Annotated in this window: 59 protein-coding genes and 1 pseudogene (2 of these 60 cut by a window edge); 31 read left to right on the top strand and 29 right to left on the bottom strand. The window is 67.6% G+C overall.

Features of this window, described 5'->3' with window-relative positions; translation table 11 throughout:
• The 7 genes from FHW12_RS02645 to FHW12_RS02670 all read left to right on the top strand — a co-directional run.
• Window positions 1–261, top strand: the end of a protein-coding gene (locus FHW12_RS02645; RefSeq protein ID WP_182529437.1) for a HupE/UreJ family protein. Its footprint begins 336 nt before the window's first position; the window shows 261 of its 597 coding nt (coding positions 337–597); the start codon falls outside the window, past its left edge; its stop codon occupies window positions 259–261.
• A complete protein-coding gene (locus tag FHW12_RS02650; RefSeq protein ID WP_182529438.1) occupies window positions 258–740 on the top strand; it encodes a hypothetical protein in 483 nt (160 codons plus the stop codon). The genes FHW12_RS02645 and FHW12_RS02650 overlap by 4 nt, the downstream gene beginning before the upstream one ends.
• A gap of 8 nt (window positions 741–748) precedes the next feature.
• Window positions 749–1600 carry a DUF4198 domain-containing protein gene (locus tag FHW12_RS02655; RefSeq protein ID WP_182529439.1) on the top strand — a complete coding sequence of 284 codons (852 nt, stop codon included), beginning with the start codon at window positions 749–751 and terminating at the stop codon, window positions 1598–1600.
• A 146-nt stretch (window positions 1601–1746) separates the two neighbouring features.
• Window positions 1747–2184 (top strand): response regulator transcription factor, encoded by a 438-nt coding sequence (locus FHW12_RS02660; protein ID WP_182529440.1) that lies wholly within the window; start codon window positions 1747–1749, stop codon window positions 2182–2184.
• Between the two features lie 106 nt (window positions 2185–2290).
• Window positions 2291–2728, top strand: a complete 438-nt coding sequence (locus FHW12_RS02665; RefSeq protein ID WP_220484286.1) for a DUF4199 domain-containing protein — start codon at window positions 2291–2293, stop codon at window positions 2726–2728.
• On the top strand, window positions 2677–2865 hold the full coding sequence (locus FHW12_RS21040; protein WP_220484287.1) for a hypothetical protein: 189 nt from the start codon (window positions 2677–2679) through the stop codon (window positions 2863–2865). Before FHW12_RS02665 ends, FHW12_RS21040 begins: the two co-directional genes overlap by 52 nt.
• 54 nt (window positions 2866–2919) lie before the next feature.
• Window positions 2920–3483 carry a hypothetical protein gene (locus tag FHW12_RS02670; protein ID WP_182529441.1) on the top strand — a complete coding sequence of 188 codons (564 nt, stop codon included), beginning with the start codon at window positions 2920–2922 and terminating at the stop codon, window positions 3481–3483.
• Here the strand turns inward: FHW12_RS02670 and FHW12_RS02675 are convergent.
• Window positions 3470–4303 (bottom strand): arginase family protein, encoded by an 834-nt coding sequence (locus tag FHW12_RS02675; RefSeq protein ID WP_182529442.1) that lies wholly within the window; start codon window positions 4301–4303, stop codon window positions 3470–3472. The genes FHW12_RS02670 and FHW12_RS02675 overlap by 14 nt on opposite strands.
• Window positions 4300–4923: a DUF1989 domain-containing protein gene (locus FHW12_RS02680; RefSeq protein ID WP_182529443.1), complete on the bottom strand. Its 624-nt coding sequence runs from the start codon at window positions 4921–4923 to the stop codon at window positions 4300–4302. The genes FHW12_RS02675 and FHW12_RS02680 overlap by 4 nt, the downstream gene beginning before the upstream one ends.
• Window positions 4924–5016: 93 nt before the next feature.
• Between FHW12_RS02680 and FHW12_RS02685 the strand changes: the two genes are divergently transcribed.
• The gene (locus FHW12_RS02685) at window positions 5017–5913 is read left to right on the top strand and encodes a LysR substrate-binding domain-containing protein (RefSeq protein ID WP_182529444.1); all 897 of its coding nucleotides are present in this window, start codon (window positions 5017–5019) and stop codon (window positions 5911–5913) included.
• Window positions 5914–5932: 19 nt separating this feature from the next.
• Here FHW12_RS02685 and FHW12_RS02690 read toward each other — a convergent pair whose 3' ends face one another.
• Window positions 5933–6742, bottom strand: coding sequence for a hypothetical protein (locus FHW12_RS02690; RefSeq protein WP_182529445.1), 810 nt, complete (start codon window positions 6740–6742; stop codon window positions 5933–5935).
• Between the two features lie 226 nt (window positions 6743–6968).
• Here FHW12_RS02690 and FHW12_RS02695 point away from each other — a divergent pair, with 226 nt between their 5' ends.
• Complete coding sequence (locus FHW12_RS02695; RefSeq protein WP_182529446.1) at window positions 6969–7991, top strand: hypothetical protein; 1023 nt, start codon at window positions 6969–6971, stop codon at window positions 7989–7991.
• 57 nt (window positions 7992–8048) lie between these two features.
• Here the strand turns inward: FHW12_RS02695 and FHW12_RS02700 are convergent, their stop codons facing one another.
• Window positions 8049–9809: a hypothetical protein gene (locus FHW12_RS02700; protein WP_182529447.1), complete on the bottom strand. Its 1761-nt coding sequence runs from the start codon at window positions 9807–9809 to the stop codon at window positions 8049–8051.
• 108 nt (window positions 9810–9917) lie between these two features.
• Window positions 9918–10430 carry a hypothetical protein gene (locus FHW12_RS02705; protein WP_182529448.1) on the bottom strand — a complete coding sequence of 171 codons (513 nt, stop codon included), beginning with the start codon at window positions 10428–10430 and terminating at the stop codon, window positions 9918–9920.
• Between the two features lie 206 nt (window positions 10431–10636).
• Here FHW12_RS02705 and FHW12_RS02710 point away from each other — a divergent pair, with 206 nt between their 5' ends.
• Entirely contained in the window at window positions 10637–10783 is a 147-nt protein-coding gene (locus FHW12_RS02710; RefSeq protein ID WP_182529449.1) for a DUF3309 family protein, read from the top strand.
• 185 nt (window positions 10784–10968) lie between these two features.
• On the opposite strand, the gene FHW12_RS02715 is transcribed toward FHW12_RS02710, so the two are convergent.
• On the bottom strand, window positions 10969–11433 hold the full coding sequence (locus FHW12_RS02715; protein ID WP_182529450.1) for a hypothetical protein: 465 nt from the start codon (window positions 11431–11433) through the stop codon (window positions 10969–10971).
• Between the two features lie 92 nt (window positions 11434–11525).
• On the opposite strand from FHW12_RS02715, the gene FHW12_RS02720 reads away from it, so the two are divergent.
• Window positions 11526–11756, top strand: a complete 231-nt coding sequence (locus FHW12_RS02720) for a hypothetical protein (protein WP_182529451.1) — start codon at window positions 11526–11528, stop codon at window positions 11754–11756.
• Between the two features lie 13 nt (window positions 11757–11769).
• Here the strand turns inward: FHW12_RS02720 and FHW12_RS02725 are convergent, their stop codons facing one another.
• On the bottom strand, window positions 11770–12675 hold the full coding sequence (locus FHW12_RS02725) for a lipase family protein (RefSeq protein ID WP_182529452.1): 906 nt from the start codon (window positions 12673–12675) through the stop codon (window positions 11770–11772).
• Window positions 12676–12948: 273 nt separating this feature from the next.
• Between FHW12_RS02725 and FHW12_RS02730 the strand changes: the two genes are divergently transcribed.
• Window positions 12949–13344 carry a hypothetical protein gene (locus FHW12_RS02730; RefSeq protein WP_182529453.1) on the top strand — a complete coding sequence of 132 codons (396 nt, stop codon included), beginning with the start codon at window positions 12949–12951 and terminating at the stop codon, window positions 13342–13344.
• 34 nt (window positions 13345–13378) lie between these two features.
• On the opposite strand, the gene FHW12_RS02735 is transcribed toward FHW12_RS02730, so the two are convergent.
• Together FHW12_RS02735 and FHW12_RS02740 are read right to left on the bottom strand one after the other, a co-directional pair.
• A complete protein-coding gene (locus FHW12_RS02735) occupies window positions 13379–13741 on the bottom strand; it encodes a hypothetical protein (RefSeq protein ID WP_182529454.1) in 363 nt (120 codons plus the stop codon).
• A gap of 114 nt (window positions 13742–13855) precedes the next feature.
• Window positions 13856–14914 carry a DUF5694 domain-containing protein gene (locus tag FHW12_RS02740; RefSeq protein ID WP_310735161.1) on the bottom strand — a complete coding sequence of 353 codons (1059 nt, stop codon included), beginning with the start codon at window positions 14912–14914 and terminating at the stop codon, window positions 13856–13858.
• Between the two features lie 293 nt (window positions 14915–15207).
• Between FHW12_RS02740 and FHW12_RS02745 the strand changes: the two genes are divergently transcribed.
• Both FHW12_RS02745 and FHW12_RS02750 read left to right on the top strand, forming a co-directional pair.
• Complete coding sequence (locus FHW12_RS02745) at window positions 15208–16125, top strand: DUF2268 domain-containing putative Zn-dependent protease (protein ID WP_182529455.1); 918 nt, start codon at window positions 15208–15210, stop codon at window positions 16123–16125.
• Window positions 16126–16192: 67 nt separating this feature from the next.
• Entirely contained in the window at window positions 16193–17152 is a 960-nt protein-coding gene (locus FHW12_RS02750) for an NAD(P)-dependent alcohol dehydrogenase (protein ID WP_182529456.1), read from the top strand.
• Between the two features lie 36 nt (window positions 17153–17188).
• Here FHW12_RS02750 and FHW12_RS02755 read toward each other — a convergent pair whose 3' ends face one another.
• The gene (locus tag FHW12_RS02755; protein WP_182529457.1) at window positions 17189–18058 is read right to left on the bottom strand and encodes a class I SAM-dependent methyltransferase; all 870 of its coding nucleotides are present in this window, start codon (window positions 18056–18058) and stop codon (window positions 17189–17191) included.
• Between the two features lie 67 nt (window positions 18059–18125).
• Window positions 18126–18536, bottom strand: coding sequence for a nuclear transport factor 2 family protein (locus FHW12_RS02760; RefSeq protein ID WP_182529458.1), 411 nt, complete (start codon window positions 18534–18536; stop codon window positions 18126–18128).
• A 163-nt stretch (window positions 18537–18699) separates the two neighbouring features.
• On the opposite strand from FHW12_RS02760, the gene FHW12_RS02765 reads away from it, so the two are divergent.
• Both FHW12_RS02765 and FHW12_RS02770 read left to right on the top strand, forming a co-directional pair.
• A complete protein-coding gene (locus FHW12_RS02765; RefSeq protein ID WP_182529459.1) occupies window positions 18700–19311 on the top strand; it encodes a hypothetical protein in 612 nt (203 codons plus the stop codon).
• Window positions 19312–19515: 204 nt separating this feature from the next.
• On the top strand, window positions 19516–20088 hold the full coding sequence (locus FHW12_RS02770; RefSeq protein WP_182529460.1) for a cytochrome P460 family protein: 573 nt from the start codon (window positions 19516–19518) through the stop codon (window positions 20086–20088).
• 56 nt (window positions 20089–20144) lie between these two features.
• Here the strand turns inward: FHW12_RS02770 and FHW12_RS02775 are convergent, their stop codons facing one another.
• Window positions 20145–21743 (bottom strand): GGDEF domain-containing protein, encoded by a 1599-nt coding sequence (locus FHW12_RS02775; protein ID WP_182529461.1) that lies wholly within the window; start codon window positions 21741–21743, stop codon window positions 20145–20147.
• Window positions 21744–22034: 291 nt separating this feature from the next.
• Here FHW12_RS02775 and FHW12_RS02780 point away from each other — a divergent pair, with 291 nt between their 5' ends.
• A complete protein-coding gene (locus FHW12_RS02780) occupies window positions 22035–24008 on the top strand; it encodes an LTA synthase family protein (RefSeq protein ID WP_259392803.1) in 1974 nt (657 codons plus the stop codon).
• A 171-nt stretch (window positions 24009–24179) separates the two neighbouring features.
• Here FHW12_RS02780 and FHW12_RS02785 read toward each other — a convergent pair whose 3' ends face one another.
• Both FHW12_RS02785 and FHW12_RS02790 read right to left on the bottom strand, forming a co-directional pair.
• Window positions 24180–24722, bottom strand: coding sequence for a hypothetical protein (locus FHW12_RS02785; RefSeq protein WP_182529462.1), 543 nt, complete (start codon window positions 24720–24722; stop codon window positions 24180–24182).
• Between the two features lie 116 nt (window positions 24723–24838).
• Window positions 24839–25390 carry an alpha/beta fold hydrolase gene (locus FHW12_RS02790; RefSeq protein WP_182529463.1) on the bottom strand — a complete coding sequence of 184 codons (552 nt, stop codon included), beginning with the start codon at window positions 25388–25390 and terminating at the stop codon, window positions 24839–24841.
• Between the two features lie 198 nt (window positions 25391–25588).
• On the opposite strand from FHW12_RS02790, the gene FHW12_RS02795 reads away from it, so the two are divergent.
• The 7 genes from FHW12_RS02795 (at window position 25589) to FHW12_RS02825 (ending at window position 30053) form a co-directional block, all read left to right on the top strand.
• Window positions 25589–25948, top strand: a complete 360-nt coding sequence (locus tag FHW12_RS02795) for a hypothetical protein (protein ID WP_182529464.1) — start codon at window positions 25589–25591, stop codon at window positions 25946–25948.
• A complete protein-coding gene (locus FHW12_RS02800) occupies window positions 25945–26379 on the top strand; it encodes a hypothetical protein (protein WP_182529465.1) in 435 nt (144 codons plus the stop codon). Before FHW12_RS02795 ends, FHW12_RS02800 begins: the two co-directional genes overlap by 4 nt.
• Before the next feature lie 106 nt (window positions 26380–26485).
• Window positions 26486–27004, top strand: a complete 519-nt coding sequence (locus FHW12_RS02805; protein WP_182529466.1) for a Spy/CpxP family protein refolding chaperone — start codon at window positions 26486–26488, stop codon at window positions 27002–27004.
• A 60-nt stretch (window positions 27005–27064) separates the two neighbouring features.
• Window positions 27065–27748: a response regulator gene (locus FHW12_RS02810; protein WP_182529467.1), complete on the top strand. Its 684-nt coding sequence runs from the start codon at window positions 27065–27067 to the stop codon at window positions 27746–27748.
• Window positions 27749–27751: 3 nt separating this feature from the next.
• Window positions 27752–28711 carry an ATP-binding protein gene (locus FHW12_RS02815; RefSeq protein WP_182529468.1) on the top strand — a complete coding sequence of 320 codons (960 nt, stop codon included), beginning with the start codon at window positions 27752–27754 and terminating at the stop codon, window positions 28709–28711.
• 125 nt (window positions 28712–28836) lie between these two features.
• Window positions 28837–29316 carry a VOC family protein gene (locus tag FHW12_RS02820; RefSeq protein WP_182529469.1) on the top strand — a complete coding sequence of 160 codons (480 nt, stop codon included), beginning with the start codon at window positions 28837–28839 and terminating at the stop codon, window positions 29314–29316.
• 92 nt (window positions 29317–29408) lie between these two features.
• Window positions 29409–30053 (top strand): glutathione S-transferase family protein, encoded by a 645-nt coding sequence (locus FHW12_RS02825; RefSeq protein WP_182529470.1) that lies wholly within the window; start codon window positions 29409–29411, stop codon window positions 30051–30053.
• 95 nt (window positions 30054–30148) lie between these two features.
• On the opposite strand, the gene FHW12_RS02830 is transcribed toward FHW12_RS02825, so the two are convergent.
• Window positions 30149–30562: a GFA family protein gene (locus FHW12_RS02830; RefSeq protein ID WP_182529471.1), complete on the bottom strand. Its 414-nt coding sequence runs from the start codon at window positions 30560–30562 to the stop codon at window positions 30149–30151.
• Window positions 30563–30665: 103 nt separating this feature from the next.
• The gene (locus FHW12_RS02835) at window positions 30666–32591 is read right to left on the bottom strand and encodes a choice-of-anchor J domain-containing protein (RefSeq protein WP_182529472.1); all 1926 of its coding nucleotides are present in this window, start codon (window positions 32589–32591) and stop codon (window positions 30666–30668) included.
• Window positions 32592–32743: 152 nt separating this feature from the next.
• Here FHW12_RS02835 and FHW12_RS02840 point away from each other — a divergent pair, with 152 nt between their 5' ends.
• Window positions 32744–32881, top strand: a complete 138-nt coding sequence (locus FHW12_RS02840; protein WP_182529473.1) for a hypothetical protein — start codon at window positions 32744–32746, stop codon at window positions 32879–32881.
• A gap of 80 nt (window positions 32882–32961) precedes the next feature.
• Window positions 32962–34512 (top strand): right-handed parallel beta-helix repeat-containing protein, encoded by a 1551-nt coding sequence (locus FHW12_RS02845; RefSeq protein WP_182529474.1) that lies wholly within the window; start codon window positions 32962–32964, stop codon window positions 34510–34512.
• A gap of 65 nt (window positions 34513–34577) precedes the next feature.
• Here the strand turns inward: FHW12_RS02845 and FHW12_RS02850 are convergent, their stop codons facing one another.
• Window positions 34578–35744 carry a GGDEF domain-containing protein gene (locus FHW12_RS02850; protein WP_182529475.1) on the bottom strand — a complete coding sequence of 389 codons (1167 nt, stop codon included), beginning with the start codon at window positions 35742–35744 and terminating at the stop codon, window positions 34578–34580.
• A gap of 444 nt (window positions 35745–36188) precedes the next feature.
• On the opposite strand from FHW12_RS02850, the gene FHW12_RS02855 reads away from it, so the two are divergent.
• A complete protein-coding gene (locus tag FHW12_RS02855) occupies window positions 36189–36485 on the top strand; it encodes a hypothetical protein (RefSeq protein WP_182529476.1) in 297 nt (98 codons plus the stop codon).
• Between the two features lie 89 nt (window positions 36486–36574).
• Here the strand turns inward: FHW12_RS02855 and FHW12_RS02860 are convergent, their stop codons facing one another.
• Window positions 36575–37390, bottom strand: a complete 816-nt coding sequence (locus tag FHW12_RS02860) for an exodeoxyribonuclease III (protein ID WP_182529477.1) — start codon at window positions 37388–37390, stop codon at window positions 36575–36577.
• Between the two features lie 210 nt (window positions 37391–37600).
• Entirely contained in the window at window positions 37601–38083 is a 483-nt protein-coding gene (locus FHW12_RS02865) for an Hsp20 family protein (protein ID WP_182529478.1), read from the bottom strand.
• Between the two features lie 290 nt (window positions 38084–38373).
• Here FHW12_RS02865 and FHW12_RS02870 point away from each other — a divergent pair, with 290 nt between their 5' ends.
• Window positions 38374–38697, top strand: coding sequence for a hypothetical protein (locus FHW12_RS02870; RefSeq protein ID WP_182529479.1), 324 nt, complete (start codon window positions 38374–38376; stop codon window positions 38695–38697).
• Window positions 38698–38840: 143 nt separating this feature from the next.
• Here the strand turns inward: FHW12_RS02870 and FHW12_RS02875 are convergent, their stop codons facing one another.
• Window positions 38841–40358, bottom strand: coding sequence for a TolB family protein (locus FHW12_RS02875; RefSeq protein WP_182529480.1), 1518 nt, complete (start codon window positions 40356–40358; stop codon window positions 38841–38843).
• 46 nt (window positions 40359–40404) lie between these two features.
• A complete protein-coding gene (locus tag FHW12_RS02880; protein WP_182529481.1) occupies window positions 40405–41097 on the bottom strand; it encodes a hypothetical protein in 693 nt (230 codons plus the stop codon).
• A 215-nt stretch (window positions 41098–41312) separates the two neighbouring features.
• Between FHW12_RS02880 and FHW12_RS02885 the strand changes: the two genes are divergently transcribed.
• The gene (locus tag FHW12_RS02885; RefSeq protein WP_182529482.1) at window positions 41313–42146 is read left to right on the top strand and encodes a hypothetical protein; all 834 of its coding nucleotides are present in this window, start codon (window positions 41313–41315) and stop codon (window positions 42144–42146) included.
• Between the two features lie 178 nt (window positions 42147–42324).
• Here the strand turns inward: FHW12_RS02885 and FHW12_RS02890 are convergent, their stop codons facing one another.
• Entirely contained in the window at window positions 42325–42771 is a 447-nt protein-coding gene (locus FHW12_RS02890) for a response regulator (protein WP_182530117.1), read from the bottom strand.
• Between the two features lie 243 nt (window positions 42772–43014).
• On the opposite strand from FHW12_RS02890, the gene FHW12_RS02895 reads away from it, so the two are divergent.
• Complete coding sequence (locus FHW12_RS02895; RefSeq protein ID WP_182529483.1) at window positions 43015–44364, top strand: hypothetical protein; 1350 nt, start codon at window positions 43015–43017, stop codon at window positions 44362–44364.
• A gap of 70 nt (window positions 44365–44434) precedes the next feature.
• Here FHW12_RS02895 and FHW12_RS02900 read toward each other — a convergent pair whose 3' ends face one another.
• Both FHW12_RS02900 and FHW12_RS02905 read right to left on the bottom strand, forming a co-directional pair.
• Complete coding sequence (locus tag FHW12_RS02900; protein ID WP_182529484.1) at window positions 44435–45862, bottom strand: MATE family efflux transporter; 1428 nt, start codon at window positions 45860–45862, stop codon at window positions 44435–44437.
• Between the two features lie 627 nt (window positions 45863–46489).
• The gene (locus tag FHW12_RS02905; RefSeq protein ID WP_182529485.1) at window positions 46490–46915 is read right to left on the bottom strand and encodes an LIC_13387 family protein; all 426 of its coding nucleotides are present in this window, start codon (window positions 46913–46915) and stop codon (window positions 46490–46492) included.
• 509 nt (window positions 46916–47424) lie between these two features.
• Between FHW12_RS02905 and FHW12_RS02910 the strand changes: the two genes are divergently transcribed.
• A complete protein-coding gene (locus tag FHW12_RS02910) occupies window positions 47425–49083 on the top strand; it encodes a hypothetical protein (protein WP_182529486.1) in 1659 nt (552 codons plus the stop codon).
• Between the two features lie 751 nt (window positions 49084–49834).
• Here FHW12_RS02910 and FHW12_RS21750 read toward each other — a convergent pair.
• The 5 genes and pseudogenes from FHW12_RS21750 to FHW12_RS02935 all read right to left on the bottom strand — a co-directional run.
• Window positions 49835–49954 (bottom strand): annotated as a pseudogene (locus FHW12_RS21750) (IS256 family transposase); the annotation flags it as partial.
• Between the two features lie 180 nt (window positions 49955–50134).
• Window positions 50135–51238 carry an HNH endonuclease gene (locus FHW12_RS02920; protein ID WP_182529487.1) on the bottom strand — a complete coding sequence of 368 codons (1104 nt, stop codon included), beginning with the start codon at window positions 51236–51238 and terminating at the stop codon, window positions 50135–50137.
• Window positions 51231–53033, bottom strand: a complete 1803-nt coding sequence (locus tag FHW12_RS02925) for an AAA family ATPase (RefSeq protein WP_182529488.1) — start codon at window positions 53031–53033, stop codon at window positions 51231–51233. The genes FHW12_RS02920 and FHW12_RS02925 overlap by 8 nt, the downstream gene beginning before the upstream one ends.
• Entirely contained in the window at window positions 53033–54973 is a 1941-nt protein-coding gene (locus FHW12_RS02930) for a restriction endonuclease subunit S (RefSeq protein ID WP_182529489.1), read from the bottom strand. Before FHW12_RS02930 ends, FHW12_RS02925 begins: the two co-directional genes overlap by 1 nt.
• Window positions 54970–55109, bottom strand: partial view of a type I restriction-modification system subunit M gene (locus FHW12_RS02935; RefSeq protein WP_182529490.1) — the final stretch only. The gene runs 2314 nt beyond the window's last position; the window shows 140 of its 2454 coding nt (coding positions 2315–2454); the start codon falls outside the window, past its right edge; the stop codon is at window positions 54970–54972. Before FHW12_RS02935 ends, FHW12_RS02930 begins: the two co-directional genes overlap by 4 nt.

Consider the following 55109-nt stretch of genomic DNA (forward strand, 5'->3'; position numbering starts at 1 on the left):
CGCGCGCCGGCATGGCTCGCGCTGACGATCGTCGCCGTGTTCGCCATGTTCCACGGCTACGCGCACGGTCGCGAACTGCCCTCGGCCGCCGATCCGGTCGGCTACAGCGTCGGCTTCGTGCTCGCGACCGGGTTACTGCACGTGTCCGGCATCGCGTTCGCGGTCGTCGCCGATCGCGTGCGCCGCGTCCCCCTCACGCGCATCAGCGGCGCCGCGATCGCGGTCGCCGGCCTCGCCTTCCTCCATGGAGTCCTCGCATGAACAGCATCGCCCTGCCCCTCGTGCTGCTCGGTCTCGCGACCGGTATCGCGATCGCGCACGCAGCGCCGCGCCCGCGCGTGATCGCATTCGTGGCGTTCGCCGTGGCCAGCAGCTTAGCCGCAAGCCTGCGCTTGCCCGCCGCGGCCTTCGACGATGCGGCGTTCGCCTGCTGGATCTTCGTCGCCGCCTGCGCCGCGGCGGTCCTCTGGCCGCGCATGCCAGGCCGCCTCGTGCTCCTGCTCGCGGGCATGGGCGGCTGCTGTGCAGGCGCACTCGCAGCCTCGTCCGGCGGCCGTCCCGAGGGCTACGTGCTCGCACCGACGATCGCGACGCTCGTGCTCGCGTCGTGGTGCCTGCGCCACGGCGCACGCGTCGCGGTGCACGTCGTCGCCAGTTGGCTCATCGCGGTCGTCCTGCTCGTCGCAAGCGTGCATGCGTTGCCGGTCACGCCGGGTGACCGGCCCGATCATCTCGAATAGGTGACGACATGAATCCTCGCACGAACCCGCGCGGGCGGCGCGCATTCGCCCTCCTGCTCGCACTCGCGACCGGCGACGCCGTCGCCCACGACTTCTGGCTGCAGCCGCGCGAATACCGCGTCGAACCCGGCATCGACTGGCCGATGACCCTGCAGGTCGGGCACGGCGCCGCGCGCCAGCGCTCGCCGATACCGTTGCAACGGATCGAGCGCTTCGACGCGATCGCGCCGGACGGCCGCACGCTCGGGCTGCACGGTCGCCTGCATCCGGGCCGCGACGACGCGGACGCCGACCTGCGCCTCGATGCGGCGGGCATCTGGTTGCTCGTACTCGAAACCGACGACCGCGCGCACAGCCACTTGCCGGCGCTGCGCTTCAACGATTACCTCGAAAGCGAAGGGCTGGTTCCGGCGCTCGAGCAACGCCGGCGCATGCGGCGCATGGACGTCGATGGTTCGGAGATCTACCGTCGCGAGGCGAAGGCGCTCGTGCAGGCCGGTGCCGCCGCTGCGAGGGAAGGCGATCCGGCGACCGTCCCGGTCGGCCTCGACCTCGAGATCGTGCCGGAGCGCAATCCGTACCTGGAACCGCACTCGCCGACGTTGCCGGTGCGCGTGCTCTACCACGGAGCCGCGCTCGCCGGTGCACGCGTCAAGCTGACCCTGCTCGAAGACGACGCCGAACCCGTCGCGATGCACACCACCGACGCCACCGGTCGCGCGACGTTCGACGTACCGCCACGCGGAAGCTGGCTGCTCAACGTCGTCTGGACGCGGCCGTTGCCGGAAGGCAGCGAAGCCGATTTCGAGACGACGTTCTCGAGCCTGAGCTTCGGTTACATGGACGCAGCGAGGCGCTAGCGGCCGCCGCGCCGGCGACCGAACCGGTCGCTGCGCATGGATCGTCGCCGCGACAGCGAATACCCCGGGATCAGGCGGGCGACCGAGCGCGCGACAGGTCGGCACGGATGTCTTAGCATCCGGCGCGGACGCGAATCGGGGACACCATGAAGCGACCAGCCCCTGCACCGGCATTCCGGCACATTGCCGTGTACTCGGCCTGCCTGGCCGCCGGCACGTTCCTGCTGCAGTGGCTCGATTACGGCCGCCTCGCGCGCACGCATTCGACCGACATCTACGTCGCGCTCATCGCCGTCGGCTTCCTCGCGCTCGGCATCTACATCGGGATGCGCGTGGTCGGAGCGGCGCGCACGCCGGACTTCGACGGCAACCCGCGCGCGCAGGTGGCCCTCGGCATCAGTCCGCGCGAACTCACCGTGCTGCAGGAGATCGCCGCCGGCCGCTCGAACAAGGAGATCGCGGCGCGCCTGCACCTGTCTCCGGCGACCGTGAAGACGCATGCCGCACGCCTGTACGACAAGCTCGGCGCGAGGCGACGGACCGACGCGACGCGCAAGGCGCGCGAGCTCGGGCTGTTGCCCTGAGCAGCCTCATTTCGGCCGAATAGGGCTGAATCATCCTTTCAGCCGATGGTCTTCGCGGCCGCATGCCGGCCCAATGGGTTCCCGACCCGCTACAGGAGTACGTCCGATGTTGCGCAAGATCCTCGCTTACGGCATCGCCGCCGGTCTGGTCGTAGCGGTCCCGCTGTTCGGCCTCGCGGTCGCGATGAACGGGCGCGAGCCGGTCCCGTACGGCATGGCGATCGGCTACCTGACGATGCTCGTCGCGCTGAGCGCGGTGTTCATCGCGATCAAACGGCATCGCGACACCGATCTCGGTGGCATGATCGGTTTCTGGCGCGCGCTCGGCCTCGGTCTGGGCATCAGTGCCGTCGCCGGACTGTTCTACGTCGCTGCCTGGGAGGCGGCGCTCGCCCTCACTCACATGGATTTCGCAGGCAGCTACGCGAACCTGCTCAGCGGCAAAAGGCGAAGGGCGTCAGCGGTGACGCGCTCGCCAAGTTCGCCGCGGACATGGAGGCCTTCAAGGCCGATTACGCGAATCCGTTCTACCGCCTGCCGATGACGTTCGCCGAGATCTTCCCGGTCGGCGTGCTGGTGTCGCTCGTGTCCGCCGCGCTGCTGCGCAATCCGCGCTTCCTCGCGCAGCGTCGCGTCGCGCCTCGGATTGGCTCGGCCGACGCGCCCACGAGTGGTTCTTGAGCGCGGCGCCGCCACGCCGCCTACTGCGTGCATCGCGGCACGACGGAGATCGCCATGCGCATGCGCCCCCCTTCCTTCCTGCTCGCGCTCGGGTTCGCGGCGCCGCTCGCGGCCGCCGCGACGGAGCCCGCGCCGAAGGACGCGTCGCACGATTTCGACTTCGAGTTCGGCACCTGGAAGACGCACGTCTCGCGGCGCGTCCACCCGCTGAGCGGATCGGAGACCTGGGTCGAACTCGACGGCACCAGCATCGTGCGCAAGCTGCTCGATGGGCGCGCGAACACGGTCGAGCTCGATATCGCCGGGCCGTCGGGCCGCATCGCGGGAGTCGCCTTGCGCCTCTACGACGCGTCGGCGCGGCAATGGAGCATCCACTACGCTCCGCTCGACGACGGCGAACTCACGTCGCCGCTGTTCGGTCGTTTCAAGGACGGCCGCGGCGAGTTCCACGGCCTGGACACGCTCGGCGGCCGCAGCATCCTCGTGCGCTTCGTGATCGCGTGCGCGACGCCGGACAGCTGCCGGTTCGAGCAGTCCTACTCCGACGACGGCGGGCGCACCTGGGAGATGAACTGGATCGCCACCGACACGCGCATCGCAGCCGCTAAACAGGACTGATCGCGCCGGTCAGCCCCCGCGGCGCGTTCCTCGCCATCATGCCCGCGACTTCCTTGGCGAGCTTCGCGGCGACGCCGACGGTGAGGTCGGCGACGTCGCAGCGCGGGTTGTACTCGACGATGTCGGCGGCGACGATCGGGTAGTCGATCGACTGGATGATCTCGACGACGCGGCGCACGCTCAACCCGCCCGGCTCGCGGTGCGATACGCCGGGCGCGTACGCGGGATCGAGCGCATCGATATCGATCGAGACGTAGACGGGCATGTCGAACGCGAGCCGCAGCGGCGCAGCGCAGCGCGAAGCCTCGACGACCTCGACGCCGAAGCGCGCGAACTGCGCGCGATGCTCGTCGTTGATCGTGCGCAGGCCGACCTGCACGAGGCGATCGGCGAGGCGCTCCTCCATGATCCGCGCGAATGGCGACGCGTGCGACCGCGGGTTTCCCTGGTAGCTCTCGTAGATGTCGGCATGCGCGTCGATGTGCAATATCGACAGCCGCGGGTGGAAGCGGCGCACGCCACGCAGGATCGGATGCGTGATCGCATGATCACCGCCGAGGCAGAGCAGCGGGTCGCCCACCTCGATCGCCCGAACGACGGCGTGCTCGACGGCTTCCCATGGATCGGTCGCCGCGTCGAAACGCAGGTCGCCGTGATCGACGACGGCGCCGGGCGCACCGAGGTCGAAGCCGGTCTCGCTCCACGTGCTGTAGGCGTCGCAGAACAGGTGCGTGCGGATGCGCGCCGGCGCTTCCGCGGCGCCGCGCAGGTACGAGGAGTTGTCGTCGTTGGGAATGCCGAGCAAGGCGATGCGCGTCATCGATGCGACTCCGGGGGATCGTCGTGGAGGATCTCGTACGCGAGCGGACGCGCGGGCGCGCCGCCGTTGCAGGTCGATGCGGGACAGGACGACAGCGCGACGACGAGATCCATTTCCGCGCGCAGCACGATCGCGTCGCCGGCGCGCGACGAAGGCGGCCCGAACACGAGCCTCCCGCCGTCGGCTACGTCGACGCGCATGAACAGGTTCAGCGGCGTCGGCAACGGATCGGGCTGCAGGCCGAGCTCGCGCACGGCCGCGGCAAGGTTGTCCGTGCAGTTCGCGTGGTATCCCGCGTGGCGGTACTGGAGGCGATACATCTCGGCGCTGCAGGCGGCGAGCAGGAAGTCGTGGCGCCCCGCGTCGTCGGCGACGATCGCCAGCATCGGCTCGCTGCGGTCGGACCAGAGCAGGTCGCCGGTCGACACGTGGATGCGACCGGCGTAGTCGAACGTGCGGCCGTTGCTGAGGCGCTGCAGGCCGTCGACCGAGTACGCGACGAGGTCACCGGTCTGCCCGCCGCCCTCGTCGATGACGCGCAGTCGCTCGCCGCGACGCAGGACCAGCCCCGCACCGCCCGCGGCGGCGACCTGCCTTCGTTCATGTCGTGTCGTTTCCATGGCGCGTCCCGGCAGTGTGGGATCACGAAGGTAGCGCCGACCCAATCATCAGGTCTACTTCACAAACGTGATGATCATCGTAAGATATTCTTCATGCTCGATCTCACCCGCCTGCGCCTGCTCCGCGAACTCGCGCGCCGTGGAACGATGACCGCGGTCGCCGACGCGCTCGGGCTCACCTCCTCGGCGGTGTCCCAGCAGTTCGCCACGCTCGAGCGCGAGACCGGCGTCGCGCTGCTCGAACAGATCGGCCGGCGCGTGCGCCTCACCGCGGAAGGCGCGCAGCTCGTCGCGCACGCGGAAACGATCCTGCAGGCCGTCGACGCCGCCGAACGTGACCTGCGCAGCGCTCACGAGGCGCCGGGCGGCGAACTCGACGTCGCCTGCTTCGCGAGCTACGCGAAGGCGCACCTGCTTCCCGCGATCGTGCGCGTGCGGGCGCGCCATCCGGCCATGAACGTGGTCGTGCGTGAACTCGAAACGCCCGACGCACTCGACGCCGTGCGCGACGGCCGTTGCCACCTCGCGGTCTGCTTCGCCTACAACCTCGTGCCGCGCGCGGAGGTCGCCGGGCTCGTCACGCACGTGCTGCTGGAGGAGCCGATGCGCGTCGCGCTGCCGGCGTCGATGGCGACGTCGGCGACGACGATCGCCCTGCGACGCCTCGAGCACGAGGACTGGATCGTCGGCTCGCGCCAGTCCGACGATCATCGACTCGCCGAGCGTGCGTGCGCGGCCGCAGGCTTCGCGCCGCGGATCACCCACACGATCGACGACTACGACCTGCTGCTGCGCATGGTTGCGGCCGGCTTCGGCGTCGGCCTCGTGCCGGAACTCGGCGCGCGCTCCGCGGCCACGAAGGGCGTCGCGATCCGTGCCCCGCGCGGCACGCCGCTCACGCGACGCGTGCATGCAGTGACGCGCCGTGCGCTCTCCGCGTCGCCGCTGGTCGCGGCACTGCTCGTCGAACTCACGCGCCCGCGCGGCTGAGCCTCCGCCACCCGCGACGCTACGAGCCGAGCACGCGCAACGCCGACTTGTCCGGTTTCGACGGTGGCGGGTCGGCGCGCATCTGCCGCAGCTCTTCCGCGGTTGCGCGTGGCGCGAGGCCCCAGCCGCATCCGCCGAGGAACATCAGCGTCATCGAGGCGCTGCACGTGATCTGGCTGCCCCACGGCGTGCGCCAGGTGTGCTTGACCGTCGTGCGCCGGATCAGTTCGTGACCGAGGTCTTCGTCGCGCGGCGCGAACGCCTGCTCGAAGCGCGTCTGCGCGTACGGCACGGGCGAATCGTGGCGGAACATCGCCGCACCGTCCTTCGGTGCGACGAGTACACGACCGTCGGGCAGCAATGCACGCCCGTCGCGATCGACCAGCAGCGGCGGTGTTTCCACCGGCACGGGCGGCGCGACGTCCAACGCATCGCGCGGGCGGCGCGGTCGCTCTTCGGTGCGCTCGCGCCGTGCAGGCGCTCGCGCACCGGCGACGGCGGAGTCGCGCGCGCGACGCACAGGCTCCGGTTCCGGTGGCGGCGCGGGCAGCAGGTCCTCGAAGTGAACCACGAACGGCGTCGATGCGACCGCCTCGTGCGTGCGATCGAAGCGCTCGCGCATGAGCGCGTCGAATCCCGACAACTCGAGCACCGTCGCCACGATCGCGACGAGCGTGGTGACGACGAGGCGCCGTGGCCCGGGCCGATACCGCTCCCAACGCAGGCTGCGCTGCCACGGTCGTCGATCCGCGGCAAACGCGACGCGCGCGAACGCCTGGCCCGGTTCGAGTCCGCTCCCAGCCACCACCGATCGCGTACCGCCGCGCATGCCCCTTCTCCTTCATGCAGGCCCATTCTGGTTGCGATGTCGTAATGCGCACGTAAAAGTCCGGTTGTGGATTCGTCGAGGCAGTCCCGCCGCTCGCGGCCGGGTCTATACTCGTCACGCGATGATGCAATGCGAGGGAACCGGGACAATGCTTCGACAGCTCCCCGCTCCGATGCGTGCGTGCCTGCTGGCCGGCGCAGGCGTTGCGTGCGTGCACGTCGCAGCGATGCGCGACGCGGACGCGGCGCTCGCCATCGTCGATCTCGGCCGCCTGCCCGGCGCCACCCAGGACTGGGCTGGCGTCGTGGGCATCAGCGGCGACGGCCGCATCATCGTCGGCGTCGACGAAGGACGCGCGTTTCGATGGGACGGCAGCCTGCACGAAATCGTCGGTGCGAAGATCGCATCTGCCGCGAATGTCGACGGCTCGGTCATCGTCGGCACGCTGGGCTCGCCCAGTCATGCGTTCCGCTGGACGGAAGCCGGCGGCCTGCAAGACCTCGGTGCGCTGCCCGGCACCAGCGCAAGCGACGCACTGGGTGTGAGCGCAGACGGCGCCGTCGTGGTCGGCCGCGCGACGACCCCGCAGGGTTCCGTGCCGTGGATCTGGGATGCGACCAACGGCATGCGCAGCCTCGGCGCCTTCGACGGCGCGGCGAGCGGAAGCGCCAATGCCGTCAGCCGCGATGGGACGACCGTCGTCGGATCATCGGGCAATCATGCGTTCCGCTGGACCGCACAGGGCGGCCTGCAGGACCTCTCTCCCGCGCCGTCGTCGCCGGCCTGGGCGGAAGCGAATGCGGTGAGTGCGGACGGAGCCGTCGTCGTCGGCAGATACAACGCCAATCCGGGTGTCGGCATGCGCCCGCTGCAGTTCCGCTGGTCCGGGACGGGAGGCTTCTCCGACCTGGCTTCCGCCGATTGGGGCGCGATCAGCCCGGGTAACGCGCATGCCGTCAACGGCGATGCGACGCGCATCTACGGCCAGCTCTTCATGTTCCTGTCCGACGCGAGCATCTGGTCGCGCGCCACTGGCACGGTGAAGCTGGCCGACCAGTTGCAGGCGGAAGGTCTCGACCTCACGGACTGGACTCTCGAGACTGCCCTCGTGGCGAGCGACGACGGCGACGTCGTCGCCGGTTTCGGCACCCGCCGCATCGGTGCGGACGTCGTCTATCTGAGCTGGCGCGTCTCGGGGCTCGACAGTGTCGGTCCCGTGTTCATCGACGGGTTCGACACGGCCGATTGATTTCGGCTTCGCGCCGGACACGACCGTCGTCCGCGCGAACGCAGCGGCCCCACGCGTTCACGGCAGCTCGAATCCATCCGCGAAGATGAGGTCGGGCATGCGTTCGATCGCACCCATGTCGTACGGTCCGGTCGCATCGGGCTTGGCCAGATCCTGCGGGCGCACGGTGCCGATGAGGTCGGCGATGTTGCCGGGGCCGGCGCCGCAGGCGTCCACTGCGGGCGAGTCCGCCCCAGGCACGTACATGCCCGCGGGATAGGCGCCGCTCATGTCCCATTGCGGGTCGGCAACGACGAGACCGGTGACGCCGGGCTGGCCGGCCAGCGCGCTGTCCTCATGCACGAGCACGCAGTTGACATTGAACGTCGATCCGGCCGGCGCCGCGAGCACGACGCCGGTGGCGACGCCGTCGTCGTCCCACAGGATGCTGTTGCCAGCGCTGAAGCCACCCGGCGCATCGAAGCGGATCAGTGCGTCGTCGTCGCCGCCGTTGTCGGCGATCGTCACGTAGCGCAGGTCGATGTAGCCGCCGGACGAACGCAGCAGCTCGGGGGCACCGTGGTTGCCGGCGACGTGGGTGTCGATCAGGGTCGCGCCCGAACCCGACGCGCCGATCTGCAGCACGCTCGCGTGCGCGGCGTCGTTGCCGGCGAACACGAGGTTCCAGGCGAGCAGGCTCGCATCGCCGGCGAGCACGAGCGCTCCGCCGGTTCCGGTCGCGTGGTTGCCGCTGAAGCGCGGGCAGCCGTCGAAGGCGCCGCCGCAGCCGAGCGTGAACGTCGCATCGATCATGAGCAGGCTCGTGTCGGCGTACAGCGCACCGGCATCGGCGCCGGCACTGTTGCCGTCGAAGTGCACGCCGCGGAATGTCAGCGACGAACCCGCACCGACGCCCGTAAGATAGACGCCGCCGCCGCTGCCACCCGCGCTGTTGCCGGCGACCGGCACCGGCTTGAGCGGCGTGTTCGCGCCGAGATTGAAATAGCCGCCCGAGGCCCAGGCGCCACCGCCGTCACCGGCCGCGGAGTTCGCGCGAATGCCGACGTCGGGATCGGTCACGATCGACGGCGACGGATACAGCGACGTATCGCACGCCTGCTGCGCGATGCCGCCGCCCTTGCCGCCCGCGGTGTTGCCGGCGACGCGGCAGTAGCGGTCGCAGTAGACGGTCGCGTTCGCGCAGTACAAGCCGCCGCCGTCCTGCGTCGCGTCGTTGTCGCGCATCGCCGCAGGTGCCTGGTTGCCGACGAGCACGAGCTGCGGCTCGCCGGCCGCGCTCGCCTCGATGCTGACGCCGCCGCCGTTGGTCGCCGTGTTGTCGTGCACGTCCGCTTCGAACAGGGTGAGCACGACATTGCCGCGCACGCGCACACCGCCGCCATTTCCGACCACGTTGCCACCGGTGATCTCGAGCGGACCGAGCGTGACCTGGAAGCGCCGCGCGTCACCGGCGACCGTACCGTTCACGTCGACCACCGGCAGGCCGCCGTTGCCCATGCCGTCAAGCACGACATGGCCGGTTGCCGCCTGCAGGTGGCACGACGGCATGCCGCCGGTGAGCGCGATGCCGCTGCTCGCGGCCGGCGTCGGGATCGTCACCGCGGTCGCCGCGTACGCCTGCTCGCTCGTGACGTAGACCGTGAGGAAGTCGGTGCTCGGCGACGCGGCCCAGGCGTCCACCGCGTCCTGGATCGCGTGGTAGTCGCAGTCGGGATCGCTCGCCGGCCCGACGAACACGTACTGCGCCGATACCGCGGAGGCGGCGAGCAAGGCGACGGAACCGAACAGCAGGGACAGCGGAAGCGAAGCACGCGACATGAACGGATCTCCCATTTTTCGCGAGGAACGATCAAGCGCATGCGAATGAGACATCGCCTGCCGCGAAAAATCGAAGGCGTACCGCCGCCGGACACGCCGCGGTCGCGCCTACCTCGTGCGCTCGAACGTTTCGTCTTCGCCCTGGTCCCGCGCGGGATCATAGTGGCTTCCGTTGCGGATGTAGGTCTCGTTGCGCGTGATCGCGCCCGGGACATCGAGCCGCAAGCGGAAGGCGTGCTCGTGCGAGCCTTCCGGATCCTGCAGGTTGGCGCCGTCGAGGAAGTCGAAACGGTACGCGCCCGATGCGTCGGGGGAAGTGAACTGCAGGCGCGGCGCGTTGCCCTGCGGGCAGTAGTGGGTCGCCAGCAGGCGATCACCGTCCATCGTGTACACGGTCATCGACTGCCGCGTCGGCGACATCGTCCAGCTCTCGACGACCGTCGTGCCGTTGGCGATCGTGCGGTAGTTCACCACCGTCGCACTGCCCTTCTTCGTGCTGTGCCAGTCTCCGGCAAGCGACTTCAGCTGTTCGAACACCGCCTTCGACGCAGGCGCGGCGGTTGCCGCGACGGACCACGACAGCGCGAGTGCCGTAGCGAGGGCGAATCGAGGAATCGACATGCAGGACTCCGCGGTGGCGAGCGCACGATCGCGCGAGGCTAGCGCGTCGGGGCAACGCTGCGCCATCGGGCATGCGGCGAACGGTTCGCCACGGCCGCCTGAACGAATGCCTCGCGCGCCGGGAGCCATTCCGCGTTCATATAGGCGGCCACCCGCACGCTGCCGATGCGGATACCGCTTCGCGCACGACAACCAAGGGAGGTCCCATGCTGCGTACGATCCTGCTCGTCCTGCTGATCCTGCTCGTCCTCGGCGCACTGCCGGTGTGGCCGTACAGCACCGCCTGGGGCTACTACCCGAGCGGTGGCGGCCTGCTCCTGCTCATCATCCTGCTCGTGCTGCTGTTCCGTTAGGCCAGGCTCCGGGCCAGGCGAGCGCATCGCCATTCCGAGCGAAGCGACAATCCATTTCTGCGCGTTCATCGTGCAGCGAGTTCGCGGATCCTCGTTCGCGCGGGCTGAAGACTCGTCGGGCCTTCCGGCAATCCGGAGTGCAGCGGCGACGGAAGCGACGCAGGGACGCGTCGCGCATTCGAACGTCACGGCTTCGATGCACCTGCCGCGGTCGTATCGCAGGCGATGCTTTTCGCGGTCACGATATAGCCCGCGCCACTCTTGCCGGTGTCGTCGACCCAGTTAGACGACCCGACGAACGTACCCTCGTTCGCCTTGAGTTCGGCCGTCCAGCCGGTGCGGCCGTTGCTCACGCCGAGGCGGATCGAAGTCGCGCTGACCGGGCGCCACACGCTTGCGAGATCGGCGTCGGACGCCGGCACGGACTCGACCGCGTAGCTGCCCGGACTCGCTGGCACCGCCGTGTCGGTCAGGCGCACGACGCGCGTCTTGGAAGCATCGTCGCCGAACGTGAGTTCGTAGCAACCGAGCCAGAATCCGGTGCCCGACGACGATTCGGCCGCGCAAACGGCACCGCTGCCGATGCACGCGTTCGCGGCGAGGAGGACCACGGCGCACGAGGCGCGCAGGGAGCGACGAGGCAGGTTCATGGGCGCGCACTATATCGCCCCCGCCGCATCGGTGTTCATCCGCGGCACCGATCGTTCAGCGCGGAGCATGCCGCGATGTGTACGGTAGTCGCATGCAGCTCTCACGCGCCCAGCTCGACGGCAACCTCGACCAGCTTGCGGCGGACCTGCCCGGCCTCGTCGAAAGCCTGGGGCGTTCGCGCGCATTCGATGCATTCCGCAACCGCGCGGACGACATCCTGCGGTCGATCGCGCCGGGCGACGATCGCATCCACGCGCAGCGGCGCATCGAAACCCTGCTGCGCGAACACGGCCTCGCGGACGCGGCGCCGACCCGACGCTGAATCGATCCGCGGGTCAGCCCGCCGGGACGAGCGGCGCATAGTCGGTGACGCCGCCGTCCGCGCGCACGAGCCGGTTCAATGCAAGCGAGCCTGGGACGGGTCCCTGCGGCTGTCCCGGATGGTTGATCGCATACCAGTAGCAGTCGGCCATGCTGTGGTTGCCGTCGGTCGTCAGGTACTCGGCGGTGAAGTCGACCGGCGTGCCGACGTGCTGATAGACGGTCGAACCGAGCAGCGGCGGCGGCACGTCGGGCACGATGTCTTCGGTGTTGACCACGCGGAACGTCGGCGCCTGCACGCTCCAGTTCATGCCGGCGGCGAAGCCGGTGTCCCCGACACGCGGGCTGGCGAAGTTGTAGTGCACGTAGCTGCGACCCGCGGCAGGCTTGATCGTCGAGTTGGTCGCGACGTCGGGCACGGCGAGCGTCGACAAGGCCGAGCCCATGCTGTGTCCGGTGAAGTACAGCCGGCTCACCGCACCGGCCTGCGCGAGCTGGCCGAGCAATGACGGGCTCAACGTCGCGTACACGTCGTTCCAGCCGACCTGCACGTTGCCGAAGCCAGCAGCGAGCGTGTAGGCGGCCTGGTCGACTTCGGCGTCGATGACCGCGTCGGCCTTGGTCATCGTGCCGCGGAACACGATGAACGCGTTGCCGCTGCCGTCCCAGGCGACGAACCCGAACGGCTCGGGCCAGCCGATGTCGAGCACGGTCACGGTCGCCCAGAGCGGCGCCCCATACTGCAGGCCGAGCCCGTTCGGCGTCCACTTGAAGCCGGACTGAGGCGGATATCCCTGCTTGACCCACTGGTTGAACTGGTCGTAGGCGGTCAGCACGAGCGACGCGCACACCGCGGCTTCTCCGAGCTTGAAGGTCGGCGGGAAATACATCGACGGACTCTTCGACGGCTTCGTGCTCATGGCGCGGCTCCTCGCTGGCGGTGATTCTTTGTGCGCAATGTACACTCTTTGCCAACGGGCAGCGACGCATCCGCACCCGCCGCCATTGCCGATCCCGGTCGTGCCGCGACCACTCCAATCGCCCCCTGAGGCCTGGCCGCAGCGCCTCGCTCGCGGCGCCTCGACGGGCGACGCCTGGAGCGTCCGGCCCGCTGGCCAGGCGTCCGTGCCGCTTCTCCGGCGATCCGGCCCGTGCGACGATCAACGCTTCGTTCCCGCATCGAAGGCGATCCCTTGAGCTACGTCGTCATCTCCAGCTTCGAAAACGTCGCCACCGGGGATCTGCAGGCACAAGGCGAAGCGATCGCGGTATTCGACGCCGAGGCGCCCGCGCGAGCCCATCTCGCGAACCGGTCCGGGGCATTGGCGAAAGCCGTGCTTGCCGCGCGCGCGGGTGATGCCGGTGCGACCTTCGTCACCTGGACCCTGATGCTCCGCATGCCGCTCGATGTGGCCGGTGTCGAAGAGGCGCTGGAGGATCTGGAACTGGTCATCGAGGAGACCGAATCGGTCGATGACCCGTTCGGAGAACTGGTGGTCGCCTACGAAGGCCGGCGGCACGAACCCGCCGGCGACTCGGAACTCCCGCAGGCGCAGGCGCTGCGCGAACTGGAAGCGTGGCTCACCTGAGCGGATCGTCCGGGCGCTCGCGGCAACGCGGGCATCAGTTCAGGTCGCGCGCTCCGGACACCTTGTCCAGGCGCCATTCGGTGCGCGGTCGCACGCCGTCGGCCGTCAGCCATTCGACGCCGCTGACGAGGCGGAAACCCGGCATCAGCCCGGCCGTCGCCCACCGCTGGACGGCTTGCAACTGCGCCTGCGCGAGCCGGATCGCCAGCACTTCGCCGATGCCGAAATCGACGTAGACCTCGTACCAGCGCAAACCCGGCGGCGACTCGCGCGCGGGGATGATCAGGTGGCGGGAATCGGGCGCATTGCCGCGCAGGTCGTCGACGATCGGCGCGTCGGCGTCGATCTCGAAAACGGCGATGCGCTGCCAGGTTCCGGACGTCTTCGCGATGCTCATGGCGGATCTCCTCGATGCCGCGGCGACGCGTCGCGGCGGCATCGAGGTTCCACTTTTGCATCCTATTTCAAATGTGATGAACCTCGCATCCACGCGTACTGAGGGAATCTCCCCTCATCGATCGCGCAGGATCTTCTCCACGTCGACGACGTCGACGCCCTGCATCCGGCCGAGCAGGTCGTCGAACCACGGCTTGTGCGAACTGCCGACGATCGACAGCACGCGAGCGCCGGGATGCTCGCGGAATGCGGCACGGATGTTCGCGACCATGCGCAGGTTGCGCGTCTCCCAGCCCGCGACGTAGAGCTGGCCGTAGTGCTGCGACGACGGGTCGCGCATCGCGGCGCCGAAGTCGGCGTCGATCGCGATGCGCATCACCTCGGGGCTGTTGACGTAGCGATACAGCGCGAGCATGTCGCCGCCCTTCTTCAGCTCGTCCTCGCGGTCGCGCATCGGCTTCGCCTTCGCCCGGGCCGCCTCCCACGCCTTCTGCACCGCGTCGCCGTAGGCTTCCTCGTCCGCGACCGTGACGTTGTCGCCGGTGTGGTCGTCGATCGGGTAGACGCGCTGCAGGCCGAGGCGGGCGGCCAGGCGCGCGGCGATCTGGTCGCTCTCGTTGTTGCGGGCACCGCGCTTGGCCAGCAGCGCGACGAGTGCCTCGTCGAGGCCGTCACCCGCATGCTGCTCCGCCTGCGGCAGCTGCCACCACTGCACCACCGCCGACGAAGAATCGTTCGCGGCGAGGAACAGCGAGGCAAGGTGCCGGCGCTGGGCCGGTGTCGGTTGCGCTGGCCATTGCGCCAACGTCTTGTTCGCTTCCGCGATCGCCGCGGGTACATCCAGCCCGGTCGCCTTCTTCGCCGCATCGGTGTTGTTGCAGTACGGCGCGACGTTGTCGGGCGGATACACCGCCGGATGGCGTGCGAGCAGATCGCAGCCCTCGCCCGGGATGTTCTCGATCGTGATCACGTCGGGCTTGAACGCGGCGAGCCGCTCGAGCACGGGCTCGAGCGAGGCCGGCTTGAAGTCCTTCGACATGCCCGACAGGTGCACGCTGCCGAGCACGAGCACCTGCGCGCGCGGCCCGGCCATCGACGCGTCGAGCACGGACAAGTCGACGCCGGCACGCGCGCTGCCGCCGGCTGCCACCGCCATCACCGCTCCGAGTGCCACCCACTGGTTCTTCATGCATCACTCCGATTGGGTTCGCGAATGCACGACGTGCATTCGTGAAGGGATGCGATGGTCGCGACACGCGACGACCCGCCACGCGTGCGGAAAGTCACGACCCTGGCACCGTCGCCGGTGCGCTCGCTTCCCGTCGGCGCTTCGATGCCTCGAAGCGATCGAGGGTTTAGATGCCAGGCCGATCGGCAACCACCGCGCAGCGAGCCGTCACTTCAGTCACATGCGCCGGGTCGCGATGCTCGTGTACGGTCAACGTCCCTTGCAGCGAGCGAGCCCTGATGATCCGTTGTCTTGCCGCGACGACCTTCGGCCTTGCCCTCGCGGCGCCGGCGCTGGCGAAGGACGTGCCCACCGCCGCTCCCGTGATCCACACCGACGACGTCGATCGCTTCTACCGCATCTACGACGCCGCCAGCGGCCATCCGGGCGCGGAGCAACTGCAGCACGACTATCTCGATGCGGGTTCCGAAGGGCTGCACGAACTCGCCCGCCGTCGCAACGTCACCGGCGCACGCATCGCCGAGACGATCGAAAAGCGCCCCGCGGTCTACGCCGACGCGAAACGTTGCATGGTCGTGCTTCCGCGCGTGCGCGTGCGCCTCGCGAAAGCGATCGCGAAGCTCGCGCAGCTGTATCCCGAGTCCCATTTGCCGCCCGTGACGATCGCGGTCGGTCGCGGCAAGCCGGTCGGCATCGGCAGCCCGGTCGCCGGCGTGCAGATCGGCCTCGAGGCGCTGTGCGCGACCGACTGGCTCAACCCCGACGTCGAGGAACGCTTCGTCACCGTGATCGCGCACGAGTACGCGCACACGCAGCAGGCAGCCTCGCTCGTCGACAACGAACATCCGAGCGTGCTCGAAGGTTCACTCGCCGAAGGCACCGCGGAGTTCGTCGCCGAACTCATCGCCGGCCATGTCTCCTCCGGCTACTTCCCGGCGCTCACGCGCGGTCGCGAGAAGGCGATCGAGACCGCGTTCGCTGCCGACGTCGACAAGACCGACCTGTCCGACTGGCTCTACAACAGCAAGCCGGACAAGCCTGCCGACCTCGGCTACTGGGTCGGCTACCGCATCGTGAAGGCGTACTACCGTCACGCGCGCGACAAGCGCGTCGCGCTGCGCGAGATCCTCACGATGACCGACGCCCACGCGTTCCTCGCGAAGAGCGGCTGGTATCCGGGCATCGACCTGGATTGAGTTCGATGCGGACCACCCCAAGGCAGTCCTGCGTCGGCGCGAACGCGCTTCATCGGGAGGCACCGCCGTGAAAGCCATCATTCGTTCCGAGTACGGCGGTCCGGAAATGCTGCGCATGGCCGAGCTCCCCAGGCCGATGCCGGGCGATGACGAAATCCTCGTACGCGTGCGCGCGGCATCGGTCAACGCGATGGACTGGCGGCTGCTGCGCGGGACGCCGTTTCCCGCACGCCTCGCCGCCGGCGGTCTGCGGCGGCCGGCGCGCACGAAGCTCGGGCACGACTTTGCCGGCGACGTTGAAGCCGTCGGCAGCAACGTCACGGCGTTCGAAGCCGGCGACGCGGTGTTCGGCAGCGGTGCCGGCGCATTCGCCGAATACGTCTGCGCGCGCGCCACGCAGGTCGCACCGAAGCCGGGCAACGCGACGTACGCGCAAGCCGCGAGCGTTCCCGTCGCGGCGATCACCGCGCTGCAGGCCCTGCGCGACGCGGGCCATGCGAAATCCGGCCAGCGCGTGCTGCTCGACGGGGCCGCCGGCGGCGTCGGCACGTTCGCGATCCAGATCGCACGCACGCTGGGCACGACGGTCACCGCCGTCTGCAGCGGCACGAACGCCGCGCAGGCTGCCGCGCTCGGCGCCGATCGGGTGATCGACTACACGCGCGAGGACTTCCTTCACGACGACGTGCGTTATGACCTCGTCGTCGGTGTCAACGCGCATCGCTCCATCTTCGATTACCGTTGCGTGCTGGGCCCGGCAGGCATTTACGTCCTCGTGGGCGGCGGCGGGCCGCAGTTGTTGCAGGCGTTCCTGCTCGCGAAGCCGCTCTCGCTCGGACGCCAGCGATTTCGCCTGCACATGGCGCGCTCGAACCACGACGACCTCGCCCTGCTCGGCCGGTTCCTCGCCGACCGGACGATCGTGCCGGCGATCGAATGCCACTACGGGTTCGACGATGTCGCGCGCGCGATCGCCCACGTCGAGCGCGGCCACGCGCGCGGCAAGGTGGTCATCGACATCGCCTGATACTTTTGCACGAGCGGCACGCGCGCGCGGCCGCCTTCAACCGGGAAGCGATTCGAACACGGCGATACGATCCGCAGTCTCCGCGGTTCGCGCCTTCAGCCAGGCCTCGCGTTCGACCGTTGCCGTACACGGCCCGTAACTGCAGATGCGTATCGCGCGCCGCTCCGCTTGCGCGCGCAGCGCATCGAGCACCGTGCGCAGGATCGAGCCGCCGAACGGAGTGTAGAGATAGAACACGGTGCCTTCGGAGAAATCCGCGGCACGTGCATCCTGTTCGACGAAGGTGACGCGATCGAGGCACAACGCGGTCGCGGCGGCTCGCGCGCGTTCGACGTAGGCCGCCTGCAGCTCGACGCCGAGTGCGCGTGCCGCGGAGCACGCGCCGACGAGCAAGGGTACGTGGCCGAGCCCGGAGCCGAGGTCGACGAACACGTCATCGGCACCGAGCGGTGTCCGTGCAATGAGCTCGAAGACGTGGCGCGCGGGTGTCGGCTGGTAGAACACCATGTCGGGCCCGGGATCGGGCACGTCGCCGGGCGCTTCGAGCTGCAGCACGCCGGCGACGAGATCGTCGAGGTAATCGTAGTGGTCGCCGCTCGCGGCGCTGCCGTTCGCGAACCGCAGCAGGCGTTCGCCGCCGCAGCCGTTGCACAGGTCCACGCGTAGGTCCGCGCAGAGCCGCCGGTCGACTGCCTCGAGGCGATCACGCAGCGCGCTCGCGCGACGGTGCAGGTCCGGTTCGCCCGATGCGGATTCGGGCGATCCATGGAAATGCAGGTCGAGCTGATCGAGCACTTCCGCACGTTCGCGCAGGCGCTCGGGCACCTCGAGCACGGCATCGCGCTCGAGGTGTTCGATCCACGCGCGTCGCGCGCCAGCCTTCGCTCGTCCATCGATCGGCTGCATGCGTCGAGCTTGCCGCATCGCCCGCCCGATGCCTATCGGTGCGCGCAGCGTCGGTTCGGCCGAAGCGTCAGGCCGCCGCCTTCACGCGATCGCGCCCGAACGGATCGCCCTTCACCGACTCGGTGTGCAACGCGCATTTCCAGTCGCCGTCGACGCGCGTCCACACCGATGCATCGTATGCGGTCAACTCGAGCGGTTTGCCGTCGACGGTGAGCTTCTCGGTCACCTCGTAGCCGATGATCGCGGTATCGTCGTTGGTGAACTGCACCTGCAGCTTGTCGAGCTTGAACGAGCGCAGGCTCCAGCTGCCTTCCTTCATCATCTTCGCGAACGTCTTGGTGTCGATCGACGCGGCACCCTGCGCGCCCGTGACGATCGCCGTGTCGGCCATCATCGCGGTCGCCGTGTCGACGTCGCGATCGACCATCGTCTGCCAGAACTTCTTCTCGAGTTCGATGATGTCTTGCCTGGATGCCATGGTTTCCCCTCCGGTGGAGCGACGCACATGCGCCTGTCGGGACGTTACGGCGGTCTCGATGAACGTCGTGCATCGGCAAGGGCGAATTCGCGGTGCCGTTCACACCCCGTTCGCACGCCCCAAGCGGGATAATCGAGCGGGATTTCCCAGGGAGAAGAGTGCGATGACCGACGAGCAACCCGCCGCCGCGGCGACCGATCGACGTGCGCGCCTCGCCGAATACAGCAGCCTGTGCGCGCTCCTCGTGAGCGTGCTCGCGCTGTCGCTCGGCGCGTACCAGGCGCAGCAGATGAACGTGCAGACGCGACTCATGCAGAACCAGTCACGCGCGAGCGTTTGGCCCTATCTGTCGATCGGCTACAGCATCAGCGACGAAGGCGACCATGTCGGCTACACATGGCAGGTCGACAACGACGGCGTCGGCCCCGCGCGCATCGAGTCGGTCACGATGACGCTCGACGGCAAGCCGGTCGAGCACTGGAAGGACGTGTTCCGCGTGCTCTACGGCGATGCCCGCGTACCGGCTTCGTACGCACAGGTCTACGGCAAGGTGCTGCCGCCGAACACGAATCGCGAAACCACGATCGAGGCACTGCGCATCCCCGACCTGCAACAGGCGAAGATCTTCTACGCCGCGCAGGACCGCTTCGACATGACGATCTGCTACTGCTCGGTCTACGACGATTGCTGGATCGCGCATCGCGAAGACCCGGTCGTGCAGCCGGTCCCTCGTTGCGACACGCGCGGCACGCTGCAGTTCGAACCGCGGATGTAGATGCGGGGACGCGGCTCGACTGCCGCTAGGGGTCGTGGGAACGGGCCGCGCGCCGCCGGCGTGCGACGGGAGTAGAGTGCGCCGGTGCCGGCGCAAGCCGGCAACAACGCCGCGAAGGCATCGCTGCGCGCACGCGCGGTCGGCCGGTTCGGCCCGTGACGCCTTGCGGAACCTCCTTTCATCCATCGGTTCGAGGAGTTCGTCATGCACGTCGCTCTCAAATGCCTGGGCATCCTCGGTTGTTTCGCCGCGTTCACGCTTCCCGTCGCGGCGGCGGACCCGCCTGCTTCGGCCGCGAAGGACAAGTACGCCGTGAAGGTTCCTGGCGGCCTCGCCTTCTCCGAATTCAAGGGATACGAAGGCTGGCAGCTCGTTTCGCTGAGCCACGGCGAGAAGCTGCTTGCGGCGATCGTCGCCAATCCCGTGATGATCGACGCGTTCAAGGCCGGCATTCCCGGCAACGGCCAGCCGTTCCCCGACGGCGCGAAGATGGCGAAGATCCACTGGGAGCCGAAGATGAGCGAGAAGGCGCCCGGCCCGACGACCGTGCCCGGTACGCTGCACGACGTCGATTTCATGGCGAAGGACAGCAAGCGCTTCGCCGACAGCGGCGGCTGGGGTTACGGCGCATTCAAGTACGACGCCGCCGCCGGCACCTTCGCGCCCGCGACCACCGCCGACCAGCCACCGCAGGCGAACGACGCGAAATGCGGCTTCGGTTGCCACACGATCGTGAAGGCGCGCGACTACGTGTTCACGGAATACGGCCAGCGCTGAAGCGCACGGCCCGGCGCCGTGCGGAAAGGCGATGGGACGAAAGGTCCCGTCCCGCCTCACGGCGACCGGCCGCGCCCCGAGCGGAACGGAATCGGCGCGGCGGGTGCGCCGGGCAGCGGCGCGCGGCTGCCGACGCGATACGTGTGGCGGCCCGCCTGCTTGGCGTCGTACAGCCCGACGTCGGCCTCGCGCAGCAGTGCTTCGGCGTCGACGCCGCCACGCGACAGCGCGATGCCGATGCTCGCACCGACCGTGTGCGCGAGCGGATCGACGACGACGTCGCGGTCGAACGCCTGCAGCAGCTTCACCGCGATCGCCTCGAGCACTTCGACCGAATCGACGTTCTCGACGAGGATCGCGAACTCGTCGCCGCCCATGCGCGCGGCGAGATCGCCCGCGCGCAGGTCTTCCTGCAGGCGTCGCGCGAACTCGCGCAGCACCGCGTCGCCTACCGCGTGGCCGTAGGTGTCGTTGATCGACTTGAAGTGGTCCACGTCGATGTACAGCACGCCGACCGCCGCACCCGCCGAGCGCCCGGCGCGCGCGAGCGCGGACGTGAGCGCCTCGCCGAACTTCTTGCGGTTGGCGAGCCCGGTCAGCGGATCGGATTCGGCCAGTTGCGCGAGCTGCTGCTTGGCGCGCTGCAGCCGCGACACCTCGAAGATGAGCACGAAGAAGCCGCGCACGGTACGTGCCGCGTCGAAATCCGGCACGCACGAGGCTTCGAAATAGCGGTGCTCGCCGCGGAAATCGCATTCCGTCTCGAACGTGACCGGCTGGCCTTGTCGCGCCGCGGCCATGTGGAACTTGAGCGCGTCGCAGAATGCGCGCCCGACCACGTCCGACAGGCGGCGCCCGGTGATCCAGTGCGGATCGACGTCGAGCAGGCGCGCGAAGTACGAGTTCGCGAACGTGAAGCGCTCCTCCGTGTCGAGATAGGCGACGACCGCCGGCAGGTTGTCGGCGATCGCGCGCAGGTGTTCTTCCTTCTGTACGAGCGAGCGCATCAAGCGGTCGTTGCACATGAGCAGGAAACCGAGCGTCGCCGCCATCGGGAATGCCGCACCGAGCCCGAACGCGACGCTCTGCATCACCCCTGGCGCGAACGGTCCCTGCGGATCGATGCCGCCAGGCAGCAGCCCTGCGCCACGCACGAGCAGCGCGATCGACAGCGATGCGAACGCGACGACCGTGAGCCAGCGGCTGCGGTGCAAGCGTTCTCCGTGCACGACGAGCGCCCACACGCCGCCGGCGAGTTGCATGCCTATGATCGCCGACACGCTCGCTCCGCGCAGGCGCAGGCTCGGTTCGACGAAGGTGAACAGGGCCTCGCAGGCGACGATCGCGACGACGGGTGCGTACGCCAGCAGGCGACGACGCGGCAGGCCGACGAAACTGCGCGTGGCCTCGACCAGTCGCCCGAAGGCGAGGCCGAGCACGCCGTTCGCGACGACGATCGACAGCAGGTCGGGAATCGCGTCGCGCAACGCGTACAGCACCCAGCCCGTCGGCAACAGCAGGATGCCGGACATCCACAGGCGCAGGCTCGGCAGCAACGGCGCGGGGTAGTCGCGGACGACGAAACGCAGGCTGACGCCGATGATCAGCGCGAGAATCGCCGCGATCACGATCGTGGATCGGATGTCCAACGCCATGGCTGGCCCCCTGCACCGCCAGTCTATGCCGTATGGTGGGACCGGTCCACCGCCGGGCCCCCTGCGACGTCTCCGGGTCCGGACGGCCCCAAGGGTGCATTCCTTGCGGTTTTCGCGAGGCCGTCACCATGCTGAAACCTTGCCGAAAGCCGGGGCGATCGACACTGCAGGATCGACCTGCAGTCCGATGGCCCGACCGGCCTCCGGGCGGACGTGCTTCGATGTGCGCGGGGTTTTCCAGCCGGCCTCGTGGGACCCACCGCGTGCTGCCCCCGAGCCCGGAGCCGAGCTTTGGATACCCCTATCGCAGCGCCCGCAGCGCTGCGCGCCCGATACGCGCCGCTGGCGTGGTTCGCGGGCGCGTTCCTCACCATCGAATTCCTCACCCGCCTCGCCCTGCTCGTGAAGACCGGGTCCGGCGTGCCACTCGATCCGCGCTACTGGCTCTACGCCTTCGGCGTCGGCCTCGGCTACGACCTCGTCGCATTCATCTACGTCGCGTGGCCGCTCGTGTTGTTCCTCTGGCTGGTACCGCGGCGCGTGTTCGCGACGCGCCCGCTGCGCGCCGCGCTCGCGCTGCTGCTGCTCGCGATGCTGTACGGCCTGCTGTTCGTCACCGCCGCGGAATGGCTGTTCTGGGACGAGTTCGCCAGCCGCTTCAACTTCATCGCGGTGGACTATCTCGTCTATTCGCGCGAGGTGATCGGCAACATCCGCGCCTCGTATCCGGTCGGCAAGGTGCTCGCCGCACTCGCCCTCCTCGCCGGCCTCGTGCTCTACCTCACGCGCCGCCAATGGCGCCCGCGCGAGGACGCGTCACGCCTGCGCCAGCGCAGCGGGGTGACGCTCGCGTGGCTGCTGCTGACGATCGTCGTCAGCTACGCGGTCGACGGCGAGTACAAGAACGCGACCGCCAACGAGTACGTGAATGAACTCTCCGGCAACGGCGTCTACGAATTCTTCTCGGCCTATCGCAACAACGAACTGGACTGGCGGCGCTTCTACCGCACCCTGCCCGACGGAGCCGCGTTCCAGCGCACGCGCGAGCTGCTGAAGACGCCCGAAGCCGAGTTCGTCGGCGACGATCCGCGCAGCATCACGCGCGAGATCCGCAATCCGGGCCCGGAAAAGCGCCTCAACGTGATCCTCGTCAGCGTCGAGAGCCTCTCCGCGGACTACCTCACCGCGTTCGGCGGCACCAAGAACGTGACGCCGAACCTCGATGCGCTCGCGTCGAAGAGCCTGTTCTTCACCAACCTCTACGCGAGCGGCACGCGCACGGTGCGCGGCCTGGAGGCGCTGTCGCTGTCGGTGCCGCCGACGCCGGGGCAATCGATCGTCAAGCGCCCGGACAACGAGAACCTGTTCTCGCTCGGTTCGGTGTTCGGCGGCAAGGGTTACGACTCGATGTTCGTCTACGGTGGCTACGGCTACTTCGACAACATGAACTACTTCTTCTCGCACAACGGCTACCGCACCGTCGACCGTTCCGACATCCCGCGCGACCAGGTCCATCACGGCAACATCTGGGGCGTCGCCGACGAGGACCTGTTCACGCTCGCGCTGCGCGAGGCGGACCGCGCGGCCGCCGCGGGCCAGCCGTTCTTCGAGCACGTCATGACGACGTCGAATCATCCGCCGTTCACCTATCCCGCGGATCGCATCGACCTGCCCTCGGGCAAGGCCGGGCGCGCGGGTGCGGTGAAGTACACCGACTGGGCACTCGGTGATTTCCTCGCGCGCGCCGCCAGCAAGCCGTGGTTCGACGACACCGTGTTCGTGATCACCGCCGACCACTGCTCGTCGAGCTGGGGCCGCAGCGCGATCCCGATGAACCGTTACCACATCCCGTTGCTGATCTATTCGCCCAAGCACGTCGAACCGGGCCGCGTCGATCGCCTGATGGCGCAGATCGACATTCCGCCGACCCTGCTCGGCCTGCTCGACTTCAGCTACACGTCGCAGTTCTACGGCTACGACCTGTTCAAGCTCGAGCCCGGGCGCGAACGCGTGCTGCTCGGCAACTACCAGAAGGCGGGTTACCTGCGCGGCGACGTGCTCACCGTGCTCGCGCCGAAGAAACACGCGACGCAGACGCTGCCGAAGTTCGACAACAGCGGCGACGCGACGCCGCTCGACGCGCCGCAACCGGAACTCGTCGACGACGCGATCGCCTACTACGAGACCGCGAGCGAACGCTTCAGCGAAGGCCTCATGCGCATCCCGGCGCAGGTCACGCCGCCGGCGAAGGCCGCTCCGAACTGAGGCATCGTATCGGCCGGTGCGCGTCGTCCTCGACGCGCACGCCGCCTCGCTTCACGTCCGGCTGCCTTGCCACCGATGGCCTACGCGCAGGCCGGAAGACCGCAGGTCGGCCGGCATGCCATCGGACACACCGATGGCGCGCGCGCTGCTCCGCCACGACGATCGAACACATCATCCGTGGGCGGCGCCCGCCGAATTCCCCTTGCGGCCACCGTCACGGCCGTTCGCCTTGCGCATCGCTCGTCCACCGGCGTCGTTCATGCGAGCACGCGTGGTAGTCGCCTTGCGACTTGCATCCGCCGTCGCCGCAAGGCTCGCGCGGCGGCTCGCACTGCGCAGCCAGAAACCGATCGCGACGCCGACGACCGCGACACCGACGAGCACGACCGCCGGCCGCGAACGCGCCTGCGCGAGTGCGACGGAGCCCCACTCGCCCGCCTGGCGACGCGCATCGCGCCACGCGCGCGTGCCGGCGTCCCAACCGCTTTCCATCATTTCGGCCGCCGCGTCGCTGCCGTAGGCCGCCGCACGACGCGCGTGCCTGCGCATCGACGACGCACCGGCACGCGCATCGGCAGCCATGTGCGCCGCCGTGGTGAGCAGGTCGTTGCGCGCCGCCGACGCTTCGGCGAGGACATGCGACGCCGCAGCCTTCATCGCGCGCGGAACGTCGTGGACGTGGGCGTGTTCGCCATTCAGGATCTGTCTCGACACGGCCGTTCTCCGGATAGGGTCACCGGCCGACCATGGCAGCGCCAGGCTGTATGGCGTGTGACGCCCGCGTCGCTCCGCTCAGCCAAGGTCAGGCGTACGAAGATTTCCGCCCTGTGTCAGGCAGGAAGCGCACGGATGTCGGCGGCGACGAAGGCGAGATCGTCGTCGAACTGGTGACCGCCACGATTGATCGCTCGCGTATGCGCCACCGGAATGCGCGCGCCATGCAAGGCGAGATGACTGAACGGCACGATGTCGTCGTCGCGGCAGTGGTAGAACACGATCGTCGGGATCGCGGCGACGCGCGCGTGCAGGTCGCGTGGCAGGCGCAGGTCGTCGAAGGCCCAGCGATCACCGTCCCACGTCGGCGCCGCGAGCACGAACAACCCCGCAATTGGCTGCTCGATCGCTCGCTCGGCCAGGGCGCGCAACAGCAACGATCCGCCGATCGAGTGGCCGACGAGGATCACGCGTCCAGGCGCCTTCGCCCGTTCCGCCACGATCGCCGGTATCCACGTCGCGACATCGGGATCGGCCTCGTCGGGCATCTCGGGAAAACGCACCTCGTAGGCTCCGCCGAGCGCGCACTGCAGCGACGCAGCGAGCCGTTCGTCGACCACGTGGGCGCCTTCGCCGCCGCCCTGGATGAACAGAACACACGTCGTCATGCCGAAGATGCCCGATGACCGATCGCGCTCATAGTCGAGTCGACGATGCATGCATGCAAGCCCTGCGTGCGATGCAGTCACCGGCGTTGCGCTACCATCGCGGCGACGACTGCGGATCGGACATCCCGCACCATGCACGCTTCCGAAGGTCGAACCCTGCGCGCATTCAGGGCGTTCGAGTTGCAAGCGATCCATCTCATGGCCGACGGCGCGCTCTCCGACGAGCAGCTGACGGCGCTGGGCGAGATCGAGTGCGCGACGGGCTACGAATACACGGGGTGCGGCTACTTCCTCCAGGTGCATCTGCCATCGTTGCCGATCGCGCGCAGGACCCTGAGCACACCCGGCGTGGTCGGCCGCGCCGGCGACGTCCAGGCGGGCTTCCTCGTGTTCCTGGGCGAGCAGGCACTGACGCTCGAGTGCCATACCTGGGGGCCGGTCGATGTCCCGCCCGACTTCCGCGATCGCGATGTCTCGATAGCCGCGCTGCCCGACACGACCGACCACCGTGCGACGCCACGCTCCGTCACCGACCCGGCCGGGAGCGAACGCACGTGACAGGCAGCACGTGGCTCATCGCGCTTCTCGCCTGGGCGACCTCCGTGGGCGCCGCAGCGGCGCAGGACGTCACGCTCGCGGTCACGCATGCCGGGTGCGGTTCCGCCACCCCGCCGCTCGTCGCGCCGCCTCGCAGCAAGGAAGAACGCGAGCGCGTCACCGCCACCTGGATCGCCGCGGATCGACTGCAGGTCGACGTGTGGGACGACGAGACGGCGGAGGACGTCGTCGACGGCGACAGCGCCACCGTCGCCCTGGCCGGCGACACGCTCACCCTGTCGTACGCGCATCGGCGCGCACCGACGCATGCGCAGGAACGCATGCCGGCCTGCCTCTTCGCCGCGAAGCTCTCCTTCGTCGTTTCGGGGATCGCGCGAGCGAGCTATCGCGTGCACGTCGACGGGCACGAGGTCGCCGTCGTCGACGGCTGACGCTTGCTCGGCCGCTTCAAACAACTTTACACAGGCGACAAACGCCACTTACACGGCGCTCCCAGACTTCCTCACGGGCACCCCGCCCGCTCCGAGGAATCCATCCATGAACCCGTTGTTCGCCAGCATCGCCACCCGTCGATCCGCGGCGCTCGTCTTCGCCGTCGCGCTCACCGGCCTCTCCGGCGTCGCCGTCTGGGCGCACGAAGCCAGCGCCAGCGATCCGGCGCTCACGCTCGAATCGAACCCGGCCGAGGTCGCCGATCACATCGCGCGGATGTCCGAGCACCTCTACGTCGAGGTCCAGGCGACGGCCGAGCAGAAGGAACGCCTCGATCCGATCCTCAAGCAGGCAGGCAGCGATCTCGCCGCGCTGCATGCCCAGCTGAGTGGCGGCCACGACCAGGTGATGGCGCTGCTCGCCCAGCCGACCGTCGACCGCGCCGCCCTCGAAGATCTGCGCGCCGGACACATGCGTACCGCCGACGAAATGTCCCGCCGCGTCGTGCGCCTCGTCGCCGACGTCGCCGACGTGCTCACGCCGGAGCAGCGTCGCGTCCTGCTCGATCGCATCGCGCAGCATCACGGCGGTGGCCACGGCCCGTTCGGCTGGCATCACGGCTGAGCACGTCCGCGCATGAACGTCCGGCCGGATCGTGTGTCGGTGCCTGCTAGAGTGCCGCCCATGAGCCCGCGCCTGCTGCTGATCGAGGACGACGCGCGCCTCGCCGGGATGCTCTGCGAATATCTCGGCGAGGCGGGCTTCCGCGTCGTCGTCGCCGCGCTCGGGCATGCGGGGCTCGCGCAGCGCGCCGACGAATTCGACGCGGTCGTGCTCGACCTCACGCTGCCCGACATGGACGGACTCGACGTCTGCCGCGCGCTGCGCGCGAAGACCGATACGCCGATCCTCATGCTGACTGCGCGCGGCGAAGCGACCGATCGCATCATCGGCCTCGAACTCGGCGCCGACGACTACCTGCCCAAGCCGTTCGCGCCGCGCGAACTGCTCGCGCGGCTCCGCGCGATCCTGCGTCGTCGCACGGCGCCGTCCGCCGACCAGCCGCTGCGCTTCGGCCGGCTCGAGATCGACCGCGCCGCGCGCACGCTGCGCGTCGCCGGCGAAGAGCGCAGCGTGACCGGTTACCAGTTCGCCCTGCTCGTCGCGCTCGCGCAGAACGCGGGGCGCGTGCTGTCGCGCGACGTCCTCATGGACGCGCTCAAGGGCGAGGCGCTCGAGGCCTTCGATCGTTCGATCGACGTGCACGTCTCGCGCCTGCGTGCGGCCATCGAAGACGATCCGCGCCATCCGCGCCGCATCATCACCGTGCGCGGCAGCGGCTACGTGTTCGCCAAGGCGCAGGACTGAACCGTGTCGCGGCTCTACTGGCGCATCCATCTCGCGCTGCTCGGCAGCCTGGTCGTGTTCGCCTTGGTCGCCGCCGTGCTGTGGCACACGCGCGGCGGCCCGGCCGAGCACGGCCATTCGCTCGGCGCGATGCTCGGCGTGCTGCTGCTGCTCGCGGCGACGCTCGGCGTGCTCGCGTTCCCGCTCGTGCGCTACCTCGTGCGCCGGCTCGAGCGCCTGCAGCGCGGCGCGGAAGCGCTCGCCGCCGGCGACCTCGCGGCGCGCGTCGAGGTCGAAGGCGACGACGAGGTCGCCCGGCTCGCCGTCAGCTTCAACCGCGCGGCCGCGCGCATCGAGCAGCTGGTCGGCGCGCACAAGCTCCTGCTCGCGCAAGCCTCCCACGAACTGCGCACGCCGCTCACGCGCATCCGCCTCGCGCTCGACCTCGTCAAGGAGATCGACCCCGCGCGACGCCGCGGCCTCGAGGCCGACATCGCCGAACTCGACCACCTCATCGAGGAAATCCTGCTCGCGAGCCGCCTGGACACGCTCGCCGAACCCGCGCGCGAGGAGATCGACCTGCTCGCGCTCGTCGCCGAAGAGGCAGCGCGCTACGGCATCGACGTCGACGGCGAACCCGTGCACGTCCGCGGCGATGCACGCCTGCTGCGCCGGCTCGTGCGCAACCTCATCGACAATGCGCTGCGCCACGGCAGCGCGCCGGTCCGCGTGCGATTGCGCGTGCGCGCGACGTCGGCGGAGTTGACCGTCGCCGATGCCGGCCCCGCCATCGCCGACACGGAGCGCGAGCGCTTGTTCGAACCGTTCTACCGGCGCGGCAACACCGAAGGACACGGCCTCGGCCTGTCGCTCGTCCGGCAGATCGCGCGACGCCATGGCGGCGAAGCGCGCTACGCGAACCTCGAAGGTGGCGGCGCGGGGTTCATGGTCACCGTGCCGACGGCGGCACGCAGCGTCGGCTGACGACATCGCGCAGCGCAGAGCACGGATCCGGGCGCTGAACGATGAATCGGCGATGTCGATTCAAGCCCCCGTCACTCGTCGGGGTAGGCACAGGGCATCCTCCCCGCCCTGGATGGAGCAACCCGATGACCGCCAAGAACACGATCTGCCTCTGGTACGACGGTACCGCCCTCGACGCCGCGACGTTCTACGCCAAGACCTTCCCCGACACGACGGTGGACGCGGTCCACCACGCCCCCGGCGACTACCCCGACGGCAAGCAAGGCGACGTGTTGACGGTCGAGTTCACCGTGATGGGCATTCCGTGCATCGGCCTCAACGGCGGCCCCGCGTTCACGCACGACGAGGCGTTCTCGTTCCAGGTCGCGACCGACGACCAGGCCGAAACCGACCGGCTCTGGGACGCGATCATCGGCAACGGCGGCCAGCCGAGCGCCTGCGGCTGGTGCAAGGATCGCTGGGGCGTGTCGTGGCAGATCACGCCGCGAGCCCTCACCGCCGCAGTCACCGATCCCGATCGCAAGGCGGCCAAGCGCGCGTTCGACGCGATGATGACGATGTCGAAGATCGACATCGCCACGATCGAGGCGGCGCGGCGCGGCTGACACGCACGCGCCGTCGACTTCCCACGTCCCCACCCACCGACGACACCGGTGCGGCGCGCGATCGCGTCGCGCCGCCCCACGGAGCATCCTGGATGAAACCGATCATCACCGCGTTCGAACACTCGCCCGATCGCGGCCGTGGCCTCGCACGCGACATGCGCGTGCGCTGGGCGCTCGAAGAGGCGGGCGTTGCCTACGACGTCCGCCTCGTGTCGTTCGCTGCGATGAAGGAACCCGCGCATCGCGCGCTGCATCCGTTCGCACAGATCCCGACCTACGAGGAAGGCGATCTCGTGTTGTTCGAATCGGGTGCGATCATCCTGCACATCGCGCAGCATCACGCGGGGCTGCTGCCCGGTGACGCGAACGCGCGGGCGCGCGCGATCGCCTGGATGTTCGCTGCGGTCAACACGGTCGAACCGCCCGTCCTCGACCTGCAGGTCGCGAAATTCGCCGAAGGCGACAAGCCGTGGGCCGCGGAGCGCATGCCGCTCGTGCGCGAGCGCATCCGCGAGCGCCTGCGCGACCTGTCCGCGCGACTCGGCGACGCCGACTGGCTCGACGGCGCGTTCAGCGCAGGCGACCTGCTCATGATCGGCATGCTCATGCGCGTGAAGCCGTCGGGCCTGCTCGACGAATTCCCGAACCTCGCCGCCTACCTCGCACGCGGCGAGTCGCGGCCTGCGTTCCAGCGCGCGTTCGCGGCGCAGCTCGCGGTGTTCACCGCCCACGCGTAGGGAGGGCCCTGGCCCACCGACACCGGAACGGCGGAATCGGCCAAGCGTCCGCCTCGACCCGTTCCGCTCCCATTTCGCGTGCGTCTACTGCGACATCAGGACGGCATGTCCGTGAACTGCGGCACATCCATCGGCTTGGCCCAACCGAGGCGTCGCTTCGTGAACATTTCCAGCGCCGGCGTGAATGCACCCGGCATATCGAGACTGCCGATCGTGACGAACACCAGGCCAGGAAAGCTTTCCAGGTTGCGCGTATACAGTCGTGCGCCGCAATCGGAGCAGAACATGCGCTCGAGGCGCTTTCCGGACGCCGCGACGTAGGAAAACGCCTTCGGCGTGCCGCTCAGCAACGAGAAATCCTTCTCCGGCACGCCGAAGAACGTGGCGGCCTCGCCTCCGGATGCCTTCTTGCAGTCGAGGCAGTGACAGGTCGCGATGAAGGCCGGCTCGGCATCGAATTCGAACGTGACCGCGTTGCATGCGCAACGCCCTGCATATTTCTTCGCCATGGCATGTTCCTCATCGACAGCACGGCGTGGAAGGAAACGGGGGCGGAGGTCTTCGAGGCGTAGTCATCCGCCTCGACACCTCCGTCCCAGTCGGCCGACGAGACTATCGCACCGGCGGCGCCTCGAAGCCGTCCTCGAAGATGACGTCCACCACCTGCACGATCGCGGTGGCCTGGCTGTTGGTGCCGGGATCGGTCAGGCCCGAGCCTTGCGGCAACGAGATCGTCGCGGTGTTGGAGAACTCGGTGTAGTCGTCCGCGGGATTCGCGGCAGGAATCACCGTGCCCGTGAGTTCGAAGCGCATGGCGGCGCCGATCGGGAACGAGCCCATCGTGACGTCGAGCGCGCCGCTGCCGGAAGGCACGGGGCAAGCCGTGCCGATCGCCTCGATGCACGTCCATGCCACGCTCGTGCCGTCCAGGCGCACCGGTGGCTGGTCGAGCACGCGCACATTGATCGCATCGGCCGGGCCGTCGTTGCCGACGAGGATCGTGTAGGTCACCGTGTCGCCGAGGCGCGCCGTGGTGCGGTCGGCGGTCTTCTGCGTCCACAGGTCGGCGACCGTCGGCGGTCCGATCGTCAGCGACTGCGACACCTGCGGCGCGGGGTTCCATGCGCCGTTGCCCGGTTGGTCCGCGGTGATCGTGCAGGTACCCTGCGCGACCATCGTCACGGTGGTTCCAATCACCGTGCACACACCGCTCGTCGACGAGCCGTATGTCACGTCGAGACCGGAGCTCGCGCTCGCGAGCGGCGCGATCGGGAACGTCGCGTTCGGGAAGTAGTCGTGTCCTGCCTGCGCGCCGAACGTGATCGTCTGCTCGCCCATCGGCGTGACGCTGTTGCTGGTGCCGGCCGGGCCCGTGCCTGCGCTGTTCGTCGCCGTGACGGCGCACGTATATGCGCTGCCGTTGACGAGACCACCCAACGTGATCGGCGGTGCGTTCGTCGTGTCGCTGACGACGTTGCCGCCCGTGCAGGTGACGCCGTAGCTGATCGAGGCGTCGCCGCCGTCGCTCGCGGGCGTCGTCCAGTTCACGTCCACCTGCGCGTCGCCTGCGTTGGCGACGACGTCTTGCGGCGCGCTCGGTGCGACGGGCGCCACGACGATGGAGTACGCGCGCGAACCACTGCAGCCGCTCGCGTCGAAGGCCGTGACGGTGAAATTGGAGGTACCGGTGGCCGTCGGCGTGCCGGCGATGGTGCCTGCCGCGGAAAGCGTCAGTCCCGGAGGCAACGCGCCCGCCGTCACCGCATAGCCGGGGGATCCCAGTGCGCCGGTCTGGCTCAGGGACTGGCTGTACGCCTGCCCCCAGCTTGCGCCGGGCAGCGTGCTCGGATTCACGGTGACGACCGGGCAGACGTACGGTGTGTACACCGCATTGTCGATACCGATGTAGTCGGAATTGTTACCCGTCGGTCCCGCCCCGGTCACGAAATAGCGGAACGCGAGGCGGCCCGACGTCGGCGCGGGCAGCCCGGAAATCGTGATCGTGTATTGCGTCCACACCGCCGGATAGACATTCGTCACGAGCGACGGATTGATCGACAGCATCAACGTCGAGAAGTCGCCGAAGGCGGCGGCTCCCGTGCCGACGTTCGTGCTCGCGCCGTTCGTGCTCAGGCGGACTTCGAGGCGATCGGGGTATTCGGTTCCGCCAGCCGGCGTGGTCGGCCTGCGGGTGTAGAACTGGAACACGTCGCCATTGCGCAACGTCCGGTTCGGCGCGACGAGCCAGTTGCTGATCGTGCCAGTGCCACCGGTCGTGCTGTTGAAGTTGGCGGCGATATAGGCGTTCGGCGCACCGTTCCAGGCGTCGAACGGGCCGGGCGTCGGCGTCGCATTGGTCGCCGTACCCTGGAACCAGCTGAGGACTCCCAATGGGGCGCTGTTGTTCTGCAGGAACCAGCCGTTGGCCGTCAGCAGAGTGATGTCGTCGAAGTTCTCGGTGAACGACTGGGCGCTGGCCGATACGGACGATGCCGCGAGAAGAGCGCCTGTGGCGAGGCGAAGGAAAGTCTTGCTCATGCCTCACCTTCCACTACGGAAAGCGAAGCGACGTGTTTCGGAACGACGGAAATGGACAACATGGACGGCGATCCCCCTGTAGGATGTCGACCGCGACAGTATGCTCGAAAATACTTTTTTTGTGAACGCGATCACGGACACGATCGGGAAACATGTATCCGCGTTCGCTCGGCGACGCTGCCGAGATGCTCGACGCCATCGAGCATCGACCGGAAGAAAACGATGCGGCGTCAATGGGACCGGGCTCACCGCCCTTGCGCACGACGACACGGTCGACGATGGCGGGCTGAAATCTTTGGCTTGAAACTGGCCCACCCGTGCGCCGGACTACGTGGATGACGGCAAGCGCTTCCTGCGCCGGGAGAATGCCTTGCCCTCGCTTCGAACCGTCCTGATCGCCGGCTTCGTGCTGCTCGCGCCGTCGTTCGCTTTCGCAGCCACGTACGTCGTCACGCGCACCGACGATCCGGCACCGGGTGCGTGCGCGGTCGGTGATTGTTCGCTGCGCGAAGCCGTGCTGGCAGCGAATGCGGCCGCGGGCCCCGACACGATCCAGCTGCCCGCCGGCGCGTTGACGATCACGATCGGCGAGATCGTCGTCGACCAGGATCTCGTGATCGACGGCGCCGGCATCGGCACGACGATCGTGCACCACGCCCTGCCGACCTTGCTGCACGTCGAAGGCGCGGCGCTCGCCCTTTCGAATCTCGCGATCGACGGCCCACCGCTCGCGGACGATCCGCCACAGGCGATCCTCGCCGAAGCCGGCGCCTCGCTCGTGCTGAACGCCGTGCGCGTGCCGGTCGAGGGCGGCGGCGTGACGATACAAGGCGGCTCGGGGCCGACGCTCGACATGCGGGCCTGCGACGTCGACTACGCGATCGTGTCGTCGACGGACGGCACGATCGACGTCGCCGACAGCCGCCTGGGCCTGCTCGTGCTCAACCAGGGCGAGATCGACCTGCACATGCAGCGCACGTTGATCGACGCCCCGGCGCCGTCGATCGTACCTGCGGGCATCGCGATCATGACGACCGGCGACGTGCTCGTCGAAGACACCGAGGTCGCCCACGCGCGCCAGGGCATCCTCGTGCAAGGCCTGCCGCTGTCGTCGCTCGTATTCCGGCGCCTGCACTATCACGATGGTTCGGCACCGCTGCAGGTGATCACGCCGACCGCCTTCACGATCGAGGACAGCGAGTTCGACGACAATACGGCCATCGCCGACTTCCCCGGTGCGATCTTCGCGGGCAACGGCGCGCAGGCGAACGTGTTCGGCACGACGTTCGCGCGCAACGCGGGCAATGGCGACACCGGCGGCGCCGTGCATCTCGAAAGCGGCGCGCACGCGCTGATCGTCAACAGCACGTTCTCCGCCAACACGTTCACGAGCGCAGCGGCCGGCGCGGGCGCGCGCGGTGCCGCGATCGGCCTGCTCGGCTCGTCGTCGAATCCGCCGCAGCTCACGCTCAACCACGTGACGATCGTCGCGCCCACGTTCGCACCGGTCGGCATGGAAGGCTCCGCGATCGGCGTGCGCGGCGCGCCGGCCAACTCCGCCACGATCGTGTTCAACAGCATCCTGCGCGGCAGCTGCCGTTTCGAGAGTCCGCTCGGCGGCTCGCTCGGCAATGCGCACGGCAACATCGAAGCGCCCGGGCACGGCTGCGGGCTCGACGACGCGACGAACATCGAAGACGCATCCATCGCATCGCTCGCGCTCGGCGCGCTCGACGACCACGGCGGCCCCACGCCCACTTACCAGCCCGCGGCCAACAGCATCGCGATCGGCGCCGCGATCGCCAACTTCTGCCTGCCGTCCGACCAGCGCGGCTACCTGCGACCACTCGCCGACGGCTGCGACGTGGGCGCCGTCGAGGTGGACGCGATCGATCGCATCTTCGCGGACGGTTTCCAGTGATGTCGCAGGTGGGTCCTGGCCCACCGCGCCTCTTCCCAATGGCGCGTCCGGGTAAGGTGGGCTCCCTACGGCCCAGCCCGATCGGGCCAATGGATGCTGTTCGCTTCGACGCGATTGCGCCCCTGGTTTTTAGCGCGATAGAGGGCTTCGTCCGCGGATTCGAACAAGGCAGGGTCGACGTCGCCCGCAGGAATCGTCGTGGCGACGCCGATGCTGACCGTCACCCTGCCGTATGGGCTTTTAGCGAGCGGCAGCCCCGCGGATTCGATCGCCGAACGAATCCGTTCCGCGACGAGCAGGGCTTCCGCCGAGGTCGTCTCCGGCAACAGCACGGCGAACTCCTCGCCACCAAGGCGCGCACAGAGTTCGCCACTGCGGGTGCTCGCGCGGAGCGCATCGGCGATTTGCACGAGGCAGCGGTCGCCGCCGGCATGGCCGTAGCTGTCGTTGTAGGACTTGAACAGGTCCACGTCGACGAGCAGCAATGACAGCGGCAGGCGACGCGCATCGCCCGTCGCCCATTGCGCGCGCAGGTACTCATCGAACTGGCGACGATTGGGCAGATCCGTCAATGCATCGCGCATGGCCGCCACGCGGTAGCGATGCACGATGTCCGTGCCCGCAGCCGCCAGCAAGATCATTCCGAACGAAATGCCGATCACGTTGCCGGCGATCTGCGACACCGCATTCAGGTCGGGCGGCGTCGGTGCGCCACCGGACGTCCACATGGCATGGATGATCAGCGCGGCCAGTCCGCCGATGCACAACGTCATGAGCGCGACGAAGGCGAGCACGATCGTGTCGATCAGCTGTTCCAGATGGCGCGCCATCACGTACAGCGCGAACCCCGTCAAGGCCACGCGCATCGACAAGCGGATGGAATAGAGCAACCACTTCGTCTCCGGTGGAACGAGGAGCCAGCAGATCGCGACCACGCTGACGACCCAGATCGCAAGCCGCATGCGTAACGCGAAGCGCGCCTCCCCTGCCCGGTCCTGCAGCCCGTGCATCTGCAGGAAGATGGAACTCAGGAACAGCGACTGCGACAGCATCGCCGGCACGAGCCCGCGGCCGGCGATCGCAAACGGCTGGAACAGGTAACACGCGGCCCAGCAGGCGAATCCCAATCCCCAGAACAAGGCCGGACGCATGTTCCGCCAGCGCCAGAGAACGAGGAATGCCACGGCGAACAGCGACAGCGTCGTGGTCAGCAAGGCGTTCGATGCGTTCATGGCGCGCTTGCCGGCCGGTGGGACACCGTGATCACCGGGACGCGTCGGCGGACATGCGCACGCATGTCCATGGCACGAGACGCGATGTCGGATCCACAGGAAAGGCGACGCGCACGCACCGCTCGATCCGAGATGCATCGTTCTGCCGATATCGCGAAACGCCACGTGCACTCGATGTGGTCGGGATCTTCCGGCTTGAAATCCGATGCCATGCCGCCCCCTGTGGCATCACTATATCGGCGAAAGCGCCGGAAACCACCGCCGCGACACGCATTCAACGTTTCCCTCCTGCTGGCGCGCCGAGCATCGGCCACCATTCCCGCAGCAAGCAGGTCGGGGAGGGTATGACGACGGAGCCGCCACGGATGCGTGCGTCACCATTTGTCGCAATCGCAGGCACGGTGAAGCCAGCCGGCGTGGGATGCTGGAGATGACGCGTGCCGGGTGCTGCCGGCCAACCCCTCGGCCCGATCCTCGATCAATCCGATCCTCGATCAAAATGGTCGTGTCGCCACGCCGGCAAATGGCACTTCCGAACGGCCGCCTCGCGGCGTGGAATTCGAGCGCCTTCCACCGGTGCAGACGGCGTGGGACACCGGCGCGGTGATCGGCGGCGTCGTCCATCTCGGCTGGACGCAGGACGGCAAGCACCAGCAGCGATGGATACGCATCGCCCACGTCTGGGCGAAACGCGATGGCACGTGGCGGATGACCTACACGCAGGTCACGCGCCTGCCGTAAGGGCGCCCCTGGCAAGCGCTTGCGTCAGCGCAGCACGACCGGACGCTCGTGGGCTACGGAGACGACAGGCGCGCAGCGCGATCCCGGCGTCAGGCGCGTTTCCGTGCCGACGTTCGACGTCGTGCCGGTGGCGCCGCCTTCAACACGATCCAGGTCGGTGCGTGATCGCTCGCCCCCTTTTCGCCGCGAACCCAGCGATCGACGCCGGCATCCACCAGCCGCGAAGCGATCGCCTTGTTCAACAGCAGATGGTCGATCCGCAAACCGGAGTTCGTTTCCCAGTGTCGACGAAAATAATCCCAGAACGTGTAGATGCGTTCGTTCGGGTGCATCGCGCGCAACGCATCGACCCATCCCTGCTCCAGCAACCGCGCATAGCACTCGCGCGATTCCGGCTGCAGCAGCGCGTCCTTGAGCCATGAACGCGTGTTGTAGATGTCGAAGTCCGTCGGCACGACGTTGAAATCGCCCGCGAGCACGAACGGGTGTCGGCTCGCGCAGAGCGCGGAGGCATGCGCGATCAGGCGTTCGAACCATGCGAGCTTGTAGTCGAACTTCGGACCGGGCTGCGGATTGCCGTTGGGCAGGTACAGGCAACCGATCATGACGCCGTCGACCGCCGCCTCGAGGTAGCGGCTGTGCACATCCGAAGGGTCGCCCGGCAATCCGCGCACCGTCGTGACGGGCCGAACGCCTCTGGCCAGGATCGCCACTCCGTTCCACGCGCTTTGCCCGATCCATGCCGATTCGTAGCCGGCCTCGGCGAGCGCCTTCTGCGGGAACATGGCATTGGGCGCCTTCAGCTCCTGCAGGCAGACGACATCGGGCTCCTCCCGCTCGAGCCATTGCAGCAGGTTGCCGAGTCGCGAGCGGATGCCGTTGATATTGAACGTGGCGATCTTCATGCCTTCGTCCGGCTCCAGTGCGAGCGATGGTCCAAGTATGACCGGACGCCGTCGCGTGCGGGCGATGGCTGCGCGTGTCGGAGACGCGTCGCACCCTGCGCACGTTCGCGCGATCGTTCGTCCGTCGTGCGCGCCTCCGTCTCGACGAGCCGACGCATCGCGCGCCGGAAGATGCAGGCGCCCCCGCGCGGGGGCGCCTGCCGTGCTGCATCAAGCCGCCTTCGGGGCCTGGATCTGCGCGTGCGCCTTCGCGGCACCTGCGCCCTGGCCCTGGATCTCGATGCGGCGAGGCTTCAGGGCTTCGGGAATCTCGCGCTGCAAGTCGATCGTGAGCAGTCCCTTCTCCAGCGACGCATTCGCCACCTTCACATGGTCGGCCAGCTCGAAGCGGCGCTCGAACGTGCGCTCGGCGATGCCCTTGTGGAGGTAGAGGCAGTCCGGATCCGGCTCGGATTCGCGCTTCGCGCCCGACACGACGAGCAGGTTCGGGCGATCGGTCAACGTGAGTTCGTCGCGATCGAAACCGGCGACGGCCATCACGATGCGGTAGGCGTCTTCGCCGACGCGGATGATGTCGTACGGCGGCCAGTTGTCCATGGGCTGGACGCGGCTGGCGGTCTCGAGCACGTCGAACACGCGGTCGAAGCCGATGCCGCTGCGGAACAGCGGGGAAAAATCGAGGGTGGTCCTCATAGCCATATCCTCTTCGGTTGCAAGCAACATGGGCATGAAGGGGCGCCTCTCATGGCGCCCTCACGGCGGGCCGCGATGGCGCCCGCAAGCCGCATCTAGGGATCGCCGATCGCGTTTCAAGAGGGCTCGTTCAGGCGTCGTTGAAGCTGCGACGACGGCATCCCGCGCGGGAACAAAACACGGGGAACGACGGTCCGTACGAAAGCCCATGAGGGCTGATTTCAGCGAACCCGCAGAGGTGCTCTTCCATGATCTCTCCCGTCCGCCGTGACCCTTCGCAGTGGTGTCTCATGGCCACGCTCCAGGTGGCCGAAGACGCGCCGGACCTGCAGGCCATCCTGGCCGATCTCGACTTCGACTTCCGACTCGAACGGATTCCTTCGCCACCGGGCGTGTCGTGGTTCAACCTGCTCGTGAACGCGCGACGAGGCCAGCGACGATGCGCGCTCATCGCGCATCGGCTCCTCAACGCACTGCACAGCATTTCCAGGAGCGGCGATCTTCCGTCCTTCAGGATCATTGCCGGCGAGCGCTGGCTGCAGTCCCCGGAGCCGGGCGACGACACGCACCGGATCGAAAGCCGCGAAGAGGAGTGGCGCTTCGAAGGGCCGTAGGTGCGGGCACGACGCACCGGTCGGAGAACGGGACGAAGGTCGTCGAGCGGACGCTCGACGGCGAGCGGCGAGAGGACAACCCGCGCTCGAGCGAAGGCTCGAACGCTACGCCCTCGACGGCCTCCGTCCCCTCCTAGGCGATGTCAGAACGGAATCGCGAAGTCGTCCCACGCCGGCGTATGGCTCGCATCGCCCGGGGCCTGGTTCCACGGATACAGCGCGGGATACGTCGTGAGCGTGCCGCCGGTGTCGACGACCGGCGCGACGTAGATCTGCGTCGGCCCACCCGCGCGCGTCGACGAGAACGTGAGCCAGTAGAAGCGACGCCCCCCGTCGTCGCTCGCGGCGGGAGCCCATCTCGGCCAGCTGTTGGTGACGCCGGGGCTGGTCTGGCCGGTGCACGACGACGGATCGTTGGCGGCGATGCGCACGGGCTGGCCGCCGGTCGCTGGACTCACGTACACCTCGGCCTGCGCGTTGTTGTAGCTGCTGCCCGCGCCGGGCACGCGGTTGTAGACGATGTAGTGGTCGTCGGGCGAATACGCAGGGTAGTACTCGTTGTCCTGCGTCGCCACGACCGTGCTCGGCACGCCGCCCGCGCGGTTGTTGTACGGCACGACATGGATGTCGCCGTTGGTGACCGTCACGCCGAGCGATATCGGATCCGGCGTCGACACGTACACCACGTTGTCGCTCGTGTGCGCGAACGACGCGGAGGCCGCGTTCGTCGTCTCGCCCGTCCGCGCGAGGACGCCCCAGCCGGCGCCCTGCGCCGCCGACGCAGCCTCGAGGTCCGTCCAGATGATGTTCGACTGGTACATCGTGAGCGCGATGCGATCGCCGCTCGTCCAATGCTGCGCGGAAAACGCCGGCGCATCCTGGTCGGGGCGCGCCATCAGGGTCTGCGCACTCGCGCTGATGAACGAAGGCGTGAGGTGCTGTCCGTCCGCGGAGAGCAACGCGAGACCCGCGCCGCCGCCCTCGCCCGCCGAGAACCCGACATACGTGCCGTCGGGCGTCGCCGTGTGGCACCCGAAGCAGCCGGCACCGGCGTCGGCAGGACTCGCGATGTCCTTCAGGGTTTCGTCGCCGATGCGGAAGCCGCGCATCAGCATGCCGCCCGGCGCGTTCGTCCAGTAGACGATCGCACCCGGTGCCGACACGGGCGCGATGCGCACGGCGCCGCTCGATCCGGTTTCCGGTCCGCTCGTGAGGCTGCCGCCGGCGACCGTGGCGCCGCGCACCGTCACCGTGATCGCGCGGTCGACCGTGTGCTGCGCCAGCGCGGTCCAGAGGTTCGCCGGCATCGTCCACGACGACGCCGTGGTGTAGACGAGCAACGCGTGGCCCTGGTTCTGCGCGGTAATGCGCAGCTCGAACAGGTTCTCGCCGCCGCTCGGCACCCATGTGAAGCGCGGGCGCAACCAGTTGTCCGGGAACAGCGTGCCGATCTGCGGATCCGCGAGGCACGGCCCGCCGCTCGGCGCGCCGGCCGCGCCGAACAGCGCCGGCGCATTCGCGGGCGCACCCGAATCGATGATCGGATCGACGGGGAAGTCATGGAACTCGAATCCGTCAGCGAAGACCAGGTCGAGCGCGTGCGTGTCCAGCGCGAACGCAAATGCCGCCGTCACGGACAGGACCACGAAGGATCGATGCATGGCGTGCCTCCTTGCGGATCAATACGTGGTGGCGCATCGAAATGCGTCAGGGCGCCGGCATGTCCGGATCGAAGCCGGCGAAGAAGATGGGGTCGACGTCGCCGATCACGAGCCGCAAGGTCGCATCACTGTTCTGCGTGGCGGCGCCCGATGCGCAGGTGCGGTCGGAGAACTCGCCGCATGGCGCATCGAAGTCGGTGAACGCCTTCACGCCGCAGCCGTCGGTGAAGGCCATGAGGTCGGGGCAGTAGTGCTCGTTGTCGAGGCCATAGAGATGACCGAGCTGGTTCGCGGCCGTCCAACACAGCCCGTCGGGGTCGTCGCCGACCGTGTTCGCGAAGGTGTAGGCAATCGCGTTGTCGATCGGCTGCCCGGTGAACGGCGAGACCCCGCCGGTGCCGCCAGGCATCCCGATGTCCTGCGGCGAGCCCGCGATCATCATCTCGCGCCGCGGCAACTGTCCCGGATCGACGGTCGTGATGCTCACGTCGTAGCGCGCGAACGCCGCGCGCAAGCAACCCACCGTACGCCCGAACGTGTCGTCGCTGAATGCGAACGCGGTCACCGTCGACTGCTGGTTCGGAATCGACGACGTATGCGTCACCGCGTCGTCGTTGCCCGGATGCACCACGCAGCCATTCGGCTTGCAGTTGTTGAGATAGATGAGGTGGCTGTCCACCGCCTGCGCGAGCATGGGCCACGACGCAAGGACCAGAAGAGCGCGGAAGATGCGGAGCATGCAGGCGTCCTCGCGACAGGCCGCAGCATCCTAGCGCAGTCATCCGCGGACGGCGAGTCGCCGCACGTGCACGACCGCCTCTCCATCGCCTGCGCCCGTACCGGACTCGAAGCCGCGCCGGCTGGGCAGTGTGCGGGTCGCCCGGATTCCGCATCGATCGACGTTTCGCTCCGGGAACCCGGCCATCCGGCCGCCACCCCCGATCGGAGTCGACCATGACCTTGCACGTCCCTACCTCGCTGCTTTGCCCGCTCCTGCTGCTCGCCCCGGCGTTCGCCGGCGCGGCGTGCACGGCGATCACCTCGGTGCCGGCGACGCTGTCGTCGAACGGTCGCTATTGCCTCACCCAGGACGTGTCGATGGGCGGCACCAGCGGCGCCGCGATCACCATCGATGCCGACGCGGTCACGCTCGACCTGCAGGGCCACACGGTGCGCGGCAGCGGCGCGGTGAACGTCTCGACCGTCGGCATCAACGTCGCCGGACACAAGTACTTCGACATCGGCAACGGCGCCATCGCGGGCTTCTCGCGCGGCGTCGCCGTCGTCGCGGACGGTGCCACGCGTTCGCGCGCCGGCGCCGTGCACGACCTCGACGTGCATCGCAGCTTCCTCTACGGCCTGCTGATCGACTGCGACGGTTGCAGCGTGCGCGACAACACAGTCACCGACACCAGCCTGCCCGCGGGCTTCCCTGGCTACACCGTCGACGGCATCGCCGTCGAAGGCACCGGCGACCAGGTCACCGGCAATCGCGTGTATTCGACGCGCAACGCGAGCGGCGAAACGATCGCGTTCGCCGTCGGCGCCGCCCACTCGACGATCGCGCGCAACGGCGCCTTCGACACCCACGGCGCCAGCGACAATGCCTACGGCTACCTGATCTCCGGCGTCTCGTCGCTGCTCGTCGACAACACCGCGCAGGGTTTCTCGACCTGCTACTGGGTGCAAGGAGCCGCGATGAAGTACCGCGGCAACCTCGCCAACGCGTGTGCGACGAGCTACGGCGGCGGCGCGAGCGGGAGCGGTGATCTCGGCGGGAACCAGTAACACGCCGGACCGTCGCCGGCGCGCGGGGTCGCGCGTCGGCAACGCGCGCCACTCATGGATCTGAAGCGCCCTCGAGAAGGTACGGTCGGCCCTGGCCCACCATCGCGCATTCCACGGCGTTCGCGCAGTGGCCTGCGACGCTGCGACAGTTCCCTTTCGTCGGCGTCCTTTGCGCGGCTCAGTAGTCGTGCGCAGGCAGCTCGTTGAGCTTCGTCCAGAACTCGCCCACGGTACGCACGGTGTCGGCGAACCCTCGCGCATCACTCGGCTTCACGACGTAGGCGTTCGCCCCCAGCGTCCGACACTCGGCAATGTCCTGGTCTTCGCTGGACGAGGTCAGGATCACCACCGGAACCTGTCGCGTGGAGTCGCTTTCGCGAATCACGCGCAGCACTTCGAAACCATCCATGCGCGGCATCTTGATGTCGAGCAGGACCAGGATCGGCAGATCGTCGGAGCGACCGGCATAGCGATTGCGGCGGAACAGGAAGTCGACCGCTTCCGCGCCGTCTTCCACGCGCTCGACCGGGCGCTCGGCGCCCACCTCGAGCAGCGCCTCCTCGATCATTTCCGCATCGAGCGTGTCGTCTTCGACGACGAGAATGGGTCGGCTTCCCGGCGTCATGTTCGATCGCCCTTGTGCGGTTGGAACGGCATCGTCATTCGGCGGCTTCACGATCGTCAGCGGCTCGTGGCCACCATAGCCGTTGCGGCATCGCTCGTCACCTGCGGTTGTTCAGCGGCGGAGCGTGGGAACGACGTCGGATCGGGCAGCGGAACATGTTCGGACCGGCGGCCCCTCGCCGCCCTGTCGGATTTTCCTGCTTTCCCCGTTTCCGAAGAGGAGCCCTCCACGAAGTCCACCACGATGAACCGAGCCGCCTGCGTCGTGCTGTGCCTGTTCGCCACCTCGGCCGCTGCCGCGGGCTGGACCCATGTCGGTCGGATCGAAGCACCGTGCTGCTTCTCCGGATCGCCCGATGGCATGAAGTTCGGCACCGCCATCGCCGCCGACCTCGACACGTCGTCGCCGCCGAAGATCCGCGCGCTCTACGTCGGTGCGCCCGGCTTTTCCATCAACGATGGCGCGACGGTGTATCCGGAAGCCGGCATCGTGTTCGTGTTCGTTCCCGTCGATGGCAACTGGCAGGTGACGACCTACCTGCAGCCCGCCTTCCCGCAGGCCTACGGTCACTTCGGCGCCGCCGTCGCCGTGGACAGCGGCGTGGTCGCGATCGGCGAACCCGGCTACGACAATGGCGCGCACGCGGACGCAGGACGCATCACCCTCCTCAACGATCGCAACCGCAATCTCCCCACGTACACGCCGCCCCAGTTCGACGGCTTGTACTTCTGGGACAGCACGGTCGACAACGGTCGTTTCGGCAGCAGCGTCGCCGTCGCCGGCGACGGCATCGGCACCAACGGCACCGGCAACTGGATCGCCGGTGGCGCACCCGGATCGAGCACGGGCTGCAGCGCGCTGATCTACTTCGGCGACGACCAGTCCTGGGACGACAAGGGCAGCGTGTGCGGCGCCACCGCGGGCGACACGTTCGGCGCATCGGTCGGCGTGTATTCGTTCGGTGCCAACGACATGCTCATGGCGGTCGGCGCGCCCGGCGAAGGCATCACGACCGGTGGCGCGCACGTCTATCACCTGTCGGGCGGCGCGCTCGCGAACCTGAGCAACCTGCAAGCCGAACACCCGGGACAGTTCGGCTTCTTCGGCACCAGCATCGCCATCGACGGCCAGCGCCTCTACGTCGGTGCGACGGGCGGCGACAAGCCGGGCACGGGCCGCACGGGATCGGTCACCCTGTTCAACCCGGGCGGCCCGAACCACTACACGCTCGACGGCGAAGTCTTCCCCGGCAGCGACGCCCAGGCGGGCGACCTCTGCGGTGCTTCGATTCATGTGAACCCGATCGGCACCGACTTCGCGATGGGATGCCCCGGCAGTGACGCGCAGAGCAACGGCGAAGGCTTCGCACGCGTCGTCACGCCGATCCCGTTCCTCGGCGGCACGCTCTGGATCGACCAGGCATTGCAGATGGGCAGCCTGCCCCATGGCGCCGACGACATGGGACGCGGTGTCGCGGTGGTCGGCGACCACGTCTTCGCCGGCGCGCCGCTCGCCGACGATGCACTCGGCAGCGACAACGGCATCGTGCAGATCTTCGGGCCCGACGAACTGTTCGCGAATGGCTTCGATTGACGCGCCGCTCGATTGACGCGCGGTTCGATCGACGCGCGCGGAATGTTCGCATCGCCGCGATCGCGCGCGCCTACACGCGCGCGAGCTTCCACCGCCCGCGCGAGAACAGCCACAAGGTGAACAGGCCGACCGAGGTTTCCGAAACGAACACGGCCCAGAACACGCCCGTCTCCTTCCAGCCGAGGTGCAGTGCGAGCCACCACGCGAGCGGGATCTGGATCAGCCAGAAGAACGCGACGTTGATCCAGGTCGGCGTGACGGTGTCGCCGGCGCCGTTGAACGCCTGCACGCTGACCATCCACCAGCCGTACACGAACAGCGCATAGGACAGGATGCGCAGCCATTCCGCGCCGACGAGCACCACGGTCGGGTCATCGGTGAACACGCCGACGATCTGCCGCGGCAGGAAGAAATAGGCGAACGAGACGAGCAGCAGGTACGCCATGTTGTAGCGGCCGATCTGCCACACCGCCGCCTCCGCGCGATCGGCCTGCTGCGCGCCGAGGTTCTGCCCCACGAGCGTCGCGGCCGCGTTGGACATGCCCCACGCCGGCATCATCGTGAACATCATGAAGCGGATCGCGATGGTCGCGCCCGCGACCGCCTCGCTGCCGACACTGGCGAGGATGCGCATGAGGAAGATCCACGACGTCATCGCGACGATCATCTGGCCGACGCCGCCGAGCGACGTGCGCACGATGTTCCACAGCACCGCGCCGTTCCAGCGCAGGTGCGCAGCGAGCACGCGGATGTGCTGGCCGCCGCGCAGCAGCACCCACAGCTGCACGAGCACGCCGGTGCCGCGACCGATGTTGGTCGCGATCGCCGCGCCTTCGATGCCCCACTGCGGGAACGGCCCGACGCCGAAGATGAGCAGCGGGCACAGCACGATGTTGAGGCTGTTCGACAGCCACAGCACGCGCATCGCGATCGCCGCGTCGCCCGCGCCGCGGAAGATCGCGTTGATCACGAACAACAGCATGATCACCGCGTTGCCGCCAAGCATCCACTGCGCATAGCGGTACCCGTGCTGAATCGTCCACTCATTGCCACCCATCAGGCGCAGCAGATCCGGCGCATAGAGAATGCCGAGGATCGCCGGCAGCACCGAAGCGAGCACCGCGACGATGATCGCCTGCACCGCGGTCACCGCGGCCTCGTCCGGCTTGCCCTCGCCTATGCGGCGCGCAACGACGGCCGTGACCGCCATCGCGAGCCCCATCGCGATCGAATACAGCAGGAACAGATAGCTCTCGGTCAGCCCGACCGTCGCGACCGCCGACGGCCCGAGCCGCGCGACGAAGAAGATGTCGACCACCGCGAACGTCGATTCCAGCACCAGCTCGAGCACCATCGGCACGGCGAGCAGGAACACCGCGCGGCGCAGCGGGATCTTCGTGTAGTCCGCCTGCGTGCCGCGGATCGCTTCGCGCAGTTGGCCGAACAGGGTGCGCGGCAGGGGTGGCTCGGACGATGCGGGGCTAGCGACGGGTTGCATGCAGGATCTCGCGAGCGACAAGGGATGCGATGGTAAGCGCAGGCCGCCCGGCGCGCACCGCGGTGGTGCACCGCGAGGGTGTGCCATTGCCGCCTTCTTCATGACGACGACGTAGGCGCGGACCGCAAATCGACATCGCGCAGCGCGCCGGACGCGCCCGCGATCTCACGAGTCAGCGCATTCATTTTGTGGGAGCAACGGTCTTCAACGGCCGGGGCACTGCAACGTTCCGTTCGCGTTGAGCGCAGCCCGTGAAGCGGCGGAGTCGAAGCGCCCTCCGGACCACGGCACCACGGGGGCGACGGCCCTTCGACTCCGGCCTGCGGCCTGCGCTCAGGGAGAACGGATGAGACCCCGTCGCGCGTGAGCGCCGCTCCTGTGGGAGCGGCGGAAGCCGCGATGCTCTCACGCAGCGGTGGGCCAAACCCGATGCACTCCATTGACGCAGGAGCGGCTTCAGCCGCGATGCTCCTCCGCTGCCAGCCACGACATCCCCTGCACGAGCGCATCATGCGCGCAACCACAGGGCCAACCCTCATCGCGGCCTGTGTCGCCCAGAGAACGGGCTCCCGCGATGGCACCCACGTCGCGCGAGGAGGTCTCCCGTCGAACGGGACGCCAGTCTCCCTATGCCCGCGAAGAGAACTGCGCCACCAGAAGCCCCGCGACGAAACACGCGAGCGCGAGGCTCACACCTGCGAACGGGACACTGAACCAATACAGCCTCGCCAACACCACGAAGCCGATGAGCACGGCGACGCCGAGCAGCTGCAGGAAGGCGGACCCGAACAGCAGCCCGGAGTGAGCAAGAGCGAGGAATCCGAACAACAGCCCAAAGAACAGCGCGCACAGGCTGTGGCTCGCATTGAAGCCGATCCAGGCGCGCCACACGGTGGTCTGGGACGTGAGCGCCAAGGTAGTGGCGTTCATCGCCTCGCGCACGGCGGGATCCCGCGGAACGATCTTGTCGTCCATGAACGTGTAGAGAAGATGGATGCCACCAAGCAGCAGCATGATCAACGAGCTTGCCGATACAAGCAGCCGTGCCAGCATGGGAAACCTCCGAAGCTCGAGACCGGTCAAGCCGTGCGCGGAGCGCCATCGGCGTCGGCGATTGTAGTCAACGCCGCGCCGACACGTCCTTGCACGGACTCGAGCGAGCGACGTCAATGAGCGGCGATCGGTGAATCTGCTTGGCCCTCATCGGACGCATCTGTCCGCCGAGCCGTGCGAAACCGACCCGAAGCCTCGTTCCGCAAAAGCCGGAATCCATTGGGCTGTTCGGCAGGCGCCAGGAGCAGCCCGCCGCGGCAGACTGCTCGACCGATAACCGATGGGCTCGTGCGACAGCCCGATTCGCCGCCAGCGTCGTCATTCCCACGAAAGCGGGAATCCATTTTGCTTTTTGCGCACACATCAAGACGCTCCCGCAGGTGACGCTTCGTTATGGCAGCCATGGCGCACGGGCCCATGCGCCAGCCCGCAACCCGCTATGCTTTGGCAGGACGGCGCACCGGCACGTCTCGCCTGCACCGCTCCGCGCTCGCCCATAGGAGATGCAGATGAACGCAGCAAGGATTCGGCTCGTATTCCTTCGTCCGGCGCGCCGCGCGCCGCGTGTCCTCGTCGCCGCCGTCGCCGCTACGCTCTCGACCTCCGCTCTTGCCAATACGTACACCGTGTCGACCACCGCGGACTCCGGCACCGGCAGCCTGCGCCAGGCGATCCTCGATGCCAATGCACAGCAATCCACCGGTGGCACGCAGTGCGCCGGGCACACCATCACGTTCGCGATCCCCGGCAGTGGACCGCACACGATCAGGCCGCTGTCGCCGTTGCCGAAGATCAATATCCCGATCGCCTTCGAGGGCTACTCGCAACCGGGTTCGAGCGAGAACACCGCCATGACCGGCAGCAATGCGGTGATCGCGATCGAGCTCGACGGCAGCCTCGCGGGCCCCACAGATGCCTTCGTCGTCGGCGCGGGCATTCCCGGCTCGGGGCTCTGCTCGGGCAATACGAGCACATTCCGCGGGCTCGTCATCAACCGTTTTGCCGGCGCCGCGATCTCGATGGGCGAGGAAACCTGTCCGGTCGGCCAGGCCTGCCTCAGCGGCGGCGTGCTGATCCAGGGCAACTACATCGGCACCGATGTGACCGGCACGCAAGCGCTCGGCAACGGCGTCGCGCTGGCGCGTCCAGCGCTCGTGTTCGGCACCAGCAGCCGCGTGAACATCGTCGGCGACCAGATCGTGGCGAACGGCGGTCCGATGGATCCGCGTCCGCAATCGCGCAACGTGATCGCCGGCAACGGCGCGGATGCGATCCGCATTTTCTCGACCTCGGCCGACCCGAACACCGGCCTGTCGCAAGGCCACGTGGTGCGCAACAACTACATCGGCCTCGACGCGACCGGTGCCGCCGCGTTGCCGAACGCGGGGCGCGGCGTCACGGTGGATGCGAACAGCAGCAACGTGCAGATCGTCGACAACCTCATCAGCGCCAATACCGGCGACGGCGTCGCCGTGCTCGACAGCCCGTTCCCCGGCACGTCGCTCGTCGGCAACGGCATCGGCATCGGCATCGCCGGCCAGCCGTTCGGCAACGGCGGCCACGGCGTGCTCGTCGCGAACCTCGCCACCGGCGTCACCGTCGGCGCCCGGTTCCTGTACGCGCCGACCGCGGCGGCGATCGCCAACAATGCCGGCGCGGGCGTCTTCGTCGACGGCTTCGCGATCGTCGACGCCGGCAACCTGTCCAGCGCACACAACGGCGGCCTCGCGCTCGACCTCGCGCCCGCGGGCGTGAACACGAACGATGACGGCGACCCCGACACCGGCCCGAACGAGCTGCTGAACCGGCCGACGATCATCGCCGCCGCGCCGGACGTCGGCAGCACCACCGGCCACATCGACGGCTTGCTCGAAGCCGTGCCGAATAGCACCTACGAGATCCGCTTCTTCCTCGACGACACCTGCGACGCCGGCGGCTCCGGCGGCGGCCAGACCCCGATGCCGACGACCTTCGTCAACGTCACCACTGACGCGCTCGGCCACGGCAGCTTCGTCAAGATCACACCGTTCCTGCCCGCAGGCCGCTACATCACCGCCGTCGCGCGCGGCTTCTCGACGACCGCCCCGGTGCCTGCGCTGATCACGTCGGAGTTCTCCAACTGCCGGCTGATCGGCGACGATCTGATCTTTGCGAATGGGTTCGACTAGGTACGCGGCCAACACGCAACGACGGTCGGCAAGCAGACACCTGGAGTGCGAAACCGGTGCCCTTGGTCGCGGGCCCGTTATCGTGACTGCGACCGGATCTTCGGAAGCGGGTCCGACAAGCAAAGCCAGGCGATGGGACATGGATGCCCAGCGCGTGAGATAGATCGATGCTCGCGCGTGTCTGCGGATAGCGTCCTGAGCATGAGGCTTTCGCGACACCCAACGGTTCGGATGTCACGCGCATCGTTTGGGTGCGACGGTGCATCGATTCGATGCGCCGTCGCAAGGCCGATTTGCGACCTCGCACGGTTTGGATGAATTGCCTAACCTCTGATCTGCGACGACGCATCCGTTCGATGCGCCGCTTCATTCCGAGCGTGCGACGTCGCATCCAATCTTTGCGCGCCCGCACGTCGAATTTGCTCGGTCGCATCTCGGATTTGCTCGGGCGCACCTTTCATTTGATCTTCCGCACGATAGGTCCGCAACATCGCACTAAGGAATTTCGGCGTTGCATCGGTGATTTGCGAGGGCGCACCGAATATGCCGGAGACCGACGCCACTTCGTGCTCGTCTCCCATGCGGCCGACCTCCCCCCAACGAAGCGGGGCCGAATCCCTCCCGCGGATAGCCTGCGCTTGAAACTGACGAAAGGCGGCTTGTGGCCCAACGCTAAGGACAAGTCGCTCTAACCTCCCGAAAGGATTCAAACGGAAAATTCCTCCGTCCCATGTCGCCGTCTCCAGCACGTGGCGATCACGTCATGGCTGACGGCCACGCCGTAAAGATCTATCCGCGCGCTCTCGCTGTCGCGCGTGCTCATCCCGCGCGCGTACAGCGCCAGAATCTTGCCCTCGAAGTCGCCAAGGCGCGTCCGTTCGTGCTGATGCTCCAGCACCATCCGAACCGCACGCTCTCGCACCTCGGGGGAATACTTCGTTGGCTTGGTCACGGCTCCATCCTCTCAAGAGTGGGAGCCTTCGGGGAAGCCGGGGCGGCTCACCGGCGCGGCGGCGGATGATTTCGGCGATATCGGTTACTCCAATTCGGGCTATCGAACCGTCGCCAACTCAGCAAGCCATGCTTGCATTCGGGCGGGCTCGATCATGGCTTGCCCAAGTGTCGAGTGAACCTCATGATGCGGCTCGCTAGGCGAGAGGCCTCCCACCCACTGCTGAACGTAAGTGCCAAGCTCTTGCAGTGTGTGCCTCGCCTGAGCCGCCCTAACTCGTCGGCGCTCGCTGCGCCGAAGAACATCCTGATGCTTGGCGTATTCCGCCTTAAATTCGCGCGTCCATCGGCTTGCCAAGTTGAGCAACCCGTCGAGATTTGTCGCTTTGGGCTGATCGGCGGGCGCAACGGCCGAGCAATGCACTGCCGCTACATGACGGTCATAGCCAAGCTGCAGGGCACTGTTGCCCGGACGCAAGTACGGGTGGAACCAGTCGGCAAAGCTGCCAGCACTGTGCACAGGCTTGTCACCCTTGTTCGGCGCTTCGTTGCAGGTGCTGCAGATAAGTGTCAGGTTGTCACCGCACATGCTGAGCAATGGGAACGAGCTCTTGATAACCCAGTGGTCAACGTGCGGCGTATCGCCCAGCGGCCCACCACAGAGCACGCAAACCTGGCGGGCGTGCGGGTCGGGGTTCAGGCGGTGCGCAACACGAAAGGCATCGACGAATAAGGCGTAGGTGACACCCCCTGCCGCCACCGGCGTTCCGTCTTCGGCGTATGGCAAGCCGGCGTGAAATCCCTTGTCGTAGAAGGCCTCCATCAGAGTTCTGAACGCCGCCCAGCTCGCTGGCTCTATCTGCGGAACTGTCACGGGCCATGGCGGCGGCGCGGCTTGAAATTGCGTCGCGAGTGTGGAGACAGCTTGCACCCAGGCCGCCAAAGCGACCTTCTGTGCTACTGGCATCGCCGCAACCAACTGCGCGCGCTCAAGTAGCGGCTGTTTGTCCTTCTTGCTCTGGAGAAATACCCACAGCCAGTCCGCTTCAATAGCGCTGAGGACTACCGGCGGTTGCAAGCCCGCGGAAGTCAGGTTCGCCGCCAGGGTGCCAGGGGCGCAAAGCCACAAAGCGAACCGTTGCATCAGGTGCTGGCACGCCACCAGCGCGGGGTAACACGTCACGCGATGGATCGGCTTAAGCATCGCCACCCCGCCAGGTGTTCAGCAAGGTGCGCAGCTCGCTGCGGTAGAAGCCCGATCCCATACGGGCAATCAGCCGTTCCAGGTCGGCTATTTCGGCCTCCGTACCTGTGGTCTGCGCCAACTTGCTTTCTATGAACTCCTGCGCCCTTTTTCCGATGCTGTCGTCGGCGCCAAACACCGTCATCATCAACGTACTCGGGTCGGTCCCGAACGTTGGTTCATCGACGCTGCGCGCATTGGAGCCATGCGCCGTCTTCTGCACCATCACGATCTCGTTGTTGAAAACATCCGACAAGACGATGGCCGAATGGGTGGAGATCAGCACGTCGTTGCTGGTGTGGCCGATAGCGTCGTCAATGATGTCGACGATCTCACGCTTCCACTTATCGTTGAAGTGGGTCTCGGGCTCGTCGAGCAGCAGCAAGGCGTCTTGCTGGCCTTGCAGCAGATGGAAGAGTGCCATGCGACCGAGCACCATCTGTTCGCCATCCGACAGCTCCTCGTAGCGAAGCACGCCGATGTCATCTGCCTCGGTCACGTCAGCATCGCTGGGCAACGGTGCACGACGCAGGCGGATCAGCACGTCGTCGAAAAGCCCAACCTGGCTCAGCTCCAGCAGGCGAGTGAACAGGTCGAAGGCACTGGCGTCCCGGGCGCCTCCCAACAATGCCCAAAGGGCCTCACCTTGAGTCGTGCATGTCTGAAGCTCGTCTCGGGCAGCAGAGGCAAAGCTCAGCGCCTGCACATCGAGCGGGCCCTTCAAATCAAACCACAGGGTGCGGCGGGCTTCCACCGGATGCGGTTCAGCAATCACTTCGCTGGCGCACAGCCACCAATCGTGGGCAGTTTCGCGGAGCTTCCGGTCCCACTGTGTTGCCTGTAGGCGCGAGCGGAAGGCCACTGACACCAGGTGATGCCATCCCCCGCGCTCCAGCAGTTCTTGCAGCGCGGTCTTGTTGTCGGAGCGACGGCGAAGCTGAGCCATTGCCGCATCGACTTCGGCGCGACCCGGGTAGTCAGTGGTCCCAATGAAGGCCTGCGGCAAAGCCACCGCCAGCAGGGCGCACTTGAGCAGAGTGGCATCTAGAAGCATGGGGCGCCGAAAGCTCTCAGCTTCCGTGGTCGAGCGGCTACTGTCGATATCTTGAGTTGCTTGAAAGACAGGTCGCGCCGCGAGTAAGGCTCGCTCTTGGACCGCGGTCCACCCCGCCGGGCGCTCTTCAACGTCGATGTCGTCGCCGATACGCTGCAGACCTTCCGCATTTTGGTTTCGGCTCCACACCGAACGCCACGGACGCAAATCGCCTGTGGTGTAGGCGAGCACCGCCGAAGGTAGCGCGATCTGAGGCGGCGTACTGTCGCGCTGCGGCCAGCGGCCAGGTTCTATCAACGCCGTGAAGCCAGGGACCATAGGCATGCCCTTGAGGGCCAAGTGCTCGATGGCAGCCTCAAAGACTTCCTGTCCGCTCTGGTCGTCGAACGCAAACCGCTCGTGCAGCCAGAGGCTGGCCAACCGCCGGTCGCCAGGGCAATGCAGCAACAGCGTGCGGTGGCTGGGTGAGCCACGCACCCCCAGTTCGTAGACCAGGCTTACCGGAAAGGCGGGCACACGCAGGTCGGCCAACGCCAAGAACACCTCGGCAACTGCCCGCAAGAGGTTGGACTTGCCGCTACCGTTTACGCCCACGACAAACCGAATGGCGCATTCGCGTGCCAACGGCGAACCACTGGCAAAGCACACCTTGATGTCCGAGATCGGCGGATAGTTCTGAAGGTGCAGGTAGCGCAGGCGCATCAGACCGCCTCCAAGTCCACTTGCGTCGCTGCCACATCGAGGGCACTGGCAAGGTCATTTTTCAGAGCATCGAGTGAAGCGTAGTGCCGGCCTTGGTCCACCAAGTGCGTGTAGTCCTTGCCTTCATCGTCTTCTATCGAGATGACCTGAAACATTCCGCCCGCTCCGGCCCGCTCGGACGTCTCGTAGTCCAGCTGAGCTTGAAGGTAGTAGTGATCCAGCTCAACATCTGCCGACAAGCCCTTGCGCAGGGCCTGCAAGTCCACAAGTCGTGTGAACTCGTCTTCTCTCAGCGGACGAAAGGCCTTGAGGTAGTCTCGCTCGCCGCTTTCCTGGTCGACCTTGGGTAAGGTGACTTTTGCGATGAAGCCCAGTGCGGCCAGTTGGCTAAGAGTGCGGCGGATGCGGTTGCCGTGCGAGGCACCAAAGACTTGCAGCCGCTCGGTCACCGCCATGTCGTCGCAGAAGCGTGCAAACACGTCTGGGTCTTCGACCAATAGGGGTTCGCCGCTTGTTTGGCAGTACGCGGTGAAGGCGGTCAACACTTGGCGTTGAAACTCACTCAGTTCACCCAGCAGCCAATGGCGGGCGGCCCGCACAGTCAGACTGGTCAGCACAGATGGCGTGGCAGTGATGGTTGTGCTGAAAGCCATCTTGGCGCCGCGCTCGCGCAGCAATTGATCGCGGCTGAGCGCCGCCTCGGCAAGCGCTTCAGCGTGATGCTCACGCCACTGCGCGGTGAGATCGCCAGATAGCGCGTGGATGCTGAGGGCGGAGCGCAGTGCAATCGCCGCATCCTCCGACTTGGTAATCAGGCGGCGAATCTCCCTGACTTGAAGCCAGAGTCGCCGGAATCGGTCCTGCTCTGCCAAATCGGGAACAGGTAGACGAACCTTGGCGAGGTTCTCGCCGCTCAAATTGCTTTGTCCGGCAGTCGTTCTGATGGCGTTTCTCATGGCTGCTCTACCGTAAGCGCTGTTGAGGAACGCACTCAGATACTCTGGCAACAAGCGGTCAGGATCAGTTCTCAGGCGAATCAAGTAGGAGGCGTACACGATGACCGACTGGCAAGCGTCTTCGGTGATCGGTGCTGACCGCCCGACATACTCTGGGTTGCCATTGGATCGAACAATCAATACATCAGATGTCGTCAAGCTCAACCGACCCAGTTCGGCCTGCTTGAGTTCGACGTACTTCATATCATCGACGTCAACTTCTCCGCCCATCACGTTGGGGATTCGCAGCACTGGCACACCGGTGTCCGCTGTGGCGTCCGCCGAAACGGAGGTACCGTAGCGCGTTTCAACCAACGAGCCGAGATGCTCCCATTTTCCTTCGTCGCACCCAAGCACCAGTCGATCGAGCGCCGCCTTGATCATCTGATCGAGATACCTGCGACGATCATTGGCTTGCCTAGACTCGTCGGCTTGCTGAAGCACATCCACGATGCGCTGTTGTTCAGGAAGGGTTGGTAGGGGTATCTTGAATGCGGCCAGCGTGTCGCTTTCAATACCGGCTTGGCTGACCCAGCGCTTCGCGCGAGTCTTCGAGTACCCAATTGACCACAGCAACTGCAGATAGGCTGCAAGATAGGCTGGACGAACCAAGTCCTCGCGAACCAGCAATCGCGTCATGTGATTCGAAAAAACGTAGTCGCCCTCTTGATCGAAGACCGCCGTCTTCCCAACCCACTCTTCACTGTTCGTGTTGTTGAATACAACGTCACCGACGGCCAGGGAGTAGCGTGCCAGCTCTCGTTCGCTTGCAGTGATGTGCTTGATCCCCTCTAGGCTTATCTTGCCGTTCGGTGTTACGTTGTGAGTGCGGATCTGCGGTGTCGTACCTTCGTCTTCTTCGCCAGGTTTTTGCGCAAAACCGGGCTGCAGGTCCGCGACGACACTACGGATTGTCGTCTGCGTCCAGGTTTCTGGTAGCGTCATTCCCGCCCCTCCACCATCGCGAGCAGCTTGTCCAGGCCCTTGATGATTTCCTGCTCTGTGGTCTTGAGCTCACCAATCAATTCGGCCACGCTCCTTTCACTCTTGAGCTGGGCGAAGTCGAAGGGCTTGTATTGCC

Origin of the sequence: Dokdonella fugitiva, from assembly GCF_014138265.1 — a bacterium.
Taxonomy (GTDB): Bacteria; Pseudomonadota; Gammaproteobacteria; order Xanthomonadales; family Rhodanobacteraceae; genus Dokdonella_A; species Dokdonella_A fugitiva_A.

Coding starts and splice junctions, on each gene's coding strand:
- FHW12_RS02895 (WP_182529483.1), top strand. CDS start 43,015: ATGAACCGAGCCGCCTGCGTCGTGCTGTGCCTGTTCGCCACCTCGGCC.
- FHW12_RS02805 (WP_182529466.1), top strand. CDS start 26,486: ATGAACCCGTTGTTCGCCAGCATCGCCACCCGTCGATCCGCGGCGCTC.
- FHW12_RS02885 (WP_182529482.1), top strand. CDS start 41,313: ATGACCTTGCACGTCCCTACCTCGCTGCTTTGCCCGCTCCTGCTGCTC.
- FHW12_RS02835 (WP_182529472.1), bottom strand. CDS start 32,591: ATGAGCAAGACTTTCCTTCGCCTCGCCACAGGCGCTCTTCTCGCGGCA.
- FHW12_RS02735 (WP_182529454.1), bottom strand. CDS start 13,741: ATGAGCATCGCGAAGACGTCCGGAACCTGGCAGCGCATCGCCGTTTTC.
- FHW12_RS02925 (WP_182529488.1), bottom strand. CDS start 53,033: ATGCGCCTGCGCTACCTGCACCTTCAGAACTATCCGCCGATCTCGGAC.
- FHW12_RS02900 (WP_182529484.1), bottom strand. CDS start 45,862: ATGCAACCCGTCGCTAGCCCCGCATCGTCCGAGCCACCCCTGCCGCGC.
- FHW12_RS02810 (WP_182529467.1), top strand. CDS start 27,065: ATGAGCCCGCGCCTGCTGCTGATCGAGGACGACGCGCGCCTCGCCGGG.
- FHW12_RS02840 (WP_182529473.1), top strand. CDS start 32,744: ATGTATCCGCGTTCGCTCGGCGACGCTGCCGAGATGCTCGACGCCATC.
- FHW12_RS02875 (WP_182529480.1), bottom strand. CDS start 40,358: ATGCATCGATCCTTCGTGGTCCTGTCCGTGACGGCGGCATTTGCGTTC.
- FHW12_RS02695 (WP_182529446.1), top strand. CDS start 6,969: ATGCGCGACGCGGACGCGGCGCTCGCCATCGTCGATCTCGGCCGCCTG.
- FHW12_RS02720 (WP_182529451.1), top strand. CDS start 11,526: ATGCAGCTCTCACGCGCCCAGCTCGACGGCAACCTCGACCAGCTTGCG.
- FHW12_RS02930 (WP_182529489.1), bottom strand. CDS start 54,973: ATGACGCTACCAGAAACCTGGACGCAGACGACAATCCGTAGTGTCGTC.
- FHW12_RS02660 (WP_182529440.1), top strand. CDS start 1,747: ATGAAGCGACCAGCCCCTGCACCGGCATTCCGGCACATTGCCGTGTAC.
- FHW12_RS02665 (WP_220484286.1), top strand. CDS start 2,291: ATGTTGCGCAAGATCCTCGCTTACGGCATCGCCGCCGGTCTGGTCGTA.
- FHW12_RS02830 (WP_182529471.1), bottom strand. CDS start 30,562: ATGGCGAAGAAATATGCAGGGCGTTGCGCATGCAACGCGGTCACGTTC.
- FHW12_RS02905 (WP_182529485.1), bottom strand. CDS start 46,915: ATGCTGGCACGGCTGCTTGTATCGGCAAGCTCGTTGATCATGCTGCTG.
- FHW12_RS02725 (WP_182529452.1), bottom strand. CDS start 12,675: ATGAGCACGAAGCCGTCGAAGAGTCCGTCGATGTATTTCCCGCCGACC.
- FHW12_RS02880 (WP_182529481.1), bottom strand. CDS start 41,097: ATGCTCCGCATCTTCCGCGCTCTTCTGGTCCTTGCGTCGTGGCCCATG.
- FHW12_RS02870 (WP_182529479.1), top strand. CDS start 38,374: ATGGCCACGCTCCAGGTGGCCGAAGACGCGCCGGACCTGCAGGCCATC.
- FHW12_RS02890 (WP_182530117.1), bottom strand. CDS start 42,771: ATGACGCCGGGAAGCCGACCCATTCTCGTCGTCGAAGACGACACGCTC.
- FHW12_RS02755 (WP_182529457.1), bottom strand. CDS start 18,058: ATGCAGCCGATCGATGGACGAGCGAAGGCTGGCGCGCGACGCGCGTGG.
- FHW12_RS02685 (WP_182529444.1), top strand. CDS start 5,017: ATGCTCGATCTCACCCGCCTGCGCCTGCTCCGCGAACTCGCGCGCCGT.
- FHW12_RS02745 (WP_182529455.1), top strand. CDS start 15,208: ATGATCCGTTGTCTTGCCGCGACGACCTTCGGCCTTGCCCTCGCGGCG.
- FHW12_RS02690 (WP_182529445.1), bottom strand. CDS start 6,742: ATGCGCGGCGGTACGCGATCGGTGGTGGCTGGGAGCGGACTCGAACCG.
- FHW12_RS02655 (WP_182529439.1), top strand. CDS start 749: ATGAATCCTCGCACGAACCCGCGCGGGCGGCGCGCATTCGCCCTCCTG.
- FHW12_RS02775 (WP_182529461.1), bottom strand. CDS start 21,743: ATGGCGTTGGACATCCGATCCACGATCGTGATCGCGGCGATTCTCGCG.
- FHW12_RS02920 (WP_182529487.1), bottom strand. CDS start 51,238: ATGCTTAAGCCGATCCATCGCGTGACGTGTTACCCCGCGCTGGTGGCG.
- FHW12_RS02820 (WP_182529469.1), top strand. CDS start 28,837: ATGACCGCCAAGAACACGATCTGCCTCTGGTACGACGGTACCGCCCTC.
- FHW12_RS02910 (WP_182529486.1), top strand. CDS start 47,425: ATGAACGCAGCAAGGATTCGGCTCGTATTCCTTCGTCCGGCGCGCCGC.
- FHW12_RS21040 (WP_220484287.1), top strand. CDS start 2,677: ATGGAGGCCTTCAAGGCCGATTACGCGAATCCGTTCTACCGCCTGCCG.
- FHW12_RS02765 (WP_182529459.1), top strand. CDS start 18,700: ATGACCGACGAGCAACCCGCCGCCGCGGCGACCGATCGACGTGCGCGC.
- FHW12_RS02710 (WP_182529449.1), top strand. CDS start 10,637: ATGCTGCGTACGATCCTGCTCGTCCTGCTGATCCTGCTCGTCCTCGGC.
- FHW12_RS02680 (WP_182529443.1), bottom strand. CDS start 4,923: ATGGAAACGACACGACATGAACGAAGGCAGGTCGCCGCCGCGGGCGGT.
- FHW12_RS02650 (WP_182529438.1), top strand. CDS start 258: ATGAACAGCATCGCCCTGCCCCTCGTGCTGCTCGGTCTCGCGACCGGT.
- FHW12_RS02850 (WP_182529475.1), bottom strand. CDS start 35,744: ATGAACGCATCGAACGCCTTGCTGACCACGACGCTGTCGCTGTTCGCC.
- FHW12_RS02760 (WP_182529458.1), bottom strand. CDS start 18,536: ATGGCATCCAGGCAAGACATCATCGAACTCGAGAAGAAGTTCTGGCAG.
- FHW12_RS02795 (WP_182529464.1), top strand. CDS start 25,589: ATGGCCGACGGCGCGCTCTCCGACGAGCAGCTGACGGCGCTGGGCGAG.
- FHW12_RS02770 (WP_182529460.1), top strand. CDS start 19,516: ATGCACGTCGCTCTCAAATGCCTGGGCATCCTCGGTTGTTTCGCCGCG.
- FHW12_RS02865 (WP_182529478.1), bottom strand. CDS start 38,083: ATGAGGACCACCCTCGATTTTTCCCCGCTGTTCCGCAGCGGCATCGGC.
- FHW12_RS02790 (WP_182529463.1), bottom strand. CDS start 25,390: ATGACGACGTGTGTTCTGTTCATCCAGGGCGGCGGCGAAGGCGCCCAC.
- FHW12_RS02860 (WP_182529477.1), bottom strand. CDS start 37,390: ATGAAGATCGCCACGTTCAATATCAACGGCATCCGCTCGCGACTCGGC.
- FHW12_RS02670 (WP_182529441.1), top strand. CDS start 2,920: ATGCGCATGCGCCCCCCTTCCTTCCTGCTCGCGCTCGGGTTCGCGGCG.
- FHW12_RS02700 (WP_182529447.1), bottom strand. CDS start 9,809: ATGTCGCGTGCTTCGCTTCCGCTGTCCCTGCTGTTCGGTTCCGTCGCC.
- FHW12_RS02675 (WP_182529442.1), bottom strand. CDS start 4,303: ATGACGCGCATCGCCTTGCTCGGCATTCCCAACGACGACAACTCCTCG.
- FHW12_RS02715 (WP_182529450.1), bottom strand. CDS start 11,433: ATGAACCTGCCTCGTCGCTCCCTGCGCGCCTCGTGCGCCGTGGTCCTC.
- FHW12_RS02825 (WP_182529470.1), top strand. CDS start 29,409: ATGAAACCGATCATCACCGCGTTCGAACACTCGCCCGATCGCGGCCGT.
- FHW12_RS02705 (WP_182529448.1), bottom strand. CDS start 10,430: ATGTCGATTCCTCGATTCGCCCTCGCTACGGCACTCGCGCTGTCGTGG.